Below are 53,284 nucleotides of genomic sequence, written 5' to 3' on the forward strand. Positions count from 1 at the left end.
CTTATTTTTGAACTGACAAAATATTTTTTGAAAAAATTTAAACTTTTTTTCGTAAGCTTAATCTCAAAATCAATCCTATCAACCTACCCTTCTGCGCTTCCCGCGTCGATCACTCAAACACAGACCGCAAAGATAAAAAGTATTTTTAAATTGACAAAATATTTTTTCGTTTTTTTTAAACTCCAACTCTATCAATCCGTATCTCCTGCTCCCCTCATTTGGGACTGCAAAAATATAAATTCTTTGTCATTAACTCCAAATATTTTACATCCTTTTTTTATCCATCATATATAATCGACTGATATACAAAATGAAAAAATTGAACATAATCTAGATATATATCTACCTTATAATATGTAACAATTTTTAGATTATGTCTAAAACTAAGTATAGTTTATCAATGATTCTTTCAGTTCGCTTTTGATAATATCTACAAAAGATTTTGGTTGTAGTACTTTTACTCTTTTACCATATGATAAAATTTCTTGCCAAAAATCGTAGGTAGGAAATAGAAATACACTGACGATGGTTTCTGTATCCGTTTCCTTTTCCACTTTTTGAGAATGATGTATAGGTAGTTTTTTAACATAACTACCCTGTTGCTTATCAAAAGAAAGGATTATTTTCTCAGGAGGCATTCCGTTAGGCAACACAATACCGAAGGAGTCTTTATAAAGATTTTCTATGTCTATAATTTCAGGAACAAATGAGGAGGAGGATACTTCTAAATCGCTTATCCTATCTAAACCATATGCCGTAATTTCTTTGGAAGTTTTACCATCGTCATAGGCTTGACCTAAGACATACCAACGGTATCTAAATTCTTTAAGAGCGTAAGGTTTTATTTTTTTCAGTTTGGGAATTTCATCATTATTCCATAAGCTATAATGTTTAAAACTGATGATTTTGTGCTTGTTAATTGCATTTAGTAAATCTTCAAGATTTTCGGTAATACCTCTAGGTGTACGATTTTCGAAGAGCAAAATATCCGCATTCTTTTTTGAGGAGCGGTACGCATTTAACAATAACAACGATTCAAAATATTCTTCTGGTTCGTCATCAGAAATAATATAGACTTTTTTATTTTTATCATAGCTAATATTTATTCCTGACAATTTTTCAATTAGTTTTTTATCTCTGAGGAAAGTACGATTGGTAAAACTTAGTTCTAAATCTTCATTAACAAAGCGCTCGGATAAGTATTCAAAAATTTCTTGGTAAGAAGCTCCTCTATCTTTTCGTCTTTTCAAAAATTCTTCTATATACTTTAGTCTAAATATTTGCTCAATTACCATAGTTATTTTTTTACAAAAATATACTTTTACTACGACAAAATACGGCATAGTGATATTTTAATAGTGTGACGGTCATCAATTGTCTTAACGGATATTTACCTTTGCTAAAAATTATATTATGGAAAACGAAATAAAGTTTCAGCCATTTGTTGGCAAATCTTATCATAAAAATCCTTTTAAAATTTTAGTTTTAGGAGAAAGCCACTATTTTGGTGATGAAGATTTAAAAGCATTTATTGAAGGGAATACTTCTAAAATCAATGGTGTAACCCAAGAGGTGGTACAGCGATTTATAACCTATAAAAACGGCAGCGGTTTGTTTGAAACTTGGATGAATACTTTTACTAAATTTTCTAATCTCTTATCTGGGAAGAAGCTTGATGGTTTGGAAACCGTGGAAGTGTGGCAAAATTTAGCGTTTTATAATTTCGTGCAGTTCCCTATGGGCGGTCCTCGTGAATCCCCAACCACAGAAGAGTTTATAAAAAGCGAGTCTGCTTTTAAAGAGGTATTAAAGAAACTACAACCTCATCTGATTATATTCTGGGGACACCGCTTATGGAATAATTTTCCTAAAAAGGCTTACTATAAAAAAGGTAATCTCCACTTATTATCTTATGAGTGCGATTACCCCATTTTTGTAGTGCCACACCCAAGTAGCCAACCTAAAAATACTAATGAAAAGTATGAGGAACTAAAGGCGTATATGAAAATGTTATAAGTTATTTTTCTCAACTTCTTGGATAATATCTTCAATATTTTTACCATTAAAGTTCCAATGTTGATATAAGTCTAATGCTCTTTCTGCTAAGCTATTAGTAGAATAGTCGGAACGATTGATAATTTGATACTCTTCTTTTAATTGTTTAGAGTCTGAAAAGTTAATATAGTTAGAACCTTTTTCCCACTGAACAGAGCCTTTTAGGCGATCTTTACGCCAACCCTTAGTGGCATCTCGGTAGATTTGGTATTGCCTGTTTTGGTAAAACTCCACAAAGAAGGTAAATAAAATATCTTGGTTAGGCTCTCTATCTAAAGGACCTATTTTTAAATAAACATTAGACTCTTTTATTCTACATTCTATATATAGCCCTGTTTTTTGTAATCAATCTTTGTAATACTATTATCGTCATTGTTAAATATAGTGTTTTTAAAATGCTCCAAAAATGACTGTTTAAAGTCTTTTTGAATTAAATAAGGAATTACTTTTTCTTCAAGAAGATTTAGCTTACTCCTAATCTGTGGTTTTATTTCTCCACCTAAACCAATATCTTTTGCAAGTTCATTGATTATGTTGAAAATCTTCTGCTGGATTAGTTTTGTAACCTCCGCATCTCTGCTATTGGTTTTATCTGGTTTTGCGTGTTCTGCAATATCTATCAGATTACTGAGTATAATATCCACCGTTTCAGGCTTCGTATACAGCACAACATCTCGTGAAACTAATTTAATGAGTTCATTGAGTTCCTCCAGCTCTACCGTTCCATCGTCCCATATTTCCCAAAGTTTATTGATAAATGTGTTAAATCTTTGGGATTTTTCCTCAAAAACTTTTACATTTCTTTCTTTATGCTCTTCGGCTTGGGTTTGCCCAATAAGTAAAAATATGTTATTAAAGCGGTTATTACACCACCAAATAACACCCCTATCGTTTGGGTGGGTAGCTCTTCTAACTTTACAAGTTTGGTAACAATAAAAGTACAAAAAATACTATAACATTGATAATTATGGCGGAAGTAATGTTGTTTTTGGAGCTCATAGTTTAAAGTATTAAGTCTTTCCTACAAGAAATACCCTCCTTTATAGGAAAGACTATAAATTTAAAGATTTTCTTTAAGTAATTTCATTTCAGATATTTGTAAGTCTACTATTTTATTTTTATCTTTTAAAGATTCTATTTCTACTTTTAATTGATTAACATTCTGTTCCCAATCAGATTTTTCATTTTTGAAAGTTTCCAATTGTTTTATCAATTCTGTAAGTATATTCGATTTTGCAATATTTTCAAACTGGTTTATACAGTTTTTTTTCTGTTTTGATAAATTAACTTCTATTGGTTCTAACGAGATAGAAATAAAGTATTTTGTAACTGCATCTCTATATTCATCTTTTAGCATAAGATAATCAATTGCTACTGGAACAATAGTGAGTCCAAATAAAAAATCTCCAACATCTTTTAAAAGATTAGTTTCATTTTTTTCTTGTTCATCATAATTCTCTTCATTTTCTTCTTCACTCCCTACTAATGAAATTTGTATTTGCCTAACTTTTGTCTCGAAATTGGCAATTAAATCTTCACTATCTTCAATATATTTTGTTAAAATTTCTGCGACATCATTTGATATTTCATTTGCTTTATTACAAATAAGATTTTCAAATTTTCTTCCTTCTTTTTTAAGTAGCCTATAAAATTTGTCTTCAAAGTCACCGATAGCAACATTTACATTTCTCTCTACATTTCCTCTTGTTGAAATATCAATTTGGTTTAAAATTTTATTTCTTTCATCCTTTATAAAGTCGTCTAAAGATTCAATAACTTTTTCTGAAGTTTTATCATAATCATAAGATAAGTCTTCCGTCAAATTATTAATCTTTCTCTCTATTTTTCTTTTTACTTTCGTAAAAGTATCTATTTTTCCTTCTATTTCATCATCGGGTTGTTCAGATATTTTTAGTAATTCTGTTCGTTCTATAAGTTCACTTGCTATTTTGCTTTTGATATTTTCTCCTGCTTGCAGTATCATATTGATGGGCTTTCGGAACAATATCTCATCCTTAGATTGCTCTATCATAGATTTGATAGCCTCTTCTAAGTTCGTAACAAGACTTTTCTCAAACATTTCCTTTTGAGTAGAAATTTCAAAGTCATCACAAATATTTTTCCAATGAAAACTTAGACTTTCATCAGTTCTAATTCTTTCTAATGGCATTTTAGACATCAGAGCCATATTAGCTGAAAAAGGAATCGGTTTAGCATTCTCCAACAATTCTGTTATCACAGGGTCTTGGTATTCTCTACAAGCCTTCTGAATCTCTGTTTCCACATTTCCTACAATTTCTTCTACTGTTTCTCCATTGGAGTAGCATAAGTCATACTTATTTACTCCTATTAGAATTTTACCCACACCCACTCTTCTTACTTTTTCGAAAACAATATCTCTATCAGTAGCATCAAAAGCTCTTCCTGCATAGAGTAGCATCAAAACAACATCCGCTCTTTTCAAGAATTCTTGTGTTCGCTCTTCTCGGGATACTACTGGGTCATTAAATCCCGGGGTATCTACTACCTCAACACCTTTCAACCATTCTTTAGGATAGAAAATAGTTACAGATTTGGTAATAGCAATATATTTTCCATCTGCTCCTACATACTCAATAAGGTTTTCAAATTTATCTTCTTGGATTTTTCCTAATAAATCAGCCACACTACTTCCTAATTTTGAAGCTTTTTCTACCAACTCTTTAGCTGCTTTAATTTTAGATTCGGTTGCTTTATCCCCCTCTGCTTCGCTAACCTCTCTCTCTGCTTGCATTCTCAGTTCTTCCCATTCTTTTGGACTATAAAACTCAGCTCTAATACTTTTGCTTTCTCCATAAGTTATTACTGATAAAGCAGCCGTCATTGGTGTAGTAGCTGCAGGTAAGACCTCTTCTTCAAATAAAAAAGAGTTGAGAAAAGTTGATTTTCCACATTTCATCTGTCCAATAACCCCTATAGTAAGCGTATCCTCATCTATCTTTTTTATGATATCTTGATAGGACTTTTCACCAATCCAATTTCTCTCTCTAGCAGCCATTACAAATGATTTCATCTGCCCTCGCTTATTTTGTATTTTTTGAAATAAATTTTGTTCCATATCTTATAAATCTTTAAATTTTGAATCCCACTTTTTTAAAAGTTTTTCGAAGCTATCTTTTGTACCACGAAGTTCATTATATATTTTTCGAGACGATTGCAAATCCATTTCTGAACTAGTAATTTGCTGAGTAGTTTCTATAACTTTTGCACTTACTTTTTTTATAGATTCCTTTATATAATTTATTTTTCTCACATTATTCTTAAACGATTTATATTCATTTTGGTTCATCTTAAAAAATTCATCACCTAAACCAAAAAACTCTTTTTTGGACTGTGGTATCTTAATAATTTCATCACAATAATCAGAAACCTCTTCATATAGGTTTTCCATTTCGACAGTTTTAGGCTCAATAACTCTCCCTAATTTACGAAATTTATTACTCTTTTGTATAAGGTTTTTCTCAGCCTGCTCAGTCCAAGCTTTTAATTCATCAAAAATGGATTTTAGACGAATATTAGAATTATCTTTCTTGGGAATACTCTGAATAGCACTCATCAATTTATCAATAGACTCTTTATGTGAAAAACGAATGTAACCATTTACTGCAATCCCCACCTTTTCCATTGTTGTTTTAATATGTTTTTCAAGATCATCTAATTCTCTTGGAGACTTAGTATCAGCCTTATTCATAATAATAAATAGAGGCATCCCTTGCAAGTTCTCTTGAATTGTATTTAGTGAAGTTTGATTAATCTCTCCAGCATTAGCATCAAACACCCAGAACAATATATCAGCTTCATGAATTATTTCGGAGGTTCTCTTAGCATCTTCAGGGTCATTAGAACTAAAACCCGGAGTATCAAGAATACTAATTTCTTTCAGATTTTCGTTATTATATTTCATTACAAAATACTGAATGAGAGAAGATACATTAATCTCTGATAAAATATCCTTTTTAACCATTTCAAAGGTTTTTGTCTCAATCTTTTTAAGCCTCCCACTTGGGTCTGTAAACTGAGAACGAAAGTCCACCCCATAACTTATATAAGTAGCGATAGCTGTTGTAGCCTTAGAACTAACAGGTAGTTTAGGTACATTATCGTTGTCTTGTGAAAGGATTCTGTTGACAATAGAGGTCTTTCCTGCGGAGAATTCTCCAACAAAAGCAATCACTTTTTTTCCTTCTATCCAATTCTTTTTTTGTGAATTAGACCATTGCCAAATATTTTCTTTATAGAATTGTTCTTTCTCTTTATCTATCAAATTATGTTTTTTAAGAGTATCCATTAGATTTCCTTCCACAAAATCATGAATAGCATCAATTTTTCTATGAACATCTTTTATATCTTTCTCATCATCAATTTGAGCATTCAAAATATCATTTACGAAAGTTATACTTTCATTTTTACTAAATAAATCCGCATTCGCCTCTTTAAGCTTAAACGTGACTGTTTTTAAATCTTCTGAAATTTCACTAAGCTTTTTCTCTTTTTCATTTAAAGATTCTTTTAATTCATCACTAGATTCTTTTTCCCTTCTCCACCTTTTTTTATAGTCCTCCATTTCGTCCTCTGCATCCTCTAACTCCTCACGAGTGCTTTTTAACTCTTTATTAATTTTTTCTAATCGCTCTTCCAAATCTTGATTAAAAGAATTCAAATCTTTAGATTTTAAAGACTCGTTTAACTGAAGGCTATCTTTAAGTTGTTCCTCTAGTTTTTTTATTTTCTCTTTGAACTGTGAAATTTCTTTTTCTCTATCAATACTTTTAGTATTTGGATTATCTACATCATCTTTCTTATGAATTATATTTGATTGCTTTTTGAAAACTAGCAAGTAAATTATAGCCCCAATTAGTAGGGCTATAACTACCATACAAATAATAACTACCTGCTGACTTTCCATTAATTTTTTCTTTTTAGTTCTTCATATTCGTATTCCAACTTCTCAAATGCTTTTTTCTTATCATCATAGAACTGTTTTAGTTCCTCCAATTCTTTTTTGAGCATATCGTTCTCACTCTTATAACTTCCTATTTTTCTTTTTAAAGATTGTATTTCGTCATCTCTATCCTCTACATCATTTTCATTTTCATAAACTTTTTTTCGCATTCTTATAAAGTTTTGCTCTTGCTCTTCTAATTGCTCTTTTAGCGTTTTTATCCTATCTTTTTGCTCCTTATTTTCACTGATAGTTCTTTCTAAACTGTGACGAAGATCTTCTATTTTTTGAGCATCACTATTTCCGCTTAGCTTATCTTTTGCAAGATAACCTCCCGCAGCTCCTATCGTAGCTCCTGCTATAAATTCTAACATTTTGACTTTGATTTTAATATATTAACAAATCCTTTTAACTCTTCTACTTTCTTTTTATATGCTTCTTTTTCTGTTTTCTTAACTTCCTCCATTTCTTTTAGTGCTTGAGTCATACTTGAAGTAGCTTGCTCAGCTTCCTCCTGTAATAGACTCTCTATGGAACGGGTTATTCCTAAGCAAATATCTGACATTTTCATCTTGTATTCAGGAAGCAGTGTGCTATCTATATAACTACTAATAGCCCTTCTTCTTTGGGGTTTCCCCCAAGCTTTATCAGTAGCCCAATGAACAGCATTTCCGATAAATCCTCTATTTTGATTAGGAACAAATTTTCGACTCATTTGTTGATCAAATTGTTCTATAGTATTAACTCCTGCATTAAGGTAACCTTGTACTTTTTGTGCTTTTTCTACTCCCTTAGCTAGCTTTTGCATTCTACTTAATGTTTTTGCATTTGAAGCCATACTTGCAATATCGGTAGCTGTATCTGCCATATTGATTGTTGTATTTGCTAATTGAGCTGTTCCTACTGCTATCGTTCCCGTTCCTGCTGCTCCTGCTACCATTGTACTAGCAGCTCCTGCAGTAGCAATAGCAGCTCCAACAATTAAAACCCCTTTAGTTATATTTCCTATTAATTTGTCATTTTTATGCCCCAGCTCAGATAAATTCATATTATAAGTAAAATCATCAAAAGCAACAGAAGACAAATCTAAATTTTCTAAGGTTTGTAGAGGAACAGCTTCAATCCGTGATTGTCTTTCTCTTGCCATATCTAAAAGTGTGTTACGAACATCCTTTTTGTAATTTTCTAAGGTATGAGCAGCAGCAACATTAACTGCATTATAAACTTCTATATCACAATCAGCACCTTGATTTTTTATGATGCCATCCAGCCTGTCCATAATTTGGTTGCTAAATATTCTAATGTAATCATCTGCTTTATCTTCTATCCGTAGCCTAGCATCTTTAATGAGGCGAGCAATATTTGATTTAATTTTTTCTAGTTGGTAATTCTGCTCATTTATTTGCTCGTCTAAAGAAGATTTGGAAGAGGTGTTTTTTAGTAGCTCATTTATGTACTCTATAAGATGTAAAGATATTCTGTCTGTTCTATCTTCTAAGGCTTTTGTTACAATTGTGTTTTTTGAAATTTGTATTTTCTTAAACAAATCAAACAATTCAGTCAAATCATCTTTTTCTGCGGAAACACAAACAATATGGTCTAATGCTAGTTTAATATTTTCTGCGATATACTTTTTAACATCCTCAATCTCTTTTTTGGTTTTTGTATCACACTTGGTAATTATCAAGTAAATAGGTTTTTGGGAAAGTTTAGTAGACTCTACAAACTCTAATAAAGAACGGGTAATTTGTTGATTTACGTCAATAGCTAAAAAGATAGCATCCGAGAAAGGTAAATATGAAGTTAATGCTAACTTATGTCTAGGGTCATTTGATGACAATCCTGGGGTATCTACCAAAACCGTTGACGAAGGAACTTTTTTTGAAGTATCATAAACACGTACTAAATTAACATCTATTAAATGGTCATTTTTTAATTCCTCTAAATTTTCTGTTGAAGTTTCTTGATTCCCTCCTCCCACTATTTCAGCTCTAGCAATATCGCTACCAAAACGGATTTCAAATATTGTTGCGGTAGTTGGTTTAGAGGCTGTTTCTAATTTTTTAGAATCTGTAAGAGCGTTTATTAAAGATGTTTTACCTGAGCTAAACTCCCCTACTATAGGAATGATAATCTCTTTGTTTGGCTGTTCCAATCTCTCTTTAATAAGATGTAGATCTACAACCAAATCCTCTCTTTTCAAAAATTGAGCTATCTCAATCAATTTATTAATGTCTTCCATTTTAAAAAAATTACTATGTTCAATAGAAGAGATATACAACTTCTATTCTAGATACTTAAAGCAATTTAATTTTACTAATATCACTATTTTAATTAAACCCTATTTTACCTCCACAATTTCAAAGTTAACAGAAATACTGAGCCCACTGAGTGCTGTACCAGCACCATATTTAGCATTAAATGCTTCTATTACCTCTTTTTGATTGGGTTTTCTAGATGTATTACGAATGACGATTTCTACACTCATTCCCTTTGCAATTTTGTTAACATCACGCTTTGCGGTAACATTCCATAAATGTGTTGACATAATTATTTTATTTTAAAAGTTAGTTTATTTATTCTTTTACAATTTCACAATTTCCAAAAACTCTTTAGGTATAGTTCCGTTTAGAGTGTTTTTACCATACTTTGCATTCAGTGCATTTCTGATATCTTCCTGCATTGGGATTTGGCTATTATTTTGGAAGAGCAACTCTATCCACATACCCGAGGCTACGGTCCCGTACTTTTTCTTTACTGTAACACGCCATAATACTGCCATAATCTTATTTTTTGTTGATTTTACTAAAAACAAAAAGGACACAGCACTTGCTTTTGTCCATATTATTCGGTTGGGTTCTGGTAAACCTGAGATGAAAATAGGAAAAAACAGCCTGCGTCCCTATAAAAGGGAGCAACCATGCCTTTGCCCATTATACTTCATCTCTTTGTTTAAATGTACCAGATTTAACCGAATGAAATAATGGTAAGCACCTTATGCTCTATATGTCGTTTTAATTATTATCTTTTCATAATTATATTATGTTTGCACAAAGATAATATTTATTATCAAACAGACCTATATACGCAGGCTAAAATCCTATATGTCTGCAATATTACTACTTTGTATCGTCAAAATAGGTCGTTCTTGTTTTTTATTTTAACGTTCAAAAAAAGCCCGTTGACCACCTCACCGAGCTTAAAGAATTTCTCTATTTATTATTTTAAAATTTTACTTTCTTGTAGCTTTAGTATATACATAATAAGCTAGCACCAAGCCTATAGTATCTGCTAAAAGGTCTAGCCACTCAGCAGAACGCCCAAGTGCCATAACTTGCTGAAAAATTTCTGTAAGAATAGCGTAAGCAACAAGGATAAAATAGTAGGCATATACACTAGCCTTGGGATACGCCCAACGAAATAGAAAGCCTAACACAAAAAACATACTAAAATGAACTACTTTATCTATCCCTTGAAACAAGAACCAATAGTCCTTGTGTTCTCCTACAGGTTTGAGAAGGACATAAGTAAGTAATGCCCAATAAATGGGCATTACTATTTTTATAATATGGTGATATTTTTTAACCAATGACTTCTTGATATTGTTCAGAAGATAATAATTCTGATTGGTCTACGCCTTCTGCAATTTCTAGTTTTATAATCCAACCTTTTCCGTAAGGGTCTGTGTTTACCAATTCTGGCTCATCTTCTAACGCTTCGTTGAACTCCACTACTTTTCCTGCTAATGGTAAGTAAAGGTCTGAAACAGTTTTAACCGCTTCTACGCTACCGAAGACCTCACCTGAATTCAAAGTTTCATCTACAGTATCTACATCTACGAAAACAATATCCCCTAGCTCAGACTGTGCAAAATCTGTAATGCCGACTGTAGCTATGTTACCTTCAATTTTTACCCATTCGTGGTCTTTAGTGTACTTTAGTTCTGCTGGTGTATTCATTTTTTATTTGTTATTTATCTTTCCAAATTTAATCCAAATATCCGTATGCCGCAAATTTTTTATCGTCAAGGCTTATCGCCCGCCCGAAGTCCCTCCGAAATTAAAGGTAGCCGTAAGCCCCGCCCGAATCGTGGAGAGAGGAAACGCCGTGGAAATCTTATACCGAGTCAGCAGCTGATCGTAAAAGAAACGAATATTAAAATTCTGAGACATACTGTAATCCGCCGTGAATTTAACCCCAAGCAAACGCTGCCCTCCGGTTACCTGAGAGTCGTCCAAAAGGATATTGGTAATACGAGTGCGGCTGTCCCTTAGTGAAAAATCCCCGCGGATATTAAGGTCACTCACAATATTACGGCTTTTCCCTTTCATGTTAAGCCTCATTTTCAGATCCTTGACAATATAACCGAATCCCACAATATACTCCCGGCTTTCATCCTCCGTTAAGGTATGATTAATTAACCCCAACATAAACATCCGGTTCTTATTATATTGTGCCCTAAACTGCATATTGTTTCGGAAAGTAACATCACCACCCAAAAACGGAGCAAAAGATTCCACATACCCCACTTGGGAGAAAATGTACGGATTGATAAAATCCCGATTCACATCCCTAGCCGAAGGATCGTTATAGTATTCCACATTAGACTGAATTCCCGTCCCCGTATAAGTGGAGGAGTACGAATGCAAAATATCGAATTTGGAAAACTGACTGTTGATAAACGGAAGATTTTTCAATCCCGAGTACACCACGTTCCAGTTCGGCAAAGGAATTCCTACTTTTTTCGGGCTATCCATCGCCTTCACACTACGTCCTTCCACCGCCGCCTGGAATGCCGGAATCAAAACATAAGCATTAGCAAGGCTGTATCCGTCTGCAAAGCCATCCGCCTGCAAAGGAGTCCCCATCCTGGAAGACAACGCCCGTGCATTAGCCACCATCGTCCGGTAAACCGCATCGCCCGACTTAAACGAAGAACGGAACATCCACGCCGAACGCGAATAAGTCAAAAGTTCGTTTTCAAACGAAAAATCAAAATACCTCGTCGTGGGATCCACATCCACATTATACCCGCCTTGCATCAAATTACGGTTATAACGCATCATTCCCCTGAAATCAATCCGAAGATCGTTCATCGGAGAAATTTGCAAATTCGCATCCAGCGTCCTCGAACTAAGCTGGGTATAACTATCGGTCATCAATTCGGAAGAACTGATCCATCCGTTTTCGATGGCCAAACGCCGAATATCCGCCTGAGATCCCACCAAAAATCCAAAGGTAGGACCTCCCATCCCCTGTCCATAGCCATAGAAGTTAGGCGACGAAAGAATTCCCGGAAGCACCGTTCCGTTATTTTCGTTATACGACAAATCCAATTGTTTAACCGAGGTCAAGGCATAAGCCAGACTTTGAAGCGGCGTAAGTCTGTGCTTGAATTTATGCCCCCGATACGGCACAAACATAAAGAATTTATTCTTCTTGCCGGCTTTCTCCGCCTCCTTAACGTAAAGCGTATTTAAGGAATCGATTTCCCGCTTTCGCTTACGCATAATTTCGTCTATGCTCTGAGTAAACTTAAACTTACTGAAAAACTTAGGAATATCCACCGTCGCTGTAGCCACCACCGTATTGGTGTTCTGCGCCACATTTCCCATATTCCCCGATGCACTATGCAAAAGCGCCGTGGAACGGGCATTCCAGTTATAAGTGAATCCGTAGCCCATTTCCGCCCCGACAAAATCCAAATAAGGAATAAACTCGAACGGCAAACGGTAATTCAGCTGCACCCTGTGGTTATAAAGCACCGGACGTCCCGCACGGAAAGGATTATCGAAAATGGATTTGGAATTCATACTATTGGCCGCTATATGGTCATTAAGCGTTCGTGTAGCCGAATTGATTTCCAACTTCAATGATTTCGTGAAATTGAATCCTAAATTGTACTGCCATCCAAAATAAAAGTTGCGATTTCGAAGAACGTCAAAATCACTTCCCGAATTCCCATTGAGCAACGCCTCGATGTTACGGAACTGCAATTCGCTGTAATTCCGGTCGAGCTCGGTACGGAAGGAAAGCCGTGTAGGTACAGGATTAAAGTTGATTTCCTTTAACCAACGCAAATATTTATACGATTTAGCCGTGTCGCTCACCATTTTATTGAACGGACGTATCGCATAAGGTTTAAAACTGTAATTATAATCAACATACCCCCGAAGGTTCTGCCTCAAGTTACGAGCCGTGTAGATGTCCCGATAATAATCGTCATTATAAATCGCCGTAACGGAAAGGTTTTCCACATCGTAAAACCTTGGTTTCCGGTTCTCGCCCGTCCGTTCCTTACGCATATTGACCACCCCGATACTCCTTTGTTGGCTGTAAGTACGCACCACTTTGGTCAGTTCGTTCTTATTCGGGGCTTTGTTTAGTTCCACATCCGTATCGATGACGCTATACTTGGGGTCCTCTATCGTCTGTGTATACGAGTAATTGACCGGAATGCGCATCCCTACTTTTTCCGGAATAAATTTATCCACATTAACGGTCGTATTAATATTAAAGGCCGAATTGGTGGTCTGCGCTCGCTCCGAAGGTTTTTGATCGATTCCGCCAAAGCCCACCGACGAGTAAGCCGCATTGGCATTAACCATTGCAAAATCCCCCAGATTAAAATTAAGACTGGCATTTCCCGCATAGCCTCCCCGGTTTTCAATTTCCGAAAGGCGGATTTCGTTCACCCAAAGAATAACGTCCTTACGCTGCGATTGCAAGTTACGGATACCTATCATCATGGTCGTTACATTGCCAAGGCTGGGACGCCCCTTCACGTATATTTTCTTATGGGCATCCCCATACCCCGGATAGTGATAACGATGCGCAATAAGATTGGACGCCTCCATATCCCGTTTGATTTTGGCATTAACGAAATTCTGAATTTCCAAATCCACATTATTAGCCACCGGCCAAATCTCCAATGGCGAACGCGCCGTAAGCGGCGTATAAGTAAGCGAGGCCTCGTACTCGTAATAATTATCCGTCGCATCACTACCGAAACGGATAAAGAATTTAGTCTGCTCGTCCAAATGGTTGCTCGGCGCCCCTTGGCGGATATCTTCCGCATGAACAAAAAGTTCCAGCCTTTTATAACGACGCATATCAAGCGACATATTCTTGGTAACCCCTTTAGCCTCGTTACCCAAATTAAGAAACTTCATGAACAACGAAGCCTCATTCTGACGCTGTGCTCCCGCATTGCCACTAAGAACCTGACGATCGATCCCCGGAGGAAGAACATAAGGCGGCGTTCCCTTGGCATTTTCTTCCAAATTGATGCTGCCCACAAAAAAATCGTCATTGTTCACCAATACCGATCCCTCGTTATCGGGCACCGAAGGATCGGCAGGCAATGCACTATAAGCAATATTTTTAGGATATTTCCGCCAGTCCGAACGAACCAAATCCATCGTCCCAAACCTCAGCGTAGAAGTATGATCGAAACCATCCAAAATAATTCTCGCAAAACGAACATTGTTGAGCACATCGGTTGATGCCTCCCCCGCATGCGTATCAAAACGCGAAACCGGAATACGGAAAAGATACCATTTATTACGCCCCTCCTGCCCATTTTGGAACTTTGTGGTTACCTCTTTAATGTCCACAATAAAGTTTTGATTCAGCACCATACTGGCCTGATCCAAGTTTACGGTATATTGGTTGTAGCTTTCGTTTTGATCCAAATTAAAGTCGCCATTGATGTCTTCCGAATCGGGCGTCTGGGAGGAAACCTCCAACGAACCTGCCGCCGAATTTCCATCCGGATTTCGGAAATACTTATAACGCTCCGTTACCGAAGCCGCCTGACTTCCCGTAAAACGATCCGAAAGATAAAAAACAAAATCATCCGCCGCCGGATCCAACTCATTGGTAATGGGATGAACAAACCCCGTATTGAAACGCAACGCTTCTTCCTGATTTGTCAAGCCGTCAAATCCCGCATCCTGAATCCTACGCGCTTCGCCCTCCGTCGAAAAAGCATACAGCACCGGAAACTGATTCGGCTGTTTTCCCCAATTGGTTTCGGATACAGACGAAGGGTTATCCGGAGTAGGCAAACCGTTTTCGTAAAGCAGCTTCCCATCTTTCAAAATATCTTCAGAAATATTTCCTAATTGCAACTTCAGCTTCGGAGCCGCCCCCAAAGGATTGCCATCCGCATAAGGGTCCATCATCCAAAACTCCACATATTCAATATTGGATTGCGTAAAATTAGAAACGGAAATCGAACGCATCAACCCCGCCCAACGCTCCTGCGTAGATTCCGGATTGGGATTAAGGTTATAAGGCCCCCGCTCCGTAGGATAATAGGTAATGTCAAACGTATTGGTGAAAGTTTGCTCCCCCGCCACAAAATCCCTGTTATTGAGAAGTTCTGCCATTCGTACACGTCTCGAAGCATGATTGGAAACCGCTTCCGCACTAATGCCCGCAGGCGGACGGCCTCCTACCCCCCAAAAACGAGGATCGATATTATACCAAGAAAGAAGCCCTCTTCCATAACCGCTCCTCAAATCGTTATCCAAGCCCGCATCGGCGTAAAGAGGATCACCCAAATTCAGTTCCGGTTTAGACGCCAAATGCCAAGACGCCGGATCCTTAATCGAAATCTTGGTCGAAGTCTGGTCGAAATCGTCCACATAAGCCTGATTATTAATGCCGTCGTTTTGCCCCGGAATAAGATACGCCCCTTCCGCCTTTAGATTAACATGAGACGGCGCCTCGGTATTAACCAAAGGAATCTTATCCGTAAGACGCGTCAGAATGGGAAGTTCCTTGTTATACATCAAGTTCATTCCCGCCATGGTATTGTTGACGGCCTCATCGCCATAGTTTACTTTCTGAGTCAGCGGACGCTCGGCATAGTTGACAATCGTAGCACCTAAAAGCAAATTCTCATTAATCTTACGCTCCAAATTTAGCCCCAAGAAACGACGACGCTGCGTATTGAACATCATTTGGTTTTCCAACGACACATGGATGGCCTGCCCCGAATTCTTAACCATTTCGTTGATGATTTCCACCGTTCCCAGCATATAGTTAACGGTATAATCCTGTCCTTCAACCAACTGCACCCCGTTAGCCGTTACCTTGACCGAGCCCTGAGGCACATTAATTGCCCCCAAAGAAATCCCCGTTCCCTGAGTTCCCTTATAACGCCCTTCAATGGTATAACGAAGAGCCAAATTGCTCTGCGAAGCCACCTGCTTCTGTTGGGTATAAAGGTCTTGAAAAACAAACTGCGGATCATTGGTTCCCAACACATCCTGAATGTAATTTCCGAACGGTTGAACCTTGGTGAAAATCAGCCGTCCCTCCGACGAACGAATCGTAATTCCTTCCACAAAATCGAACAGCCCATCCCCCTCGGTGGAACCGTCGCTTTGTAAATCGTTATTCTGATTAAGTCGATCCCAATTCAATAATTTCAAAAGATTAACGTCTTCCACCGAAGTTCCGGGAAGATAATTAACCCGCCCGTTTTGAGGCGAACGGTAATAAACATTAAGCATGAAATTATCCCGCGCTATGTTATTGGCATTCATCGGGTAAATATTCTTCATCATCAGCTCCCACATCGGCGAAGTCGTTTTGACCGTCGTGTTGGGTTTCAGAACCTTGGTAATCAGCACCGGACTTTCCTCGGAAAATTCCCCGACTTTGTACACCGTTTTCTCCCCATTAACCGTGAAAGAATAAGACACCGCCAAAAGTTGGTTGTCATTAAGCCTTTGGTTCAGGGAAATATACCCCAGCTGCGGGTGAAAACTATATTCGTTGGAATTAAGCCGCCGAGCCCGACGGTTGAAAATAAACTGCTCGCCATCCGTATAGAGTTCAGGAACACCATTGGCATTGGAAAACGTCTGACGGTTAATCGTATTATATGCCGAATTGGGATCCCGAAGCCCCGCGCCCAAATTCACAATTTCCTGATAAAGATTGTTCTGGGCATTGGACGGATACCCCGAAAGGCCTTCCCCCAAATCCCTGATTCCGACAATCGTTTTCTGATCCTGAAGATTGCCCGAACCTTGTTCCAAAACATAAACCTCAATACGGTTAATGTTAACCCTGGAATTAATCAGCGGATAATTCGCCAAAGCCCGATCGTAGTTATCCAAAAAGTAGTGCCCTATAAAATAGTGCTGGTTCTCCTCATAGTCCACCGCATTGATCTTAAAGGTCTGAAGCGAACCGCCCCCCTGAACCACAATGTTTCTCGCCTCACCTTGTTGTTGAGATAAAACCATGGTTCCGTAAGTCTTACCCAACTGAAACTCCGTTTTAAGCCCAAAAAGAGACTGCGCGCCCCGAACCAAACCGGTCGACAATGGCATATTGACATTACCGAACTCCACTCTCTTGATGATTTTATCTTCCCCTCCCGTCGTGGGATCGTTCAGCCCTTTGCTCTGCAAATCCTTCCAAGAACCTTTGCCCTGCCAAACCAAATTCATCCGGTTTTCAAAAGCAAAACCGCTCTGCGTATCGTAATTCGCACGAAGCTGTAAATTCTCGCCAACCTTACCCAAAAGCCCCAATTGAATCCTCTGCTGAATGTTAACGGCAAAATTCGTCCGGTTTTGGGGAAGAATCATCGGATTTTCAATTTTTTGGTAAAGTCCGCCAATATCAAACGATGCAAACCCCTGGGGAATCAATTCGATCCGGTTGCTCCCGAAAATGGTTTCAAACAGTTTATTACGAATCGTAAGCGCTGGCAACAACCCCTTCTTCTGTGCATCCGATTGATCCGCCCGAAAAGCCATATTATGGTTATCGGATTTTTCCCGGTAATACTCGCCCAATTGCACGCTCATTAGGTAAGCCTGATATTCCTCCACCGTCATCACCGAAGGCGAGCCCACAATCACATTACCAATCTTCGGGTAAAGGTAATACTTGCCCGACACAACGTCATAGTAAGCCTCATAACGCGTAGGATTAGGCAGACTAAAGTCCTTTCTTACACTAACCTCTTCCTTCGGAGCCTCCTGCGCCCAAATTCCCGTCCAACAAAACCCCAAAACGACCAACAGGCAAAACCTGAAAACCATAAAACTCTTTTTCACCAAAAATTAAATATTTTTTAGAATCTGCTTCACCAACTCTTCCACCGAAAGTTCCGGCGACTGCTTCAATAATCGATCGGCAATCTTTTCGCTCATCCGTTTAGGAATGCCTAAAACTTCTAATGCTGATAACGATTCTTCTTTCACTTTATTATGACCCGCCCCCGAAATCGTTGGCTCGGAGCGGCCAAACAACTGAACCTTATCCTTCAGATCCACGATAATCCGCTCGGCAGTCTTAGCCCCAATGCCTTTCACCTTCTGAAGCAGCGCACTATCCCCCGAAGTAACCGCCGAAGCAATAGCTTCATTACTCAACGAAGAAAGCATAATAAGCGCCGAAGCAGGCCCAACCCCGCTCACACTAATCAAAAGATTGAACATCGCCCGCTCTGCCGTAGTAAAAAAACCAAAAAGCAAATGCGCATCCTCCCGAATGATCGGCTGGATAAAAAGTTTTACCGATTGCCCATGAAGCATCTTTTCCGATGTCTGAAGACTGACTCCCACATCGTAGCCCACCCCGTTAACCTCAATCACAACCCGCGTCGGCGAAAGCTCCTCAACCGTGCCTTTCAAAAAATATATCATCGTAGTCTTTTAATGCTTCAAAGATAGCAATTTGTTAAAAAACGTTAAACAAAAAAAGCCTTTCCATAAAAAACCATTAAAAAAAGCGGGAAAAATCCCGCCCTTCATTATTTCTTTTCTTCGCGCCGCTGAGCATCCAAAACCGCAATGGTCGCCAAATTGACAATCTCATCAACACTCGCTCGCATTTGTAGCACATGCACCGGTTTTTTCAGCCCCATAAGAATCGGCCCCACCACTTGAGCCACATTCATCCCCCGAATAATTTTATACGAGAGATTGGCACTCTCCAAATTCGGAAAAACAAAAACGTTAGCCGGCGTGTTCCCCAACTTAGAGAAAGGATAATCCGCCAGTAAATCCGCATTCATCGCAAAATCAGGCTGAATTTCCCCATCCACAATCATCTTTGGAAATTTTTCGTGTAGAATTTCCACCGCTTTAGCCACTTTCTTTGAGGTATCGCCGATGGCTGCAAAATTCTCATACGACAGCATGGCTATACGAGGCTCTATCGCAAAAGATTTCACCGTAATCTCCGCCATTTTAGCGATATTCACCAAGTCTTCCACCGTGGGATTAGGGTTAATCGAGGTATCGGCAAAGAATATAGGCTTCTTTTCGGAAAGAATCATCATCATAGAAGCAATCTTATCCACGTTTTTTTCCTTCTCGATCACCTCCATCACAGGGCGAAGAACCGAAGTATAATTCTTGGAAAAACCAACAATTAAGGCATCCGTATCGCCGTGCTGAAGCATTAGAGGACCAAAATAATCCCTCTGACGAACAAAACGTTTCGCCTTATATTCGTTCATGCCTTTACGCTGGCGAAGTTTCCAAAGCGTCTCGCGGTATTCCCTTCTTTTTTCTTCCTGATCGTCGTCCGCCGGATCCACAATCGGAACATCCAATTCGATACCGAATTTCTGCATCTGCTCCTTAATAAACTTTTTCTCCCCAAGCAAAATAGGATGCGCAATCCCTTCCTCGTAAAGAATCTGAGCCGCTTTAAGCACATTATATTCCTCCGCATTCCCCAATGTAACCCGCTTCGGATTAGCCTTAGCGCGGTTCTGCATCATCCGTATCAATTTTTCATCCCTGCCCATACGGTCGAGCAAATGATTTTCATATTCTTCAAAATCGGTAATCGGCTTCCCCGCAATACCACTTTCCATCGCCGCCTTAGCCACCGCCGCAGAAACCCTGGTTATCAAACGGTTATCAAACGGTTTCGGGATAAAATAGTCCTTACCGAAACTCAAACCGCTAAGATTATAAGCCAACAAAACCGCCTCAGGAACAGGCTCTTTTGCCAAATCCGCAATCGCATAAACCGCCGCCAGCTTCATCGCTTCGTTAATCCCAGACGCCTGAACATCCAACGCCCCCCGGAAAATGTACGGAAATCCCAACACATTATTCACCTGATTGGGATAATCGCTGCGTCCCGTCGCCATAATCACGTCCTTACGCGTTTTCATCGCCAAATCGTATCGAATTTCCGGATCGGGATTCGCTAAACCAAAAACAATCGGATTTTCCGCCATCAAAAGCAGCATCTCAGGCGTTACCACATCCCCCTTGGAAAGCCCCACAAAAACATCCGCCCCACAAAGAGCCTCCTCCAAAGTACGCAGCGGTGTATTCGCTACAAAATCCAACTTCTCGGGAGTAAGGTTTTCCCGCTGATCGTGAATAACCCCCTTACTGTCGCACATCAACACGTTTTCTTTTTTCAGCCCCATAGCAAGATAAAGCTTCGTGCAGGCAATCGCTGCCGCACCAGCACCGTTAACCACCATACGAACCTCATCAATCTTCTTCCCCGCAATTTCCAAAGCATTGATAAGAGCCGCCGCCGATATAATGGCCGTCCCATGCTGATCGTCATGCATCAACGGAATATCCAGCTCCTCCTTCAGACGCTGTTCAATATAAAAAGCCTCCGGCGCCTTGATGTCCTCCAAATTAATCCCTCCAAAAGTCGGAGCAATCCCCTTCACAATTTCAATAAACTTATCGGGATCCTTCTCATTAATCTCGATGTCAAACACATTGATGTCGGCAAAAATCTTGAACAAAAGTCCTTTCCCCTCCATTACAGGTTTGGACGCTTCCGCCCCAATATCCCCCAAGCCCAAAACCGCCGTCCCGTTGGATATTACCGCCACAAGATTTCCCTTCCCCGTATAATCGTACGCCGTTTTCGGATTTTTCTCGATCTCCAAACAAGGAATCGCCACCCCAGGCGAGTAAGCCAAAGACAAATCCCTCGCCGAAGAGTGCGGCTTGGAAGGAATCACCTCGATTTTTCCCTTAGGTTCCGCCTTATGATAATCCAAAGCGGCTTGATTAAAATTCTTAATATCTCGATTGGTTTTTCTTCCCATATTTTATGGTTTTTATGTTGTTTTTTTATTTTTATTTTTCGTCGTATATCTGATTTTTTCCGTTTCTCCCTGCACAAAGCCAATCTAAAAACGAGAAAAGTCCGCCGCCTCAAATTCGCTCAAAAGAGAGCGAAACACCTCCTCCACGGAGCAAACCTCCTCAATCAAAGCCGAAACCTGACCGATTTCCAACTCGCCCTCTTCCAAATCCCCTTCAAACATCCCCAACTTCGCCCTGGCTCGCCCCAGTTTTTCCTTCAACTTATCGGCCGATCTGCCCGAACCGTAAATTTCTTCCAAATCGTTGAAAAACTTGTTTTTTACCAGCCGAACCGGCGCCAGTTCTTTCAACGTCAAAAGCGTATCGCCCTCACCCAAAGTCGTAATACGCTGCTTCCACGCCTCATGCGCACTGGCCTCAAAGGTCGCCGCAAAGCGAGAGCCAATCTGAACCCCATCCGCACCGAGAATCATCGCCGCCTTCATCTGAGCCCCCAACGCAATCCCACCGGCCGCAATCAAAGGTTTAGTCGTATGCCTTCTAACGTTCGGAATCAGAACCATCGTAGTGGTCTCGTCCCGACCGTTATGCCCCCCAGCCTCAAAACCCTCCGCTACAATCGCATCCACCCCCGCTTCCTCACATTTCATCGCAAATTTAGTCGAAGAAACCACATGACCAACCTTAACCCCCTCTTTCTGGAGCATTTCCGTATACGTTTTGGGATTACCCGCCGAAGTAAAAACCACCTTTACCCCTTCCTCCAAAATAATCGATAACAACCGATCCAAATCAGGATAAAGCATCGGCACGTTCACCCCAAAAGGTCGATCCGTCGCCTTTTTGCACTCGCGAATATGTTCCCGAAGCACCTCCGGATACATACTGCCTGCTCCGATTAACCCCAATCCCCCGCAATTCGACACCGCCGAAGCCAACCGCCAACCCGAATGCCAAACCATTCCCCCCTGAATAATAGGGTAACGGATGCCAAACAAAGACGTTATTTTATTTTGTTCTTGCATCGCTTTCATTTTTCGAGCCACACCAAAGTCAATATAATTATTCATTATCCAAAAGTAAAAAAAATCCCCCAAAAGCCTTTTGGAGGATTTTACTATTTATTGCAAAGACTATTTCGCCGTATTCCCTTTACTCCATGCTCCTTTGAACGCACAATGATCATAACGGCTGTTAATGGAGATGAACGTATCGGGCAACCGTTCCTTAATCCAACGATCGACCTTTTGGGATTTTTTGCGCTCTAACGCCATATTTTTAATCCTTTCGTAATCCGTCGCAATATCCAATTGGTGCGCAGGAATCTCCTCGTTAAGCCTTACAATTGCCACCACCTTTCTCTGATTACTCTCGTCCGAAAAAACATCGGTAATATCCCCGGGCTTATGCCCCGCAATCTGATACGCGATCGTCGGAGGCAAATCCATCTTCTCAATCTTATCGCCACCATCCCCTCCGGTTAAAGTCCCGCCATTGTATTTGGTCGCCTTATCATCCGAAAAACGATGTGCCGCCTCCTTAAAAGTCATCTTCCCTTCCATAATTAAAGTACGAATGCTATCCAACTCCGCCCGAGCCGCCGCAATCTCCTGCGCATTGGGCTCTGCCTTCAGGAGAATATGCCTCACATCGTATTGTTTCCCCGATTTTTTGACCAACTGAATCAAATGATAGCCAAATTCGCTCTCCACCGGGTCGGAAAGTTCCCCTTCCTGAAGATTAAGCGCCGCCGCTTCGAAAGGCTTCACCATCTGTCCCTTGGCAACCTTGGTGTAGAGCCCTCCATTAGCCGCCGACCCCGGATCCTCCGAATAAATCCTCGCCATATGTTCGAAACTCTCTCCTCCCTGAATATCCTTCTTGAGCTTGAGAAGACGGTTCTTCAACTCATCTTTATGCGCCTCCGATAATTTAGGATAACGAAGGATTTGCGAAAGCGAAACCTCATCCTTCACCATAGGCAATTCATGCTTATGCGTATTGTAAAAATCCGTCACTTCATTAGGCGTTACATCCACTTTTTCCGTAATACGCGCATATTTTTGCTGACCGTAGTAATTATCCGTGTCAATCTTTTCGATGGCATTACGCATCTCGTAAGCCGTACGAAACTTATATGCCGCAAGCATGGTACGCTCATCCGGAAACTGAGAAAGAATCTGCTGGTATTTTTTCTCCGCCATATCCTTAATCGCCGCCGATTTATTTTCAATCAACGTATCCCTTTTGGCTTCATAAATCAAAAGTTTGTTATTGACAATATTTTCCAAAAAACCACAGCGGTCGCTAATCTGAGCCCCTTGCTGACGAGCATAGTTCATTTGCTCCTCAATATCGGACTCCAAAATAATCTCATCCCCAATCACCGCCGTAATCCCATCCACCAATGCCCCTTTCTGTAGCTGCGCCTTAGCATAACCACCAAACATCATCAACAAAGCCACCAAAAAGAAAAACGCCTTATTATTATTCATACTATTATTTAATTCTAGTTTGCAAAATTAGAACTCTATACGGATTAAGCGCTATTTATTTTTATAATTATTTCTTAAAATTTTTCTCCAAATCGCTACGGAAAGCCGGATCAATCACAATATTGGTCTTGGCTCTCTGCTCGGCAACAATCTGCTTAATCCGACGCTCGGACACCGCATCGAACAAAAGCTCCTTTGCCTCGTCTTGCGTCATCGGCATCTGAGGATGAATCTCATCAATGGCAACCACCAAAGTCCTATCCCCAATCTTCGTCGTGTAAACTCCAGACTTAAACGGCATACCATACTTAGTGAAAACCTCCGCATCTTTAGGCATTTTACCCTCTTCAAAATGAACCAAAATTTGGTTTTTGTCATTCAACTGCCCCTCGTATTTTTTCTTGAGAGCCTCCCACTGCGTCCGATCTTTAAGCTGCTTCTGAAGCCCCTTCACCAATTTTTCGTCCGCCACAATGGCAATACGCCCTCCGGCACGCTCGTCCCAACGGTAAGCCGAACGGTTTTCGTTGTAATAATCCGTCAACCATTCCGGATGGTTTTCAATCTCTTTTTTCAGGTATTCGGAAAAGATATACTCCGAATACATCATCCGCCGTAGGGCATCAAGCTCTTTTTTAACCTCCGGAAGCGTTTCAAAATCCTGCTGGTAAGCCGCCATGACAAAATGATCCCTCCGCATATCCATCAGCCCCCTCCATTCGTCGTTAGAAATGGAATCCAAATTCTGAAACCCTTGTTCCACGTCCGTCTTTAAATCACCAAAAGTCCCCTTATGGTTACCATAGCTATACAAAACCGCCTGCTGATTCTTAAAATCCTTAAAAGCAGCATACGAGAGCTTAATTTTATCGTAATCCGGAAAGCCCTTATAGGCCGACGAATGAACCAAACCGTCCACCAAATCCTGCTGAAGCCGATCGCCATAATTGGAAGCCATCATCTCCCTTTTAAACAAAGGGAACATTTGAGGCGTAACCTCATAAGGCACCAAATCATAAATATGGAAAAAATAATACCGTTCCCCAAATAAAATCGGTCCCGCTGTCTCTCCGACTTTTTTGTCTTTCAACAATTTGTACGCCTCCTCCGGCAGAGTAGGCGACCCCATAATAACCCCTCCGTTATTTTTTTCGTTTTCCGTCGTTCCGAACTGAGCCGTAACTTCGTTGAATTTTTTACCGGAAGCCAAAGCCTCCAAAATTTCATTTTTCTTGTTGGCCGATTCGGCATCGTTAGGGAAAGACAATGTTCCAAAAATCATATACCCCAAACTGGGTCGGTTAGCCAATAATTTGGCAAAAGTAACATACCCATTGGTCTCATGCAGCCGGGTATAGCCGCCCTCCGGCAAAGTCTTGATTTCACCATAAAGCTCCTCCGCCAAAACCCCAGGTTTCAGATACATCGAACCAACCTGCGGCCCAACATACGTCTTAACCGCATCCTCCATCGTCCTACGACCGGAAACCACCTCCTCGTAAACCTTACGGTAATCCGTACGGTCGCCTTCCTTCTTCTGAAGCGCAAAAATAAGCACATTACGCTCCGTACGGTTATCGCGAACGTAATCCTTAACATAACGCTCTACCAAAGCCTTAGGGTAAAAATACTCCTCTTTGAGTTCCGCCGCCCGCTGCGCCATACGGTTTTGGAAATAGGATAAGGTATCCACTTTCTTCTCCGCCGCCAACTGCTGAAGCAACATAAACTCCTGAACCGTCTGCAACGTACGTTCTACTCCGGAGTTCTGTAAACTATAAAGGTTTTCTTTTTTAAAGTCATTCAGGGAAATACTATCCTTTCCCACCACCATATACTGGGAAAAAACCAAAGATGAAAACAAAACGGAAGCCGTAATCGCTATTTTTTTCATTAGATCGTTTTATGGGGGTTATTTTTTAATTTATCTGAGGGTTAATCAAAATACAAATCTACTTCAAAAGTCGTAAGCTGGCGGAATTGGTCAATACGCCTCTTTAAATCCTCCATAGTAACTTCCACCAAACGCTCTGTTCCGAACTTCTCAACCGTAAAAGAGGCCAATGCCGACCCCACAATAACCGCCGTTTTCATATTATCAAAACTAAAATCGCCCGTCTTGGCCAAATGAGCCGCAAACCCGCCGGCAAACGTATCGCCCGCTCCCGTAGGATCGAAAACATCCTCCAAAGGAAGTGCCGGAATAGCAAAAACCTTTCCTTCATGGAACAACAGCGCCCCATGCTCCCCTTTCTTGATAATCACATAATCCGGTCCCATCGCATGAATTTTTTGCGCCGCTTTCACCAAAGAATACTCCCCGGAAAGCTGACGAGCTTCTTCATCATTAATCGTTATCACATCGGTCTTAGCTATCATTGCTTTCAACGTATCCAGTGCCGTGTCCATCCAAAAATTCATGGTATCCAAAATCACCAGCCTTGGCCGCTGCTTCATCTTGCTGAGAACCGACAACTGAATCGCCGGATGAAGATTCCCCAAAAGCAACACTTCCGCATCTTGGGAATGCGCCGGAACTTTAGGATCGAAGTTCTCCATTACATTGACCTCCGTTACCAAAGTATCCCTGGAGTTCAAATCGTTATGGTACCGACCGCTCCAAAAAAACGTCTTCCCTTCTTTAATGACCTCGATACCGTCCGTATTGATATGACGAGACTTCAAAAGATCAAAGTGTGCCTGCGGAAAATCGCCGCCAACCACCGAAACAATACTTACCGGTGTCCCCAAAACCGCTGAAGATAATCCAATGAAAGTCCCCGCTCCGCCCAATATTTTATCCGTTTTTCCAAAAGGAGTCTCTATCGCATCAAAAGCAACCGAGCCTACAACTAATAATTTCATTCTCTATGTTTAATATTCGTTTACAACTTTTTTATTCTCTGCCCCTAAGGCTTCCACCGAAACGTGTCCAACATATGCAGCATATCTTTTTTGATATACTCAATGGCAGGCGCCAAAGAATCAGGTTTCGGCCTTGTATTGAAGTACAAATTGGCGGTTACAAAATGCCTCGTGCTATCCGTCGCATAAAACTGAATATTCGATGCACTGTGCCCTTTGAGTTCGTAAAAATTACCATAAACCTTCGCTTCCGGATAACGGAACGATTTCGTCTGTATCGCAGAAGCCTTAATGGTGTGCTCGTAAACCATCTTCTCGGCTTCTTTCACATGAAGTTGAAAGTCGTTTCTGATGGGAAAATACGTGATGAACACCTTAGCCTTCATCTCGGGATAATTAATATAGTACCAACAAGGCTCCTTCCCCGAATCCACTTTCGCAAAGTCCGAATATTCAAACGAAAAAGGACAAGACGAAGCAAAAGTCCGGTAGTTGGGTGCAGGATACGACAAACGAAGTTCGCCCGCAGGCTTAGGCACGGTCTCTTTACCGCAAGCGAGCAAAAAAAATCCCGCCAATGCCAAAATTGCACTTCTTAACATTCTGCAAAAATAAGATATTTAATGAATTAACCCGCTTTTGTTTCTCCAAAAGACTCCTCTTTCCCTTAGCCTTTTTTTTCGGCCCAATATTCAATAAAGTTTTCCAGCGGTTTGGGAAAAGATTTCGCCTCCGCCTGTTTCAGGGTAACCACCTCCAGCCCTTCGCTCTCTGCAAAAGCCAATAACGCCTCGAAAGATTCCATCCTGACGCTTTTAATACTAAGCCGCAGATTCTTATGCGAAAGCTGATGTTTCACGTCCCTAACACCGATAAAGTCCCCCCGCCAAGCAGAAGAAAAACGACTCGGAAACTCGTAGAGCCGTTTCCAAATGAAATCCTCTCCTCTCTGACGCACCACAAACGATTCCCCATAAAAGACAAAATAATAATCCAAAAGCAAATCCGTCGTTTTGGTCTTTCTCATTTTCACGGGGAAATCCATTACCCTTCCAACCCCCAGAGCCAAGCAATCCTCCGAAAGAGGGCATTCTCCACACAAGGGAGCCTTCGGGCGGCAAACCCCTGCCCCTAAATCCATCATCGCCTGATTAAAATCGCCCGCCCGGTCCACAGGCATTAGCCTCAGGGCCAAAGCCGAAAAATAAGCGAAAGCCCCTGCCCCGGAAATATCGTAACCGTCGGCAAACAGTCGAGAAAGCACTCGATAAAAATTCCCATCCACCGCTGCCACTGCCTCACCGTAAGCCATACTGCAAATCGCCGAAGCCGTATAAGGCCCCACCCCTTTTAAAGAAAGAACATCCTTGTAAACCATAGGAAAAATACCCTCATAATCCTTCATAATCTGCTGAGCCGCCTTATGTAAATTCAAGGCACGGGAATAATACCCCAGTCCCTTCCAGTACAAAAGCACCTCATCCGGATGGGCTGAAGCCAATGTCCGAACATCCGGAAAACGTTCTACAAAACGTAGGTAATGCCCCATCCCCTGACGCACCTGCGTCTGTTGGAGAACCACCTCGCTAATCCATATTTTATAAGGGTCTTTCGTCGCTCGCCAAGGCAATTCTCTGGCATGACTATCGTACCATTTCAGGAGTTTTACACCAAGGTGTAGAAAATCAGGGTTTTGTTTGTTTGGTTTCAAAAATAAGTTATATATTTGCAGACCAAAATTAAAAACAAAAAAGGAAATGACAAAGGCAGAATTGGTAAACACCATCTCCAATAAGTTAGGGACGGAAAAAAACGAGACGCAGAAGATTATCGAAGCGTTCATGCAGGAGATTAGAACTTCCATGTACAACGGAGATAACGTATATCTAAGAGGATTTGGGTCTTTCATCATCAAAACAAGAGCCGCCAAGACAGGAAGAAACATTTCCAAAAACACGGCCATCGAAATCCCAGCGCACAATATCCCGGCTTTTAAACCTTCCAAAAGCTTCGTGGAAAAAGTAAAAACCAAAGTTGCGGTAAAATAAATCAAAAAAACAAATAAACAAGAGTATAGTTCATTTAATATTAACCTTTATAAATCTGTAGAAAATGCCAAGCGGAAAGAAAAGAAAAAGACATAAGGTAGCGACACACAAGAGAAAAAAAAGAAGAAGAGCTAACAGACATAAGAAGAAAAAGTAATCTTCTGAGACGAAAAATACAAGAATATAGTTGATGAAAATGCTTCATTAACTATATTTTTGTTTACAACCTAATCAAATCATACTAACCCCTAAAAAGAGCATGAAGAAAGAACTTATCATTTCTTACGAAAATGAACACACGAAGATCGCACTGCTCGAAGACGGTAGACTCTTTGAACTCCACGAAGAGGAGGATCATAACGAGTTCACCGTAGGTGATTTATTTTTAGGACGGGTAAAAAAGTTAGCCCCTAACCTCAACGCGGCTTTTGTCAACATCGGGTACAGTAAAGACGCTTTCCTTCATTATCAGGATTTGGGCCCTGATTTTTTGAGTTATCAAAAATTTCTTAAAGACACCTTTGCGAAACGGATGCAAAGTGCAAGTCTAAAAAACTTTCAGGTTCAAAAAGAAATCGACAAAAACGGAACCATTGATCGGACCGTTGCCAAGGACGATACCGTTCTCATCCAGGTCACCAAGGAACCCATCTCCACCAAAGGCCCAAGAATTTCCACGCAAATTTCGCTTACCGGGCGTTTTTTGGTGCTGATTCCCTTTGACAACAAGGTCTCCATCTCCAAAAAAATAAAGAGTGCCGAAGACCGCGAACGCCTGAGAACACTTATCGAAAGTATTAAGCCCGAAGGTTTCGGCGTCATCATCAGAACCGTCGCCGAAGGAAAAAAAGTGGCCGAACTCCACAACGACATGAACCAACTCGTTCAAAAATGGGAGTCTACTTTCAAGAACATTCAAAAGCAAAAGATCCCGTCAAAAGTCTTGAGCGAGGAAGACAAAGCCTCAGCCATCTTAAGGGATAATTTCAATCAGGATTTCACGGCCATCATCTGCGACGACGAAAAAATGACCGAAGACATCCGAAATTATTTGGAGGTTATCGCGCCAGAAAGGAAAAACATCGTGCAGTTCTACGACTCGCACATTCCTCTTTTGGAATATTACAACGTGGAAAAACAACTCAAGCAGAGTTTTGGAAAACACGTTAACATCCCGAGTTCTAAAGGAGCCTACTTAGTCATCGAGCACACCGAAGCCCTGCACGTGATCGACGTAAACTCCGGGCCGAGCATCACTTCGGCCACAACCAATAAGGAACACGCCCTAAACGTAAATAAAATGGCCGCCACCGAAATCGCAAGACAGCTCCGTCTGCGGGACATGGGCGGTATCATTGTCGCCGATTTCATCGACATGCCAAATGCCGATCATCGTAAACAACTTTACGACCATCTCAGAGAGGAAATGAAACGGGATAAAGCCCGACACAAAATCCTCCCTCCGAGCAAATTTGGGCTGATCCAAATCACCAGACAAAGGGTAAGACCCGAAAAACAGATTGAAACCAAGGAAGAAAACCCTAATGCCGATGGTGAAATACTTGCGCCCATTGTCATAATCGAACGCATGGAAGAAGCCATCCGAAACATCATCCAAAACGAAAAAGGCAAACTCTACCTCCACGTGCACCCTTTCGTGGAAGCCTACCTGACCAAAGGATTGAGCAGCATTCAGCTGAAATGGTTTCTTAAATACAAAAAATGGGTCACCATCATCCCAAGGGACAGCTTCAAGTACCTTGAGTTCAGGCTCTATAATGCCAAAAAAGAAGAACTCATGGGATACTCAAACTAACAGCAGGCCTCCTAAAAAAAACAAGGCATCCCCCGAAGGGATGCTTTTTTAGTACCACTAAACAAATAAAAACCGTAATTTTGCGCTATGCTTTTGGAAATTAAAAATTTACACTTTGCCTATTCCCCCGAAAAAAAATTATTCACCAACCTGAATCTCCGGATCGGAAAGGGTAAAATCGTTGCTTTGGCGGGCGAAAGCGGCTGTGGCAAATCAACCCTTTTGAGTTTAATTTACGGCCTATACGACTGGGATCAGGGAAGCATCATTTTCGAAGGCACTCCCCTCATGGGCCCCAAAGGCAATATTGTTCCCGGTGAACAAAACATGAAATTTGTGGCTCAAAATTACGACCTGATGCCGTATTCTACCGTTTACGATAACGTCGGAAAATACCTTTCCAACATCGACCTGAAAGCCAAACGTAACCACGTTATGGAGCTTCTCGAATTGGTGGATTTAACCGATTATGCGGACGTAAAACCCAAATTTCTCAGCGGCGGTCAACAGCAGCGCGTCGCTATTGCCCGCGCATTATCGGTGCTTCCCAAAATGCTTCTATTGGACGAACCCTTCTCTAATTTGGATTTTCCCAGAAAAATAGAACTCCGCGAGAAGCTGTTCGGCTACGCTAAAAAACATGACATTGCCATTATCATTTCCACCCATGACATTCAGGAAATCATGCCGTGGCTGGATCAAATCATCATCCTTCAGGACGGAAGACTCATCCAAAACGATTCGCCCGAAGAAACCTACCTTGCCCCGTACAACGACTATGTCGCCAAACTCTTCGGCGAAGTCAATATTCTGACCGAAGCGCAACAACGCCAACTCAACGCCCCCAAGCGTTACCTCTTTCCCGAAGACCTTGAGCTTTCCGAAAACGGTCTAAATGCTACCGTTACCGAAAGCCGTTTTGCCGGCAGCCATTACCGCACCCGCATTTCATGCCAAGATATCCCACTCCTGATGCACTCTCCTACGGCCCTATCGGGAAACATCACCCTAAAATTTAGAACCCTCTAAATCTAAAAAAGCCTACTTCTCCCGATAGCATAAACGACTGGAGAAGCAGGCTGTCCGATTAAAAAAATTGGTCTTTCTAAGCCTTTTTAACAAATTCCGATTTCAGTGCCATCGACCCAAATCCGTCGATTTTACAATCGATATTATGATCCGAATCGGGACGCAACCGAATATTTTTCACTTTAGTACCAGCTTTTACAGGCTTAGGAGCCCCTTTCACGGGAAGGTCTTTTATCACCACCACAGAGTCCCCATTGGAAAGCTCGTTGCCATTACTATCAAAAACCTTATCCTCATTCCCAACTTCCGCAGGATCAAACTCATGGAAACATTGGGAACAAACCAAAAGGTTGTCTTGTTCATACGTGTACTCGCTACCACATTTTGGGCAAGGCATTAATTCGCTCATTCTTCGTTTTTTTTTGCAAAGATATGATTTTATGACGAGCTTCCCTTTCCCCTAAGGGAAGTTTCCCTCCGCAGGAGAGTTTAATCTAAATAAAACCGTATTTTTGCATCGCTAATCCCGTAGAAAAAAGCCAAATTTTTCCACGGAGCTATTTATTAATCAAAAATCCCCGGTCATGGAACTAATACACCGCAATCTCCTCATAGGAATACACGATGCCCTGAATGAAACCTTTTTCGAAAAAAACAAATACGCCGACAAAGTCATCGAAAGACTCCTAAAAGACCATAAAAAATGGGGAAGTCAGGATCGTGCCGTCGTATCGGAAATCTTCTACAACATCATTCGTTGGCGCAAGCGTCTGGAATACTACATGGGAGAAGGCGTAAAACCCTCCAACCTCTACAAACTAATATTGGCCTACCTGCTATGGAGCGAAACCCGCTACAAAAAGTTCGAAGAATTCGACGGCATTAAAACCGCCGACATACTGACTAAACTAAAAAAAGGAACCCTTCCCACCAAGGCCATAGAACACTCCATCCCCGAATGGCTTGCCGAAACCCTCGAAAAAGAACTCGGCCCCCAATGGGAAAAGGAAATGACCGCTCTAAACGAACAAGCCCCCACCGTATTGCGCGCCAATACACTGAAAACGTCTGCAAGGGAACTAGTCGACGAGTTAAAGGAAGAAAACGTGGAAAGCTTCACTCTCCGCCACTATCCCGATGCCGTACAACTGGAAGAGAAAAAGAATGTTTTTCTCACTTCCGCCTTCAAAGACGGCCTTTTTGAAGTGCAAGATGCCAGCTCCCAAAAAATAGGCGAAATGCTCGACGTAAAAGAAGGGCAAAGAGTGGTTGATGCGTGTGCCGGAGCCGGAGGAAAAACCCTACACCTCGCAGCCCTCATGCGAAACAAAGGGCAGATTATCGCTCTAGACATCTTCGATTGGAAACTGGCCGAACTAAAACGCCGAGCCAAAAGAGCCGGAGCCCATAACATCGAAACCCGTCTAATCACCGACAATAAAGTCATCAAAAGACTTCACGAAAAGGCCGACCGCCTGCTGATTGATGCCCCTTGCTCCGGATTAGGCGTACTGAAAAGAAATCCCGATAGTAAATGGAAAATCGACCAAGCCTTTATCGACCGTATTAAAAACGAACAGCAACAAATCCTCCAAGACTATTCCAAAATACTAAAAAAAGGCGGAAAAATGATTTACGCTACTTGCTCCATCCTTCCCAGCGAAAACGGCAAGCAAGTGCAAACCTTTCTTGAAAACAATCCCGACTTTGCGCTGATAAAAGACCAAAACATCATGCCAAGCGAAGGATACGACGGATTTTACATGGCTCTCATTGAGCGAAAAGCCTGATTTTTTAGATTGTAAATTTAACGGCATTCATCTAAATCCGACTTTCAAACTTAATCGAGTCAAACCATTTGAATATTTTTGTACCACACATTAACCCAATAAAACCCTATCTATGAACAAACATTATTTGATGTCTAAAATGAAATCCACCGGAACAGCTTACCTCTGCTGGTTTTTCCTTGGATGCCATTATGCTTACCTTGGAAGATGGGGACTGCAAATCTTATACTGGATCACCTTTGGAGGAATGGGAATTTGGGCGTTAATTGACTTATTCCTTATGCCATCCAAGGTTAACGCTCACAATCTGGCCATCGCTAGGCAAATAGACCTCATAGAGAAAAAAGAACAAGAGGAGGCTTACGCAAGAAATATGGCCTTACTTAACGCTGCAAATCAAAACAGACCTACCGAATAAAAACAAAAGCTGCGCTAATACGTATCGGAACAAGATAAAATTGAATTTCTGAGTCAAAACTTGAAAATTCAGAGGTTTCTTTTTTTTCAAAAATCAATAGTATTACCGTATCGGTTTTCGCCCTATCTTTCAAAATTTTATTCGAACATTCTCGAAAACAAGCCCGCTCTTTCATTGATTCAAAAGGTGGGCTTGTTTGCTATTCCCTTAATCCGCACAACCAAATTAAAAAAAATCACCCAACTAAAAAAAATCAACTCAAAACGCTTTCATTAAATAGAAAAGTTAAAAAAATTAATACAAAATCTATTTTTAAGTAATAATTTTAACTTTTAATTCCTTTGATTTTTATTTTATACACAAACTCCATAATATTGCAAAAATAAAAATCAAAAATCATGTGCGGAATCGTATGCCTGTTTGAGGCCAAACAAAATACCGAAGCTCTAAGACCCCAAATACTGGAAATGTCAAAAAAAATCCGCCACCGAGGTCCGGATTGGAGCGGCGTTTATCAACACGAAAAAGTGTTGTTCTCTCACGAAAGACTGGCCATCGTCGATCCCTCTTCAGGGAAGCAGCCTTTATTTTCAGAAGATCAAACCCTCGTTTTAGCAGTCAATGGCGAGATTTACAACCATCGGGAACTGCGAAGCGAATTTCCCGATTACCCTTTCCAAACCGAGTCGGACTGCGAAGTTCTCCTGCCACTCTACCGCAAATACGGAAAAGGATTGGTGGAGAAGCTCAACGGCATATTTGCTTTTGCCATTTACGACACCCTAAACGACACCTACCTCATTGCACGGGACCACATGGGAGTATGCCCTCTGTATCACGGAAGGGACAAACAAGGAAACTATTACGTCGCTTCCGAGCTTAAAGCATTGGAAGGCGTCTGTAACACGATTGAATCCTTCCTTCCCGGACACTTAGTGTATTCCAGCGACGGACCTCAACTCCAAAAATGGTATCAAAGAGAGTGGGAAGACTATGCCAACGTCAAAGACCTCAATACCGACTTCAAAGCTCTTCGTAAAGGGTTGGAAGAAGCCGTTCATCGCCAGCTAATGAGCGATGTTCCTTACGGAGTTTTACTCTCTGGCGGGTTAGATTCGTCCATCATCGCCGCTATCGCCGCCAAATTTGCCCGACAAAGAATCGAAAGCAACGACACGCAGGAAGCCTGGTATCCCCGATTGCACAGTTTTGCCGTAGGTTTGAAAGGGTCCCCCGATTTAGCCGCCGCCCAAAAAGCCGCAGAGCACATCGGATCCGTCCATCATGAAATTCATTTTACCATTCAGGAAGGGCTGGATGCCCTTAGAGACGTAATCTACCATCTGGAAACCTATGACGTAACCACCGTACGGGCTTCCACTCCGATGTATCTCATGGCTCGCGTCATCAAATCGATGGGAATCAAAATGGTGCTTTCAGGCGAAGGTTCCGATGAACTTTTCGGAGGTTACCTCTATTTCCACAAAGCCCCGAATGCCAAAGAATTCCACGACGAAACCGTAAGGAAATTAGGCAAACTCCATTTATACGACTGCCTGCGCGCCAACAAAGCCCTGATGGCTTGGGGAATCGAAGGAAGAGTTCCTTTTTTAGACAAAGACTTCATGGAAGTAGCCATGAGCATCAACCCCAAAGACAAAATGGTGGACCGCACCAAAGGAAAAATCGAAAAATGGGTGTTGCGTAAAGCTTTTGAAGACCTCCTGCCCGAAACCATTGCATGGCGACAGAAAGAGCAATTCAGCGACGGCGTGGGTTACACCTGGATTGATACCTTAAAAGCCATTGCCGAAAAAGAAGTTTCCGACGAAATGATGGCCAACGCCCGGTTCCGTTTCCCGGTGAACACGCCTCAAAATAAAGAAGAATACCGCTACAGAAGCCTCTTTGAGGAACTCTTCCCAAGCGAGGCCGCCGCCGCTACCGTCCCTTCGGTTCCTTCGGTTGCCTGCTCCACCCCCGTGGCTTTAGAATGGGACGAAGCCTTCAAAAAAATGAACGACCCCAGCGGTAGAGCCGTAACCAACGTCCACGAAGAAGCCTATCATACCAACGGTTAAAATTTTCAACACTAAAAACATAGTCCTGCCCAACTCCAAAAGGCAGGATTTTGCATTAAATCCACCTAAGTTCGGAAACAAATCTCCCTTACTAAACTTAAAAAAACTATTTTTGCAAAAACATCATCATCATTATGGCAAAAGTAAAAATCGGCACAGTGCAAATGAGTTGTGTGAAAGATAAACAGAAAAACCTAAACAAAGCAATTGAAAAAATAAAAGAAGCGGCGAAAAAAGGAGCCCAAATCGTATGCCTCCAAGAACTTTTCACCTCGCTTTATTTCTGCGACGTGGAAGACTACGACAATTTCGATTTAGCCGAACCCATCCCCGGCCCCTCCACCGAAGCCCTGAGCCAAGTCGCTCGCGAATTGGGCGTGGTCATCATCGCCTCCCTGTTCGAAAAAAGAGCGGAAGGCCTTTACCACAATACCTCGGCCGTCATTGATGCCGACGGAACCTACCTCGGAAAATACCGCAAAATGCATATCCCGGACGACCCCGCCTTCTACGAAAAATTTTATTTCACACCAGGAGATTTGGGGTACAAAATATTCCCTACCAAATTCGGAAAAGTCGGCGTACTGATCTGTTGGGACCAATGGTATCCGGAAGCCTCCAGAATCACCGCATTGAAAGGGGCCGACATTCTTTTTTACCCTACCGCCATCGGCTGGGCCACCGATCAAGACGAAGAAACCAATAAAGACCAATACAATGCTTGGCAAACCATTCAACGTTCCCATGCCGTCGCTAATGGACTTCCCGTCGTTTCGGTCAACCGTGTGGGATACGAACAAGACGGCGCCATGAAGTTCTGGGGCGGGAGTTTCGTAGCCAATGCGCAAGGAAAGCTGCTCTATCTCGCTTCCCACGACCAAGAGGAAGTAGAGGTAACTGAAGTAGATCTTTCACAAACCGATTATTTCAGAAAGCATTGGCCCTTCCTCAGAGACCGAAGAATAGACTCCTACCAACCCATCACCAAACGTTTCTTGGACGAGGATTAACCCTACTTCTCACCCCAAAATAAAACCTGTAAAATGCAAACCTTAAAACACCCCCTTCCAGACTCTCCCACCCCGAAAGAAAAAGGTTACTTTTTCCCTCCCGAATGGGCTCCACACGAAGCCACATGGCTCAGTTGGCCGCATAAAGAAGAATCTTGGCCCGGAAAAATCGATTTGATATATCCCCGGTACGCCGAATTCATCAAAGTTCTTTCCGAAGACGAATTCGTACGCATTAACGTGGCCGACGAAGCCATGAAAACGTTTGCCTTGGAATACCTCATCCAAGCCGGCGCAAGATTGGAAAACATCGAATTCTACTTTCATCCCACCAACGACGCTTGGTGCAGGGATCACGGCCCCGCCTTCCTCATCAACCCTGACAACGAAGAAAATCCAAAAGTCATCGTCGATTGGAATTTCAACGCCTGGGGCGGAAAATACCCTCCCTACGATTTAGACGACGACATTCCCACCAAAGTCGGACAGGCTCTAAATTTGTCCGTTTTCTATCCCGGAATCATCATGGAAGGAGGCTCCGTGGAATTTAACGGAAAAGGCACCATCCTAACGTCCAAATCCTGCCTGCTCAACAAAAACCGAAACCCTCATCTCTCACAAGAGGAAATCGAACATTATCTAAAACATTACTACGGCGCCGAGCAAATCCTATGGGTGGAAGACGGCATCGTTGGCGATGATACCGACGGACACATCGATGATACCGTAAGGTTCGTAAACGAAGATACCGTCCTGACCGTGGTGGAAGATAACCCCGAAGACGAAAACTACGAAATTCTGCAACACAACCTGAGCCAATTAAAAGCCATGCGCCTGCCCGACGGACGACCGCTAAACATCATCGAGCTTCCCATGCCCGATCCTGTGGTATGGGAAGACCAGCGTCTACCGGCATCCTACGCCAACTTTTATATTGCCAACCGGTCGGTCATCGTCCCAACCTACCGCTGCAGCAAAGACGCCATAGCTCTGGAGTTGATTCAACAATGCTTCCCAACCCGCAAAGTGGTAGGCATCGACTCCACCGACATCATTTGGGGATTAGGTAGCTTCCATTGTCTGAGCCAACAGGAACCAGCCGTCTAAAGAAAAAAAGATTTCCGCCTCTTCAAATTTGTAAATTACAAAATTTTTAGTACCTTTGCCCCACAATAGAAAGGTGCTCGAGTGGTTGAAGAGGCTACCCTGGAAAGGTAGTATACGGGTAACCGTATCGAGGGTTCGAATCCCTTCCTTTCTGCATAAGGTAAGATATTTCAAATAGTATCTTACCTTTTTTGTTTTGTGTATTTTAAGAGCTTTTTCAACCCGACAAAAGCAGGGTAAAATAGAATGAAATAGATAGTTTTCATACTATTTTTTCCTCTCTACTCTCTCTCATCCGCTTTAGCCAACTATCGCCTTGCGATTTCACTTAGTTCTTTACAATAAACAGATCTTCATTCTCGCATTCAGTAGAAACTTCGCCTACGCGTAAATCCAGTTATTCTTTACAAAATCGACCACCAATTTTTCGATACGTTTTCTACCCTCTTTGTCTTTCATTTCAGGTGAAATGGTCTAAAAAAACACCTCTTTGATTCTCTCCGCTTTTTCATTCATTTTTTTTACTTTTGTATCCATACAACAAGAAATTTTATTGAATCTATACGATATAACAGTCTAAAAATTACCCCTCCAACCGCCACAGGAGTTCACGGAATCTACAAAAAACGTTAGAAACCACACTTCAAACAATAAAAAGTTATCTAACCAATAAGCAAGAAAACATAAAAATTGAAAACTTACCACAGAGAGAATAAAACTAAAACAGTACAGCAGTAATACGGAAGTGACATTGGTTGCAAACAAGGCAAAAGGGTAAAAATAAACGCTGAATAGAGTAGAAACTTTTTATAAAAATAAGATTATGGACTCCTACAAAACAGCCTCTAGAAAAATAAAAATTATTAACCAAAATAAACTTTAATTTATGAAAACAAAACTATTTTTATTAACGTTGTTTATTGTCCCTTTATTAGGATTTTCACAGAAAAAAATTGAAACACTAACACTATCTAATGGTAGAACAATCACATTATACAACGACTATACTTGGAAATATGAAACAATAAGTAAAAAAACATACGGTTTTTCATCTTCTGTCACAAAGTCAAACAGCAGCAGGACAAATACAAGTTATAGCAGCATTAAATCCCCATCTGTAAAAACAAAAAACAAGAAACAAAAAACCTATAAACGTTCTTCATCTTATTCTTCATCTTCGTACTCTGGATATTGTGGTGCTCCTACTAAAAAGGGAGGCCCTTGTTCAAGGAGAGTTGCCGGAGGAGGTAGATGTTGGCAACATTAATTCTTTCCTCTTTCTGTAAACCGATAATGAGAAAATTTCAAATTAAAAAAGATAAACAACTAACAAACAATACATTAACATTATCTTATTTTAGCACCTTAAAAGATTATATACGCACGAGGGTTCGAATCCCTTCCTTTCTGCAAAAAAGTCCACGGAAAAATCCGCGGACTTTTTTATCTCTTCTTAGTCTCTGATCCTTCAAAAATCTCCATCTCCAAGTAAGCCCCCCCCAGCTTCACGCGTGAGGACGAAGGGCATTGTCGGAGCTCCTCAACAAAAGGCGAAGGGAAAATTCCCTTCGCCTTTTGTTGAAAGCGACTGCCCGAAGGCCGACCCCGCAGAAGCCAAAGCCCAGGCACGGGGGCACGCCCCCAAAAAAATAATCGCCTATTAACGACTCCGACGCAAAATCTTCTTCGTCGTAATCTCCTGATCCAAAAGCGGAGCCGACTCCACCACCACATTGTGAGGCGAAACCCCCCAAGCCTTGAAATCGTCACTACCAATATATTTCACAAAATTATACGCATTGAGAATAATTTTTTCCTTCACCGTCAAAAGCGTGTCATTAATATAAGTATTATCAATAATCACATACTTGAGGTCCGGTGGAATCTGATGCATCCTCAACGAAGGATGAGAACTCCGGCTGGGAATAACTTCCTCCGCCATCAAATCCTTCAGCACCTGATCAAAATAGTCGTTAATCCGACGATCCACCTTGAAGCCCAAATGAAAATTAACCCTGAAAATTGTCCCAGGCATAATCTCATCCACCTCATACTCAAACGTATAAGGATCCTCCTGATTAATAATATTAAGGATAAAATAATGATCCGCACGCTTCGGCTGTTTACGGATGATCGAATAAATAATTTTCGCCTCAATCTCATCCTCCCGCTTCGCCCGACTAAGAAAAGCCAAATTGGTCGCATACTTCGGAATCGTATCGTCCAACTTCATATCCTTAATCACCGGCACATATTTTTCCAATTTCACAAACTTAATGAAAGCCGTCTTAATCTTACGACCGTTGTACCAAGCATACATCGACAAACCAATAAAACCACCCAAAACCACCGTAATCCAGCCGCCTTCAAAAAACTTAATGATGTTTGCCCCGAAAAAACCTAACTCTATCGTACCATAAACCCCAATAAACAAAAAGACCAATAAACGATTCACCCGACGCTTCAAAAGCCAGAAAAACAAAAGCAAAGTCGTCATAAACATCGTTACCGTAATCGATAACCCATACGCCGCCTCCATCTTCCCCGATTCTCGGAAATAAAGCACCACCAAAATACAAAACAACATCAATCCCCAGTTAATCCTAGGAATATACATCTGCCCCTTCACCCCGGAAGGGTAATCAATCTTTTGATTCGGCCAAAAGTTGAGCGACATCGCTTCCGAAAAAATAGTAAAAGAACCCGTAATAAGAGCCTGAGAAGCAATAATAGCCGCCATCGTCGCCATAATAATCCCCGGAATAAGCATCCACTCCGGCATAATGCCAAAAAACGGATTAATCCCCTGAGTATGCACCCGCTCATAATTATCCAAAATCCAAGTCCCCTGCCCCAAATAATTAAGCACCAACATCACCTTCACAAACCCCCAGCTAAAGCGGATATTCTTCGCCCCACAATGCCCCAAATCCGAATAAAGCGCCTCCGCTCCCGTCGTACAGAGAAAGACCGCTCCCATAATGACAATGGCACTCGGCGAATTCACCATCAGTTTATAGGCATAATAAGGATTGAAAGATTTGAGAACCGCATAGTTATCCGAAAGATGAAACATCCCCACACCCCCAAGCATCAAAAACCAAAGCACCATCACAGGGCCGAAAAACTTCCCAATAAAACTCGTCCCAAACTGCTGCATGGTAAAAATAAGGATGATAATAGCTATCGTAATAGGAACCACCGGCGTATGAGGGTTATAAATCTCCAACCCCTCGATCGCCGACATCACCGTAAGCGACGGAGTAATCACCCCATCCGCAATCAAAGCCGACGCCCCAATTATCGCAATGAGGTAAAGCCAACCTTTTTTAAGGTTCTTCACCAAAGAGAACAAAGCCAAAATCCCGCCCTCGCCACGGTTATCCGCCCGAAGCGCAACAATCACATACTTCAGGGTGGTCTGAAGCGTCAACGTCCAAATAATACACGACAAAGCCCCCTCCACATACTCGTCAAAAGGAAGAACCGTCCCCGCTTCCCTCGCATTAACAATCGCTTTCATCACATAAAGCGGCGAAGTCCCAATATCCCCGAATACAATCCCCAGTGATACCAATACCCCCAATGCCGAGAGCTTTTTCAAATCAAATAAATGCCCTCTTGTGTCGTGTCCCATACGCTAAAAATAATTTTGACAAAGGTAACGGGAATATCAAAGCCCGCATATTACTTTTTATAAATAAAAAAACCCTCTTTCGAGAGTTTTTATCTATTTTATTTCAAGGCTTACGCCTTTACATACATCGCTTTTTTCAGCTCCTCTTTCACTTTTTCCAATTTAGGGAACCACTCCGCAAACAAAGCCGAAGAGTAAGGTGCCGGCGCATCCGGAGTCGTAATCCGCTTAATCGGAGCATCCAAATAATCAAACGCTTTCTGCTGAACCATATAAGCAATCTCCGAAGCCACCGATCCAAAAGGCCAAGCCTCTTCCAACACCACCAAACGGTTGGTCTTCTTAACCGAAGCCAAAACCGTATCGTAATCCAACGGACGAACCGTTCTAAGATCAATCACCTCCACAGAAATCCCCTCCTTCGCCAAATCTTCCGCCGCCTGAAGCGCCAATTTCATAATCTTACCGAACGAAACCAACGTAACATCGGTCCCTTCACGCTTGATGTCCGCCTTACCGATCGGGATGTAATATTCCTGCTCCGGAATCTCCATCTTATCGCCATACATCTGTTCGGATTCCATGAAAATAACCGGATCATTATCCTGAATTGCCGTCTTCAAAAGCCCTTTTGCATCGTATGGGTTAGATGGAACCACCACTTTCAGCCCCGGGCAGTTGGCATACCAACTCTCGAAAGCCTGCGAATGCGTCGCCCCCAACTGACCGGCAGAAGCCGTAGGCCCTCGGAAAACAATAGGACAATTCCACTGACCACCGCTCATCTGACGAATTTTAGCCGCATTGTTAATAATTTGGTCGATTCCCACCAAAGAAAAGTTAAACGTCATAAACTCCACGATCGGACGATTGCCATTCATCGCTGCCCCCACGGAAATCCCCGCAAAACCCAACTCCGCAATCGGCGTATCGATAACCCTCTTCGGACCAAATTCTGCCAACATGCCCTTAGAGGCCTTGTACGCACCATTGTATTCCGCTACCTCTTCGCCCATCAGATAGATAGACTCGTCCTTGCGCATTTCTTCACTCATTGCCTGCGCAATCACCTCACGAAAAGTATATTCTGCCATTCTTTTATAATTTTTGATGCACAAAATTACGCATTTTAATTTTATTATAACGCAACTAATCCGCGCAATAATTCCAACATCCCGAACCAAAAAATAAAAAAGCAGCCTTACAAAAGCTGCTTTTCCCATCAATTATTTCATCTTAGCCCTACGATCTAATTCACCTTATGCCAAGTCTGCGACCTTCCGATTAACGAAAAGCCCACGTAACCGCGAACATTAAGCTTCGTTCCGTCTTTGGTAATTGTACACTTGTACGTCTTGCCCGTTTTAGGATCCGTAATCGTACCTCCCGTAAATTCAGCCTCTTTCTTGGACAGCCCGCGAATAATCTCAAGCCCCACAAGCGGTTTGTTTTTGCGGTCATCCGTACATTTCACGCAATTATTATTCTCCGGCTTCTGCATCAACTGCACAATTTTACCGTAATAACGACCGTCCGATTTTTTGAAAATCTCCACCACCGACTTAGCCTGTCCCGTTTCGTCGTCAATAGTTTTCCATTTCCCCTCAATCTGAGCCTGGGAAAGCGTGGCAAAAAAAACCGCCACAAATGATAATAAGATTTTTTTCATTTTTCTCGTTCTTAAAAACAATTATACTTTACGCTTTATTTTTTGCTAAAAGTAAACAAAAAAATTAAACAAACTACATCCTTCGCTCATTTTTTATTTATTTTCGACACTTGCCCCTTCCCTATCCGATTAAACAAAGTTTTCCATCAGTAAAGTTTCCGGCGAATCACCCTATGCATATAATCCTGATACCAAGCTTTACAAAGTTTTTTGCCCCGCTCAATCTCTGCCCCTTGCGCATGACCCAACAAGTTGTTTTCCAAACCTAAATCCGATTTCAAGTACACTCCGGTCACCTCACGCCCATCAAAACGGTAAATGTAAGACCCGATGATGAATTGCTCCTGAACCCCATCCGAGTTAACAATAATCCCCGAATCCGTATCGTCAGCAACCAGACTCCTCCCCCAGCTTCTTATCGGTTGGTTATACCCAATTAAATCCGCCAAAGTAGGATAAATATCCGCCTGTTGGGCCATCGTCTCCCGCACGCCTTGCAAATGAAAACGAGGATTAGGCGAATAAAGCAGAAGAGGAAGCGCAAAACGGTTCATGGCTTTTTCATATTCGGGATAAAACACCTGATTGGTATGGTCCCCCGTAATGACAAAAATCGTATTGTGAAACCAAGGTTGCTTTTTTGCCGTTTCAAAATAGTTACGAAGAGCATAATCCGTATACTGTATCGGCTCATGCATCTCAATTGTTCCCTTCTTAAATTTCCCCTTATATTTTTCAGGAATCTTAAAAGGATGATGAGACGAAGCCGTAAACACCGTAGCCATAAACGGACGCCCGGCCTCTTGCCCAACATTTTTGGCAAAATACTGCAGAAAAGGCTCGTCCCAAATCGCCCACATTCCATCAAAATCCGCATCGTTACCATACTCCGTCATCCCATAATACCGATTAAAACCCAAAATATTCGCAAACCCCTGAAACCCCATCGATCCATTAGGCGCCCCATGATAAAACGAAGTAGAATACCCTAAATCGTTGCACACCGAAACAATGGACTGTATCTTCTGATTGGAATAAGGCGAACTCGTAAACGCATCCTTTAAGCTCGGAATTCCCGCCAAAACACTACTCATCCCATGAATGGACTGCCTTCCGTTAGCATACATGTTCGTGAAAATAAGGCTCTCCCCCGCCAAACTATCTATAAAAGGCGTGTAAGAAACATAATCCGCTAACCCTTTCCCCCGATTAAACGCCCCCGAATACTCCCTACCGAAACTCTCCACGATAAAGATTACGATATTCGGCCGAGGAGAAGGAACTTCCCGCTCATAATGCTTATACGGCTTAACGTACCGCTTAATAAAGTCCTCATCTACAAAATGAACCTCTTGAAAATTATTGGTATCAATCGTTCTAAAAAACGAAAAAGTGCTGTTTAAAACCAAGTTCGCCTGAACCGGATTTTCCGTATGACGATTGGCATCCACCAAGTTGATCGGACGAGTGCTATGCTTAAAATCCCCTCGAATACCGCCTACCACCAAAGCTGCCGTCACACAAAGAGTAACAATGGACCAAGCCAAATAAGGCCCAAGTTTCGCAGGACGATCAGCCTCTATCTTCACCCGCTTGTAAAGCCACACCCATCCCCATAAAAGCCCTCCGAAAAGGAGAGGAAGTTCAAAGTGTTCCAGCAAAGAAACCCCAAAAACCCGCCAAAGGTTGGTTTCATTCGCTACCACATCCAGCACCGCGGACGTCAGACGAGATTGACTAAAGCGGTAGTAGATAAAATCCCCAAAATTCATCGCATAAGCAATCCCGTTGGTTACAAAATAGAGCCAAAACAACATCCGCTGATACCCCTTGGACGTATTGACCGTAAGCGGCAACAAACTAAGCAGTATGAAAAGAGCATTAACGTAAAGAATAGCCGTAGTATCGAAAGCCGTTCCATAATACGCCAGTTTAAGGTACTCTCCCAGTCCTTTAACCCCAAGAAATTCTTTGTTATAAAGAAAAAAAAGGAGCCTCGCCACTTGATAAAACCCATAGGCTAAAAGAATTCTGTAAACAAGAACTCCAACCTCGCGAAATCGAAAATGCTTCATAAAGTCTATTGATCGTCTAAAAAATGGAGACAAAGGTAAAAAAACAGAAGCATTGCATCCGAATCCGTTAAAAAAAACACAAAACCAAACACCGCGGTCGTAAAGTTAGTTTTTAGTACTTTTGCGGCGGAATAAGCTTCCGAATCAACCGTAAAAACATCACAATTAAAACTATTTTCCACTTTTTAACCCTTGTAGAACAACCATGACCTTCCTAAAAAATAACCTGGCCAATCTTCTCACACTGGGAAACCTCTTTTCCGGAAGTATTGGCGTTATTCATCTTATTCAGGGGGATTATCGCACTACGGCATTCTGTATCGTGCTTTCCCTCCTATTGGACTTCTTGGACGGTTTCGTCGCCAGAGCCCTAAAAGCCAATTCCAATTTGGGCGTCCAGTTGGATTCGCTTGCCGATATGGTGAGCTTCGGGCTGCTTCCCGGAGTAACCCTGTATCAGCTTCTCGCCCCTTTCGGCAATGAGTTTCTCGGTGCGTCGCTGTCATTCCGCCTGCAATATTTAGGTCTCTTGGTTACCGCTTTTTCCTGCCTGCGTCTGGCCATTTTTAACTTGGACGAAGACCAAAAATACTATTTCAAAGGTCTAAACACCCCCAGCAATACCATCCTTATCTTCGGGTTATACTATTTCCTGATGGAAAACGCTTTGGACTGGCACACCGAAGCTTACCGTTACGCCCTCGTTCTACTCACTATCGTCAGTGCTTGGCTGCTGGTTTCCCCAATAAGGATGATTTCCATGAAATTCAAATCCAAAGCCCTGAAGGATAACCTCTCAAAAATCGCTTTGGTCTTGGGCGGACTCCTAATTCTGGCGTTATTCAGCCTCGCCGGAATTCCGCTCGTCATCGTCTATTACATCTTAATTTCGCTGGTATTTCGCCACGAACTTCGCTAAATAAATCAACTTTTTCAGACTAAAAAATCATGAATCTAAAGCTTCATAAGCCGCTGTGCATCTTCGATTTGGAAACCACGGGAACCGCCATCGGCAAAGACCGCATCGTCGAAATCTGTATCCTAAAAGTTAATCCGGACGGCTCCAGAGAAAGCAAAACCTGGCGCGTAAATCCCGAAATGCACATCCCTGCTTTCGCCACCGAAATCCACGGCATTTCCAACGAAGACGTAAAAGATTCGCCCACCTTCAAAACCATCGCGCCCAAAGTCATCGAAATGATTTCCGGATGCGATTTGGGCGGCTACAACTCCAACAAGTTCGACGTTCCGCTTTTGGCAGAAGAACTCCTACGGGTGGGACAAGACTTCGACCTGAGCAAAACCAAACTCGTGGACGCCCAGGTCGTTTTTTTCAAAAAAGAACCCCGCACCCTAAGCGCTGCCTACCAGTTCTACTGCAACAAAAATCTTGATAATGCCCACTCGGCCGAAGCCGACGTGCAAGCCACCTTCGAAGTGCTCGATGCCCAAGTGGCCAAATACGAAGACGTCCCCAACGACATTGCCGGTCTGAGCGAATTCACCTATCAAAACCGATTTGCCGATTTGGCCGGATTCATCGGCTACGACCAGCAACAGCAGGAAATCTTCATGTTCGGAAAATACAAAGGCCAACGCGTAAAAGAAGTCTTCCAAAAAGATTTAGGCTATTACGGATGGATTCAAAACGCAGATTTCCCTCTCTACACGAAAAAAATCTTAACCGCCATCCAACTCCGAAGCCGTTTTTAACCTCAACCCCCTTTCGCCATGAAAATCATTTGCATCGGCAGAAACTACGCTGCCCACGCCGAAGAATTAGGAAACGAAATTCCCGAAAAACCGGTTTTGTTCATTAAACCCGATACCGCCCTCCTGAAAGGGCAAGACTTCTATCTCCCCGAATTTTCCGAGGAAATCCATTACGAGTTAGAAGTCGTACTGAAAATTGCCAAAGGAGGAAAATACATCCAAAAAGAAAATGCCCACAAGCACTACGAAAGCATTGCCTTAGGGATTGACTTTACTGCCCGCGACCTTCAATCCCAATTGAAAGCCAAAGGACTCCCCTGGGAATTAGCCAAAGGATTCGACGGCTCCGCCGTAGTCTCTCCGTTCTTCCCCAAAGAACGTTTCGATTTGGAAAACCTGAACTTTTCCCTTCAAAAAAACAAAACAACCGTCCAGCAAGGAAACACCGCCCTGATGCTGCACCACCCCGATGAAATCATCGCTTTCGCCTCCCAATATTTCACTCTGAGAGTCGGAGACCTTATCTTTACGGGAACCCCGCAGGGCGTAGGCAAAGTCGAAGAAAACGACCGCCTGGAAGCCTATTTGGAGCAAGAAAAAGTAATGGACCTCCGCATCCTATAAAAAAACTTCCCAATGATTGGGAAGTTTTTATTTTACACCTAAAGCGCGCCAAACGCCTAAGCTTCCGCCGCCGGATTAAAAACCCGCTGCCCCAATTCTTGATCGAAAAGGTACAACGCTGAATTATTATCTTTCACCATGCGGATCTTGGACACCAACAAAGACGCCGAAGATTCTTCCTCCACTTGTTCATTCACAAACCACTGCAAAAACGACGTTGTGGCAAAATCCCCCTCTTCATTCGCAGCTTTTACAATGTTAAAAATGCTTTGCGTCACCAGTTTCTCATGCTCCAACGCCTGCTGAAAAACCTCCTCTTCGCCCGCAAACTCATGCGGAGGCTGAGGAATTGCTCCAATGACGATATCGCCACCAACATCCGATAAATAATCGAACATCTTATCCGCATGCATCAATTCCTCCTTACTCTGAATGCGAAAATAATTGGCAATCCCCTCCAAATCCTTGGCACTAAACCAAGCCGACATGGAAAGATAAAGCTGAGAAGCATACTGTTCCTTGGAAATCTGCTCATTAATAAGATGAGCAATCTTTTTACTAATCATAATTTCTGTATTTCGAAAGGTAAAATTAAACTTTTTTCGTCATTAAAAAAAAGGAGCAGACCAAAGCCCGCTCCAACTAACCATAAAAAAATAAAACTATGAATTAAAAAACTTCGGTTCAAAATCCTTTTATCTTCTACCGCCATGGCCCCCGCGTTTCTTCCCGTCCTTTTTTGAATGGCGAGCCTCCCAGCGGGTATATTGCTCCGGTGTTAAAATCCGTCGAATTTCCTGATCCATCTGCTGCCGGACTTGTTTATTCCGGGCTCGTTCTTCCTCCCTATGGCTTCGGTACTTTTCATGAGCCGCCTCAAACTGCGCCACCTGAGCCGGAGTAAGATTCAATTCTTTTTTCATCTCCTCCAAATGCCGCTTGGCGTCCGTAGCGTTTCTTTCTTTTCTACTCCCTTCAACCTTACCTGAAGTTGGCATCTCTTGCGCCGTTGCCCATGCCCCGAAAGACAAAAAAGCCAACATGAAAACTATTTTTTTCATTTCTTTTTGTTTTTTAGTGTTTAACTTAATTTCCGTCCTTTGGATAGCCGATAACCCAAGGAGTTAAAACCTAAAACCTCATAAAGTTTTGTTAAAGAAATAAAAAACGAGACCTGTAACCAGATCCCGTAATAAATGTTCTCACAACGGAATAATCCTTATTGTGAATTGCTTTCAGCGACAAATTTAGATATAAATATCATAATGACAAAATATTTATTAAATTTATACACGAAAATAAAGATTATTATTGTTTAAAAATCAATATACTAAAAATGAAAACCATACTTGGATTAGACTTAGGAACCAACTCTATCGGTTGGGCGTTGGTTAGAGAAGCACAAGAAGAGGGTGAGAAATCTGAAATTATTAAGTTAGGTGTTCGTGTAAATCCTCTAACGGTAGATGAAAAAACAAATTTTGAAGCAGGGAGACCCTTATCCACCAATGCCGATAGAACAGCTAAAAGAAGTGCAAGAAGAAATTTACAACGCTATAAACTCAGAAGAAAAAATTTAATAGACTTGTTGATTAAAAATCAGTTGATTGATAAAGATACACCACTAACCGAAATTGGTAAAAATACCACCCATCAAACATTAGAGTTAAGAGCCAAGGCAGCGAGAGAACGAATAGAATTAGAAGATTTAGCCCGTGTATTTTTAGCGATTAACAAAAAGAGAGGCTACAGAAGCAGTAGAAAAGTAAATAATGAAGAAGAAGGACAAGCGGTTGATGGTATGGCAGTAGCTAAAAAGTTGTATGACGAAAACTTAACGCCAGGGCAGTACGCCTATGAATTGCTATCAAAAGGTAAAAAATATGTGCCTGATTTCTATCGTTCGGATTTACAAGCGGAGTTTAATGCTATTTGGGAATATCAAAAGCAGTTTTACACCGATATATTAGATGATGAATTATATAATGCCTTAAAAGGACAAGGGCAACAAAATAGCCGAAAAAGATTTCTTGCCATTAAAGGGGTTTATACTGCCGAAAATAAAGGGAAAAGAGATGAAGTAAAGCTACAACATTACAAATGGCGTTCCGAAGCTATTTCAAAAAAAATAAATATAGAAGAAGTAGCGTATGCATTAGTAGAAATTAATAACGACCTCAATAAATCCAGTGGGTATTTAGGGGCGATTTCAGATAGAAGCAAGGAATTGTATTTTAATAAAGAAACCGTAGGCGAAAACCTTTGGAAACAAATACAGAAAAATCCGCATACTTCACTAAAGAACCAAGTTTTCTATCGTCAAGATTATTTAGATGAATTTGAGCAAATTTGGGAAACACAAGCTCAATTTCACCCACAATTAACACTTGCCTTAAAGGAGCAAATTCGTGATGTGGTTATTTTTTATCAACGAAAATTAAAATCTCAAAAAGGTTTATTGAGTTTCTGCCAGTTTGAAAGTTGGGAAATAGAACGAAAAGACGAAAATGGCAATGTTATTCTCAATAAATCCACCCAACTACCCAAAAGGCAGACGGTAGGTAGGCGTGTTGCTCCTAAATCTTCTCCGCTATTTCAAGAATTTAAAATATGGCAGAATATCAATAATTTAGAGGTGACAAAAATTAGTGAGGGAGTTTCAAAGAATAAAAAGGAAACAGAGACTTTAAGTGATGATGAGCGAAAATTATTATTTGAAGAATTAAATCTAAGAGGAAATCTCTCACAAAAAGAGGTGTTACAAATTTTAGGTTTAAAAGATAAAGAATACAAAACAAATTTTCCGGAAGGTTTGGAAGGCAACCGAACCAATGCTGCTTTATTCAATGTTTACCAAGCCATTGCAGAAAATGAGGGCTATGGTGATTGGACTAAAAAATCAGCTCAAGAGATTAAGGAAGAATTAAAAGCCGTGTTTTCACAAATCGGTATTCAGACGGATATTTTAGATTTTAATGCAGAGTTAGACGGAAAAGAATTTGAAAATCAAGCCTCTTATCAATTGTGGCATTTGTTGTATTCTGCCGAGGAAGATGATAAAATCAACGAAGAAGACCAAATCATTTACGGGAACTCTGCAGTCAGTTTAAAAAAGAAACTTTGTGAAAAATTTGGCTTTACTCCCGAATATGCTAAATGGATGGCGAATGTGTCCTTGCAAGATGATTACGGGAATTTATCAACCAAAGCGATGCGTAAAATCATTCCGTATCTTATAGACGGAAATGATTATTCAGAAGCCTGTGCATTAGCAGGATATAATCATTCTAATAGTTTGACTAAAGAAGAAAATGATAATAGAGAATTGTTGGATAAATTAGAGTTATTGTCTAAAAATAGTTTACGCAATCCTGTGGTGGAAAAAATACTTAACCAAATGGTTAATGTAGTTAATCAAGTGATTGAAACCTATGGCAAACCCGATGAAGTGCGTATTGAATTAGCCAGAGAACTGAAAAAAAGTGCAGAGGAACGAGCTGAAATGACCAAAGGCATCAACGAAGCCACACGAAGAAATGAAGATATTAAAAAACTCATTACTAAAGATTTTGGTATTCCTAATCCTACTAAAAGCGATGTGGTTCGTTATCGTTTATGGGAAGAGTTAGCACCTTTAGCCTATAAAGATGTTTTTACTGGTAAACAAATTAAAAAGGAAGATTTATTTTCATCAAAAATAGATATAGAACACATTATTCCGAAGGCATTATTATTTGATGATTCTTTCTCTAATAAAACTTTAGCTTTTAGGGAAACCAATCTTAAAAAAGCAGACCGAACGGCTTATGATTTTATAGAAAGTGATTATAATGCAACACTTGACGATTATATCCAACGGGTAGAAACGCTTTATAATAACGCCAAAGGAACTATTTCCAAAGGTAAAAGAAATAAACTCTTGATGGCTCAAAAAAATCTGCCTGATGGTTTTATTGAAAGAGATTTGCGTAATAGCCAATACATTGCTAAAAAAGCAAAGGCGATGTTATATCAAGTGTTTAAGGATGTGAATGTTACCTCTGGAAGTATTACCGATAGACTGCGAGAAGATTGGGATTTAATCAATGTGATGAAAGAATTGAATTTTCCTAAATATAAGGCTTTAGGACTGACAGAGATAGAGGAGCGTTATGATATTGGGCAAGAAAAAACAAAAAAAGTAGAAGTCATTACCGATTGGACAAAACGAAACGACCATAGACACCACGCAATGGATGCACTAACGGTGGCTTTCACAACAAGTAGTCATATTCAATATTTAAACTACCTTAATGCAAGAAAAAATGAATCTCACAAAGAACATAAAAACATTAAAGGGATTGAGAATAAGATAACGCATAAGCAAAAGGATAAACGAAAATTTATTCCACCAATGCCTAACTTTAGAGAGGAAGCCAAAAAGCATATAGAAACCATTTTGGTTTCGATTAAAAATAAAAATAAGGTTTACACCAAAAACATCAATAAAACCAAGAAAGAGTCAGGTTATCATACCAAAGAACAACTAACGCCACGAGGACAATTGCATAAAGAAACAGTTTATGGGAAGTCCAAAAGACCGATGAGTAAGCCTACTAAAATCAATAAAAATTTTAGTTTAGAACAGGCTCAACTTATTATCAATGTACAGGAAAAAGAATTGGTGCTTCGTCATTTAGCTCAATTTGACAATAATCCAGCGGTTGCTTTTGATACAAAAACACTCAAAAAAATGCCATTACTTAAAAATGGTGAACCTTTGAAAGAAGTGTTGTGTTTTGAGGAAATTTTTACGATTAGAAAAGACATTACTCCTGATTTAAAGATTGAAAAGGTGGTGGATGAAAAAATAAAAGCTATTTTAGAGCAACGCAAAAAAGATTTTGGAGGTAATACCAAAGAAGCCTTTTCAGATTTGGATAAAAATCCGATATGGCTCAACAAGGAAAAAGGAATTTGCATCAAGCGAGTAACCATTACAGGAGTAAGTAACGCCGAAGCTCTACACCATCAAAAAGACCATTTAGGCAGGGAAATTTTGGACGATAACGGAAACCCTATACCTACGGATTTTGTAAGCACAGGGAATAATCATCATTTGGCGGTATATCTTGATTCAGAAGGTAAGTTACAAGACAATATAGTTTCTTTTTATGAGGCGGTAGCGAGAGCGAGTCAAGACTTACCCGTTATTGATAAAAGATTTAATGAAGATTTAGGATGGAAGTTTTTGTTTTCCTTAAAACAAAATGAAATGTTCGTTTTTCCTAATGATGATTTTGATATAGATAACATTGATTTATTAGATGACAATAATGCAGAATTAATTAGTAAACATTTATACAGAGTTCAAGCAATATCCAAGGTTCCAGTAGGTAATAGTTTCGCCAGAGATATTATTTTCAGACATCATATAGAAACAGCCGTTGAAAGAAAAAAAGAATTAAAAGACATTTCTTACATTCAATTAAAAAGTTTGGAAGGGTTAAGGAATATTAAAAAAGTTCGTATTAACCATATCGGCAAAATCGTTCAAGAGGGAGAATACTAAAAATAATGGATTATGCTCTACCGCTCCATCTACATTGGCAATCCTGCCTACCTGAAGTTGAAAGACCTGCAAATGAAAATCATTTGCCCTAAGACTAAAGTGGAAAAAGGCAGCGTCCCCGTAGAAGATTTAGGATGCTGAATTCAACTTGCAAATGCAACAGAATTCTGATTAATAATTTGTTTAAATTTTTCGTTTGGCGTGAGGTATCCAAGTCTTTTACGAGGTCGATTATTGAGTTTATT

41 protein-coding genes, 1 tRNA gene and 2 pseudogenes are annotated in these 53,284 nt (G+C 41.1%); 16 read left to right on the top strand and 28 right to left on the bottom strand.

Features of this window, described 5'->3' with window-relative positions; translation table 11 throughout:
• Positions 1 to 383 precede the first annotated feature (383 nt).
• Complete coding sequence (locus VQ048_RS09845; protein ID WP_327611528.1) at positions 384 to 1,295, bottom strand: WYL domain-containing protein; 912 nt, start codon at positions 1,293 to 1,295, stop codon at positions 384 to 386.
• Between the two features lie 118 nt (positions 1,296 to 1,413).
• Here VQ048_RS09845 and VQ048_RS09850 point away from each other — a divergent pair, with 118 nt between their 5' ends.
• Positions 1,414 to 2,016 (top strand): uracil-DNA glycosylase family protein, encoded by a 603-nt coding sequence (locus VQ048_RS09850; RefSeq protein WP_327611529.1) that lies wholly within the window; start codon positions 1,414 to 1,416, stop codon positions 2,014 to 2,016.
• Here VQ048_RS09850 and VQ048_RS09855 read toward each other — a convergent pair.
• The 19 genes from VQ048_RS09855 to mutY form a co-directional block, all read right to left on the bottom strand.
• Positions 2,011 to 2,289 (bottom strand): hypothetical protein, encoded by a 279-nt coding sequence (locus VQ048_RS09855; protein WP_327611530.1) that lies wholly within the window; start codon positions 2,287 to 2,289, stop codon positions 2,011 to 2,013. The genes VQ048_RS09850 and VQ048_RS09855 overlap by 6 nt on opposite strands.
• Positions 2,290 to 2,375: 86 nt before the next feature.
• Complete coding sequence (locus tag VQ048_RS09860; RefSeq protein ID WP_327611531.1) at positions 2,376 to 2,999, bottom strand: hypothetical protein; 624 nt, start codon at positions 2,997 to 2,999, stop codon at positions 2,376 to 2,378.
• Between the two features lie 116 nt (positions 3,000 to 3,115).
• Positions 3,116 to 5,152, bottom strand: coding sequence for a dynamin family protein (locus tag VQ048_RS09865; protein WP_327611532.1), 2,037 nt, complete (start codon positions 5,150 to 5,152; stop codon positions 3,116 to 3,118).
• Positions 5,153 to 5,155: 3 nt separating this feature from the next.
• Positions 5,156 to 7,000 (bottom strand): dynamin family protein, encoded by a 1,845-nt coding sequence (locus VQ048_RS09870; RefSeq protein WP_327611533.1) that lies wholly within the window; start codon positions 6,998 to 7,000, stop codon positions 5,156 to 5,158.
• On the bottom strand, positions 7,000 to 7,410 hold the full coding sequence (locus VQ048_RS09875; protein ID WP_154469192.1) for a hypothetical protein: 411 nt from the start codon (positions 7,408 to 7,410) through the stop codon (positions 7,000 to 7,002). Before VQ048_RS09875 ends, VQ048_RS09870 begins: the two co-directional genes overlap by 1 nt.
• Entirely contained in the window at positions 7,404 to 9,278 is a 1,875-nt protein-coding gene (locus VQ048_RS09880; RefSeq protein ID WP_154469191.1) for a dynamin family protein, read from the bottom strand. Before VQ048_RS09880 ends, VQ048_RS09875 begins: the two co-directional genes overlap by 7 nt.
• Before the next feature lie 99 nt (positions 9,279 to 9,377).
• The gene (locus VQ048_RS09885; protein ID WP_052911672.1) at positions 9,378 to 9,584 is read right to left on the bottom strand and encodes a DUF6140 family protein; all 207 of its coding nucleotides are present in this window, start codon (positions 9,582 to 9,584) and stop codon (positions 9,378 to 9,380) included.
• 36 nt (positions 9,585 to 9,620) lie between these two features.
• Positions 9,621 to 9,818: a hypothetical protein gene (locus VQ048_RS09890; protein WP_004916839.1), complete on the bottom strand. Its 198-nt coding sequence runs from the start codon at positions 9,816 to 9,818 to the stop codon at positions 9,621 to 9,623.
• A gap of 450 nt (positions 9,819 to 10,268) precedes the next feature.
• A complete protein-coding gene (locus VQ048_RS09895; RefSeq protein WP_260644950.1) occupies positions 10,269 to 10,589 on the bottom strand; it encodes a VanZ family protein in 321 nt (106 codons plus the stop codon).
• 28 nt (positions 10,590 to 10,617) lie between these two features.
• Positions 10,618 to 10,995 (bottom strand): glycine cleavage system protein GcvH, encoded by a 378-nt coding sequence (gene gcvH, locus VQ048_RS09900; RefSeq protein ID WP_004916832.1) that lies wholly within the window; start codon positions 10,993 to 10,995, stop codon positions 10,618 to 10,620.
• Between the two features lie 72 nt (positions 10,996 to 11,067).
• Positions 11,068 to 18,108, bottom strand: a complete 7,041-nt coding sequence (gene sov, locus VQ048_RS09905; protein ID WP_327611534.1) for a T9SS outer membrane translocon Sov/SprA — start codon at positions 18,106 to 18,108, stop codon at positions 11,068 to 11,070.
• A 21-nt stretch (positions 18,109 to 18,129) separates the two neighbouring features.
• Positions 18,130 to 18,714 carry a Holliday junction branch migration protein RuvA gene (gene ruvA, locus VQ048_RS09910; protein WP_327611535.1) on the bottom strand — a complete coding sequence of 195 codons (585 nt, stop codon included), beginning with the start codon at positions 18,712 to 18,714 and terminating at the stop codon, positions 18,130 to 18,132.
• Positions 18,715 to 18,821: 107 nt separating this feature from the next.
• Positions 18,822 to 21,110, bottom strand: coding sequence for an NADP-dependent malic enzyme (locus VQ048_RS09915; RefSeq protein WP_327611536.1), 2,289 nt, complete (start codon positions 21,108 to 21,110; stop codon positions 18,822 to 18,824).
• An 84-nt stretch (positions 21,111 to 21,194) separates the two neighbouring features.
• Positions 21,195 to 22,181 carry an NAD(P)H-dependent flavin oxidoreductase gene (locus VQ048_RS09920; RefSeq protein ID WP_327611537.1) on the bottom strand — a complete coding sequence of 329 codons (987 nt, stop codon included), beginning with the start codon at positions 22,179 to 22,181 and terminating at the stop codon, positions 21,195 to 21,197.
• Between the two features lie 63 nt (positions 22,182 to 22,244).
• On the bottom strand, positions 22,245 to 23,606 hold the full coding sequence (locus VQ048_RS09925; protein WP_442872817.1) for a peptidylprolyl isomerase: 1,362 nt from the start codon (positions 23,604 to 23,606) through the stop codon (positions 22,245 to 22,247).
• Between the two features lie 67 nt (positions 23,607 to 23,673).
• Entirely contained in the window at positions 23,674 to 25,500 is a 1,827-nt protein-coding gene (locus VQ048_RS09930; RefSeq protein WP_327611538.1) for a peptidylprolyl isomerase, read from the bottom strand.
• A gap of 41 nt (positions 25,501 to 25,541) precedes the next feature.
• Positions 25,542 to 26,471 carry a PfkB family carbohydrate kinase gene (locus VQ048_RS09935; protein WP_327611539.1) on the bottom strand — a complete coding sequence of 310 codons (930 nt, stop codon included), beginning with the start codon at positions 26,469 to 26,471 and terminating at the stop codon, positions 25,542 to 25,544.
• 44 nt (positions 26,472 to 26,515) lie between these two features.
• Complete coding sequence (gene gldD / locus VQ048_RS09940; RefSeq protein WP_327611540.1) at positions 26,516 to 27,073, bottom strand: gliding motility lipoprotein GldD; 558 nt, start codon at positions 27,071 to 27,073, stop codon at positions 26,516 to 26,518.
• 65 nt (positions 27,074 to 27,138) lie between these two features.
• Positions 27,139 to 28,182: an A/G-specific adenine glycosylase gene (gene mutY / locus VQ048_RS09945; RefSeq protein ID WP_327611541.1), complete on the bottom strand. Its 1,044-nt coding sequence runs from the start codon at positions 28,180 to 28,182 to the stop codon at positions 27,139 to 27,141.
• Between the two features lie 46 nt (positions 28,183 to 28,228).
• Between mutY and VQ048_RS09950 the strand changes: the two genes are divergently transcribed.
• From VQ048_RS09950 to VQ048_RS09960, 3 genes are all read left to right on the top strand, one after another.
• Positions 28,229 to 28,519 carry an HU family DNA-binding protein gene (locus tag VQ048_RS09950; protein WP_327611542.1) on the top strand — a complete coding sequence of 97 codons (291 nt, stop codon included), beginning with the start codon at positions 28,229 to 28,231 and terminating at the stop codon, positions 28,517 to 28,519.
• A gap of 259 nt (positions 28,520 to 28,778) precedes the next feature.
• Positions 28,779 to 30,335 (top strand): Rne/Rng family ribonuclease, encoded by a 1,557-nt coding sequence (locus VQ048_RS09955; protein ID WP_327611543.1) that lies wholly within the window; start codon positions 28,779 to 28,781, stop codon positions 30,333 to 30,335.
• An 87-nt stretch (positions 30,336 to 30,422) separates the two neighbouring features.
• The gene (locus VQ048_RS09960) at positions 30,423 to 31,364 is read left to right on the top strand and encodes an ABC transporter ATP-binding protein (RefSeq protein WP_327611544.1); all 942 of its coding nucleotides are present in this window, start codon (positions 30,423 to 30,425) and stop codon (positions 31,362 to 31,364) included.
• A gap of 76 nt (positions 31,365 to 31,440) precedes the next feature.
• On the opposite strand, the gene VQ048_RS09965 is transcribed toward VQ048_RS09960, so the two are convergent.
• Positions 31,441 to 31,773: a zinc ribbon domain-containing protein YjdM gene (locus VQ048_RS09965; RefSeq protein WP_327611545.1), complete on the bottom strand. Its 333-nt coding sequence runs from the start codon at positions 31,771 to 31,773 to the stop codon at positions 31,441 to 31,443.
• Positions 31,774 to 31,948: 175 nt separating this feature from the next.
• Here VQ048_RS09965 and VQ048_RS09970 point away from each other — a divergent pair, with 175 nt between their 5' ends.
• From VQ048_RS09970 to VQ048_RS10000, 7 genes are all read left to right on the top strand, one after another.
• Positions 31,949 to 33,154, top strand: coding sequence for an RsmB/NOP family class I SAM-dependent RNA methyltransferase (locus VQ048_RS09970; RefSeq protein ID WP_327611546.1), 1,206 nt, complete (start codon positions 31,949 to 31,951; stop codon positions 33,152 to 33,154).
• A 112-nt stretch (positions 33,155 to 33,266) separates the two neighbouring features.
• Positions 33,267 to 33,572 carry a TM2 domain-containing protein gene (locus VQ048_RS09975; RefSeq protein WP_327611547.1) on the top strand — a complete coding sequence of 102 codons (306 nt, stop codon included), beginning with the start codon at positions 33,267 to 33,269 and terminating at the stop codon, positions 33,570 to 33,572.
• Between the two features lie 398 nt (positions 33,573 to 33,970).
• Positions 33,971 to 35,653, top strand: coding sequence for an asparagine synthase B (asnB, locus tag VQ048_RS09980; protein WP_327611548.1), 1,683 nt, complete (start codon positions 33,971 to 33,973; stop codon positions 35,651 to 35,653).
• Between the two features lie 134 nt (positions 35,654 to 35,787).
• A complete protein-coding gene (locus VQ048_RS09985) occupies positions 35,788 to 36,663 on the top strand; it encodes a carbon-nitrogen hydrolase (RefSeq protein WP_327611549.1) in 876 nt (291 codons plus the stop codon).
• 33 nt (positions 36,664 to 36,696) lie between these two features.
• Complete coding sequence (locus tag VQ048_RS09990; protein ID WP_327611550.1) at positions 36,697 to 37,770, top strand: agmatine deiminase family protein; 1,074 nt, start codon at positions 36,697 to 36,699, stop codon at positions 37,768 to 37,770.
• A gap of 67 nt (positions 37,771 to 37,837) precedes the next feature.
• A tRNA-Ser gene (locus tag VQ048_RS09995) sits at positions 37,838 to 37,924 on the top strand.
• A gap of 732 nt (positions 37,925 to 38,656) precedes the next feature.
• Positions 38,657 to 39,037, top strand: a complete 381-nt coding sequence (locus VQ048_RS10000; protein WP_327611551.1) for a DUF3157 family protein — start codon at positions 38,657 to 38,659, stop codon at positions 39,035 to 39,037.
• A gap of 393 nt (positions 39,038 to 39,430) precedes the next feature.
• Here VQ048_RS10000 and VQ048_RS10005 read toward each other — a convergent pair whose 3' ends face one another.
• From VQ048_RS10005 to VQ048_RS10020, 4 genes are all read right to left on the bottom strand, one after another.
• Entirely contained in the window at positions 39,431 to 41,407 is a 1,977-nt protein-coding gene (locus VQ048_RS10005) for a KUP/HAK/KT family potassium transporter (RefSeq protein ID WP_327611552.1), read from the bottom strand.
• A gap of 110 nt (positions 41,408 to 41,517) precedes the next feature.
• Entirely contained in the window at positions 41,518 to 42,501 is a 984-nt protein-coding gene (locus VQ048_RS10010; protein WP_442872818.1) for a pyruvate dehydrogenase complex E1 component subunit beta, read from the bottom strand.
• A 155-nt stretch (positions 42,502 to 42,656) separates the two neighbouring features.
• A complete protein-coding gene (locus VQ048_RS10015) occupies positions 42,657 to 43,076 on the bottom strand; it encodes a DUF2147 domain-containing protein (protein ID WP_327611554.1) in 420 nt (139 codons plus the stop codon).
• 146 nt (positions 43,077 to 43,222) lie between these two features.
• Positions 43,223 to 45,151 carry an LTA synthase family protein gene (locus tag VQ048_RS10020; protein ID WP_327611555.1) on the bottom strand — a complete coding sequence of 643 codons (1,929 nt, stop codon included), beginning with the start codon at positions 45,149 to 45,151 and terminating at the stop codon, positions 43,223 to 43,225.
• Between the two features lie 205 nt (positions 45,152 to 45,356).
• Between VQ048_RS10020 and VQ048_RS10025 the strand changes: the two genes are divergently transcribed.
• The 3 genes from VQ048_RS10025 to VQ048_RS10035 are packed head-to-tail and all read left to right on the top strand — an operon-like array spanning position 45,357 to position 47,488.
• On the top strand, positions 45,357 to 46,070 hold the full coding sequence (locus VQ048_RS10025) for a CDP-alcohol phosphatidyltransferase family protein (RefSeq protein WP_327611556.1): 714 nt from the start codon (positions 45,357 to 45,359) through the stop codon (positions 46,068 to 46,070).
• 29 nt (positions 46,071 to 46,099) lie between these two features.
• The gene (locus tag VQ048_RS10030) at positions 46,100 to 46,864 is read left to right on the top strand and encodes an exonuclease domain-containing protein (RefSeq protein ID WP_327611557.1); all 765 of its coding nucleotides are present in this window, start codon (positions 46,100 to 46,102) and stop codon (positions 46,862 to 46,864) included.
• An 18-nt stretch (positions 46,865 to 46,882) separates the two neighbouring features.
• Positions 46,883 to 47,488 carry a fumarylacetoacetate hydrolase family protein gene (locus VQ048_RS10035; protein WP_327611558.1) on the top strand — a complete coding sequence of 202 codons (606 nt, stop codon included), beginning with the start codon at positions 46,883 to 46,885 and terminating at the stop codon, positions 47,486 to 47,488.
• A gap of 56 nt (positions 47,489 to 47,544) precedes the next feature.
• Here VQ048_RS10035 and VQ048_RS10040 read toward each other — a convergent pair whose 3' ends face one another.
• Positions 47,545 to 48,054 (bottom strand): ferritin, encoded by a 510-nt coding sequence (locus tag VQ048_RS10040; RefSeq protein WP_327611559.1) that lies wholly within the window; start codon positions 48,052 to 48,054, stop codon positions 47,545 to 47,547.
• A gap of 129 nt (positions 48,055 to 48,183) precedes the next feature.
• A complete protein-coding gene (locus VQ048_RS10045; RefSeq protein WP_327611560.1) occupies positions 48,184 to 48,549 on the bottom strand; it encodes a hypothetical protein in 366 nt (121 codons plus the stop codon).
• A 275-nt stretch (positions 48,550 to 48,824) separates the two neighbouring features.
• Here VQ048_RS10045 and cas9 point away from each other — a divergent pair, with 275 nt between their 5' ends.
• Entirely contained in the window at positions 48,825 to 53,039 is a 4,215-nt protein-coding gene (cas9, locus tag VQ048_RS10050; RefSeq protein WP_327611561.1) for a type II CRISPR RNA-guided endonuclease Cas9, read from the top strand.
• 12 nt (positions 53,040 to 53,051) lie between these two features.
• Positions 53,052 to 53,174: pseudogene (locus VQ048_RS10055) on the top strand (type II CRISPR-associated endonuclease Cas1); the annotation flags it as partial.
• A gap of 8 nt (positions 53,175 to 53,182) precedes the next feature.
• Here the strand turns inward: VQ048_RS10055 and VQ048_RS10060 are convergent.
• Positions 53,183 to 53,284 (bottom strand): annotated as a pseudogene (locus VQ048_RS10060) (IS30 family transposase); the annotation flags it as partial.

The sequence above is a fragment of the Bergeyella anatis genome (assembly GCF_036016955.1).
Taxonomy (GTDB): domain Bacteria; phylum Bacteroidota; class Bacteroidia; order Flavobacteriales; family Weeksellaceae; genus JAYWXI01.

What these genes read in the sequence shown, in the direction of transcription:
- VQ048_RS09845 (WP_327611528.1), bottom strand. Translation starts at nt 1,295, where the DNA reads ATGGTAATTGAGCAAATATTTAGACTAAAGTATATAGAAGAATTTTTG.
- VQ048_RS09850 (WP_327611529.1), top strand. Translation starts at nt 1,414, where the DNA reads ATGGAAAACGAAATAAAGTTTCAGCCATTTGTTGGCAAATCTTATCAT.
- VQ048_RS09865 (WP_327611532.1), bottom strand. Translation starts at nt 5,152, where the DNA reads ATGGAACAAAATTTATTTCAAAAAATACAAAATAAGCGAGGGCAGATG.
- VQ048_RS09870 (WP_327611533.1), bottom strand. Translation starts at nt 7,000, where the DNA reads ATGGAAAGTCAGCAGGTAGTTATTATTTGTATGGTAGTTATAGCCCTA.
- VQ048_RS09875 (WP_154469192.1), bottom strand. Translation starts at nt 7,410, where the DNA reads ATGTTAGAATTTATAGCAGGAGCTACGATAGGAGCTGCGGGAGGTTAT.
- VQ048_RS09880 (WP_154469191.1), bottom strand. Translation starts at nt 9,278, where the DNA reads ATGGAAGACATTAATAAATTGATTGAGATAGCTCAATTTTTGAAAAGA.
- VQ048_RS09885 (WP_052911672.1), bottom strand. Translation starts at nt 9,584, where the DNA reads ATGTCAACACATTTATGGAATGTTACCGCAAAGCGTGATGTTAACAAA.
- VQ048_RS09890 (WP_004916839.1), bottom strand. Translation starts at nt 9,818, where the DNA reads ATGGCAGTATTATGGCGTGTTACAGTAAAGAAAAAGTACGGGACCGTA.
- VQ048_RS09895 (WP_260644950.1), bottom strand. Translation starts at nt 10,589, where the DNA reads ATGCCCATTTATTGGGCATTACTTACTTATGTCCTTCTCAAACCTGTA.
- gcvH (WP_004916832.1), bottom strand. Translation starts at nt 10,995, where the DNA reads ATGAATACACCAGCAGAACTAAAGTACACTAAAGACCACGAATGGGTA.
- sov (WP_327611534.1), bottom strand. Translation starts at nt 18,108, where the DNA reads ATGGTTTTCAGGTTTTGCCTGTTGGTCGTTTTGGGGTTTTGTTGGACG.
- ruvA (WP_327611535.1), bottom strand. Translation starts at nt 18,714, where the DNA reads ATGATATATTTTTTGAAAGGCACGGTTGAGGAGCTTTCGCCGACGCGG.
- VQ048_RS09915 (WP_327611536.1), bottom strand. Translation starts at nt 21,110, where the DNA reads ATGGGAAGAAAAACCAATCGAGATATTAAGAATTTTAATCAAGCCGCT.
- VQ048_RS09920 (WP_327611537.1), bottom strand. Translation starts at nt 22,181, where the DNA reads ATGAATAATTATATTGACTTTGGTGTGGCTCGAAAAATGAAAGCGATG.
- VQ048_RS09925 (WP_442872817.1), bottom strand. Translation starts at nt 23,606, where the DNA reads ATGAATAATAATAAGGCGTTTTTCTTTTTGGTGGCTTTGTTGATGATG.
- VQ048_RS09930 (WP_327611538.1), bottom strand. Translation starts at nt 25,500, where the DNA reads ATGAAAAAAATAGCGATTACGGCTTCCGTTTTGTTTTCATCTTTGGTT.
- VQ048_RS09935 (WP_327611539.1), bottom strand. Translation starts at nt 26,471, where the DNA reads ATGAAATTATTAGTTGTAGGCTCGGTTGCTTTTGATGCGATAGAGACT.
- gldD (WP_327611540.1), bottom strand. Translation starts at nt 27,073, where the DNA reads ATGTTAAGAAGTGCAATTTTGGCATTGGCGGGATTTTTTTTGCTCGCT.
- VQ048_RS09950 (WP_327611542.1), top strand. Translation starts at nt 28,229, where the DNA reads ATGACAAAGGCAGAATTGGTAAACACCATCTCCAATAAGTTAGGGACG.
- VQ048_RS09955 (WP_327611543.1), top strand. Translation starts at nt 28,779, where the DNA reads ATGAAGAAAGAACTTATCATTTCTTACGAAAATGAACACACGAAGATC.
- VQ048_RS09960 (WP_327611544.1), top strand. Translation starts at nt 30,423, where the DNA reads ATGCTTTTGGAAATTAAAAATTTACACTTTGCCTATTCCCCCGAAAAA.
- VQ048_RS09965 (WP_327611545.1), bottom strand. Translation starts at nt 31,773, where the DNA reads ATGAGCGAATTAATGCCTTGCCCAAAATGTGGTAGCGAGTACACGTAT.
- VQ048_RS09970 (WP_327611546.1), top strand. Translation starts at nt 31,949, where the DNA reads ATGGAACTAATACACCGCAATCTCCTCATAGGAATACACGATGCCCTG.
- VQ048_RS09975 (WP_327611547.1), top strand. Translation starts at nt 33,267, where the DNA reads ATGAACAAACATTATTTGATGTCTAAAATGAAATCCACCGGAACAGCT.
- asnB (WP_327611548.1), top strand. Translation starts at nt 33,971, where the DNA reads ATGTGCGGAATCGTATGCCTGTTTGAGGCCAAACAAAATACCGAAGCT.
- VQ048_RS09985 (WP_327611549.1), top strand. Translation starts at nt 35,788, where the DNA reads ATGGCAAAAGTAAAAATCGGCACAGTGCAAATGAGTTGTGTGAAAGAT.
- VQ048_RS09990 (WP_327611550.1), top strand. Translation starts at nt 36,697, where the DNA reads ATGCAAACCTTAAAACACCCCCTTCCAGACTCTCCCACCCCGAAAGAA.
- VQ048_RS10000 (WP_327611551.1), top strand. Translation starts at nt 38,657, where the DNA reads ATGAAAACAAAACTATTTTTATTAACGTTGTTTATTGTCCCTTTATTA.
- VQ048_RS10005 (WP_327611552.1), bottom strand. Translation starts at nt 41,407, where the DNA reads ATGGGACACGACACAAGAGGGCATTTATTTGATTTGAAAAAGCTCTCG.
- VQ048_RS10010 (WP_442872818.1), bottom strand. Translation starts at nt 42,501, where the DNA reads ATGGCAGAATATACTTTTCGTGAGGTGATTGCGCAGGCAATGAGTGAA.
- VQ048_RS10015 (WP_327611554.1), bottom strand. Translation starts at nt 43,076, where the DNA reads ATGAAAAAAATCTTATTATCATTTGTGGCGGTTTTTTTTGCCACGCTT.
- VQ048_RS10020 (WP_327611555.1), bottom strand. Translation starts at nt 45,151, where the DNA reads ATGAAGCATTTTCGATTTCGCGAGGTTGGAGTTCTTGTTTACAGAATT.
- VQ048_RS10025 (WP_327611556.1), top strand. Translation starts at nt 45,357, where the DNA reads ATGACCTTCCTAAAAAATAACCTGGCCAATCTTCTCACACTGGGAAAC.
- VQ048_RS10030 (WP_327611557.1), top strand. Translation starts at nt 46,100, where the DNA reads ATGAATCTAAAGCTTCATAAGCCGCTGTGCATCTTCGATTTGGAAACC.
- VQ048_RS10035 (WP_327611558.1), top strand. Translation starts at nt 46,883, where the DNA reads ATGAAAATCATTTGCATCGGCAGAAACTACGCTGCCCACGCCGAAGAA.
- VQ048_RS10040 (WP_327611559.1), bottom strand. Translation starts at nt 48,054, where the DNA reads ATGATTAGTAAAAAGATTGCTCATCTTATTAATGAGCAGATTTCCAAG.
- VQ048_RS10045 (WP_327611560.1), bottom strand. Translation starts at nt 48,549, where the DNA reads ATGAAAAAAATAGTTTTCATGTTGGCTTTTTTGTCTTTCGGGGCATGG.
- cas9 (WP_327611561.1), top strand. Translation starts at nt 48,825, where the DNA reads ATGAAAACCATACTTGGATTAGACTTAGGAACCAACTCTATCGGTTGG.